Origin of the sequence: Gordonia sp. N1V, from assembly GCF_029269935.1 — a bacterium.
GTDB lineage: Bacteria > Actinomycetota > Actinomycetes > Mycobacteriales > Mycobacteriaceae > Gordonia > Gordonia polyisoprenivorans.
Genome location: NZ_JARJDD010000007.1, coordinates 230050 through 287720, shown reverse-complemented (window position 1 = coordinate 287720; position 57671 = coordinate 230050). Strand labels below are relative to the sequence as shown.

Annotated in this window: 54 protein-coding genes (2 of these 54 only partly in view); 27 read left to right on the top strand and 27 right to left on the bottom strand. The window is 66.6% G+C overall.

All coding sequences use genetic code 11. The features are described 5' to 3' along the window. The 9 genes from P3L18_RS12155 to P3L18_RS12115 all read right to left on the bottom strand — a co-directional run. Nucleotides 1–946, bottom strand: partial view of a sensor histidine kinase gene (locus tag P3L18_RS12155; RefSeq protein WP_276114176.1) — the 5' portion only. It extends 581 nt beyond the left edge of the window; only the first 946 of its 1527 coding nucleotides appear in the window; the start codon lies at nt 944–946; its stop codon lies off the left edge, out of view. A gap of 36 nt (nt 947–982) precedes the next feature. Beyond that, nucleotides 983–1204, bottom strand: coding sequence for a biotin/lipoyl-binding carrier protein (locus tag P3L18_RS12150; RefSeq protein ID WP_020170567.1), 222 nt, complete (start codon nt 1202–1204; stop codon nt 983–985). Nucleotides 1205–1509: 305 nt separating this feature from the next. Then, nucleotides 1510–1821: a mycothiol system anti-sigma-R factor gene (gene rsrA / locus P3L18_RS12145; RefSeq protein WP_020170566.1), complete on the bottom strand. Its 312-nt coding sequence runs from the start codon at nt 1819–1821 to the stop codon at nt 1510–1512. Then, the gene (locus P3L18_RS12140) at nt 1818–2555 is read right to left on the bottom strand and encodes a sigma-70 family RNA polymerase sigma factor (protein ID WP_231386948.1); all 738 of its coding nucleotides are present in this window, start codon (nt 2553–2555) and stop codon (nt 1818–1820) included. Before P3L18_RS12140 ends, rsrA begins: the two co-directional genes overlap by 4 nt. Before the next feature lie 408 nt (nt 2556–2963). Then, entirely contained in the window at nt 2964–4031 is a 1068-nt protein-coding gene (locus P3L18_RS12135; protein ID WP_276114175.1) for an AraC family transcriptional regulator, read from the bottom strand. Nucleotides 4032–4047: 16 nt separating this feature from the next. Continuing rightward, nucleotides 4048–4734 (bottom strand): hypothetical protein, encoded by a 687-nt coding sequence (locus P3L18_RS12130; protein WP_253194037.1) that lies wholly within the window; start codon nt 4732–4734, stop codon nt 4048–4050. After that, nucleotides 4734–6143, bottom strand: a complete 1410-nt coding sequence (locus tag P3L18_RS12125; protein WP_079930555.1) for a glutamate decarboxylase — start codon at nt 6141–6143, stop codon at nt 4734–4736. The genes P3L18_RS12130 and P3L18_RS12125 overlap by 1 nt, the downstream gene beginning before the upstream one ends. Nucleotides 6144–6223: 80 nt before the next feature. Next, nucleotides 6224–8185, bottom strand: coding sequence for a YhgE/Pip domain-containing protein (locus tag P3L18_RS12120; RefSeq protein WP_276114174.1), 1962 nt, complete (start codon nt 8183–8185; stop codon nt 6224–6226). Nucleotides 8186–8188: 3 nt separating this feature from the next. Then, nucleotides 8189–8875: an ATP-binding cassette domain-containing protein gene (locus P3L18_RS12115; protein WP_276114184.1), complete on the bottom strand. Its 687-nt coding sequence runs from the start codon at nt 8873–8875 to the stop codon at nt 8189–8191. Nucleotides 8876–9747: 872 nt separating this feature from the next. Between P3L18_RS12115 and P3L18_RS12110 the strand changes: the two genes are divergently transcribed. The 3 genes from P3L18_RS12110 to P3L18_RS12100 all read left to right on the top strand — a co-directional run bounded on the left by P3L18_RS12110 (nt 9748) and on the right by P3L18_RS12100 (nt 12201). Then, nucleotides 9748–10782 (top strand): linear amide C-N hydrolase, encoded by a 1035-nt coding sequence (locus tag P3L18_RS12110; protein ID WP_276114173.1) that lies wholly within the window; start codon nt 9748–9750, stop codon nt 10780–10782. Nucleotides 10783–10907: 125 nt separating this feature from the next. After that, nucleotides 10908–11408, top strand: a complete 501-nt coding sequence (locus P3L18_RS12105) for an aminoacyl-tRNA deacylase (RefSeq protein WP_276114183.1) — start codon at nt 10908–10910, stop codon at nt 11406–11408. 46 nt (nt 11409–11454) lie between these two features. Further along, nucleotides 11455–12201: an SOS response-associated peptidase gene (locus P3L18_RS12100; RefSeq protein WP_276114172.1), complete on the top strand. Its 747-nt coding sequence runs from the start codon at nt 11455–11457 to the stop codon at nt 12199–12201. A gap of 18 nt (nt 12202–12219) precedes the next feature. Here the strand turns inward: P3L18_RS12100 and P3L18_RS12095 are convergent, their stop codons facing one another. The 3 genes from P3L18_RS12095 to P3L18_RS12085 all read right to left on the bottom strand — a co-directional run bounded on the left by P3L18_RS12095 (nt 12220) and on the right by P3L18_RS12085 (nt 16035). After that, nucleotides 12220–13254 carry a zinc-binding alcohol dehydrogenase family protein gene (locus P3L18_RS12095; protein ID WP_276114171.1) on the bottom strand — a complete coding sequence of 345 codons (1035 nt, stop codon included), beginning with the start codon at nt 13252–13254 and terminating at the stop codon, nt 12220–12222. Nucleotides 13255–13256: 2 nt separating this feature from the next. After that, on the bottom strand, nt 13257–14753 hold the full coding sequence (locus P3L18_RS12090) for an NAD(P)/FAD-dependent oxidoreductase (protein ID WP_276114170.1): 1497 nt from the start codon (nt 14751–14753) through the stop codon (nt 13257–13259). A 94-nt stretch (nt 14754–14847) separates the two neighbouring features. Continuing rightward, nucleotides 14848–16035: an ATP-grasp domain-containing protein gene (locus P3L18_RS12085; protein ID WP_172398870.1), complete on the bottom strand. Its 1188-nt coding sequence runs from the start codon at nt 16033–16035 to the stop codon at nt 14848–14850. Nucleotides 16036–16143: 108 nt separating this feature from the next. Here P3L18_RS12085 and P3L18_RS12080 point away from each other — a divergent pair, with 108 nt between their 5' ends. After that, nucleotides 16144–17409 (top strand): MFS transporter, encoded by a 1266-nt coding sequence (locus P3L18_RS12080; RefSeq protein WP_276114169.1) that lies wholly within the window; start codon nt 16144–16146, stop codon nt 17407–17409. Between the two features lie 54 nt (nt 17410–17463). Here P3L18_RS12080 and malQ read toward each other — a convergent pair whose 3' ends face one another. Continuing rightward, the gene (malQ, locus tag P3L18_RS12075; protein ID WP_276114168.1) at nt 17464–19632 is read right to left on the bottom strand and encodes a 4-alpha-glucanotransferase; all 2169 of its coding nucleotides are present in this window, start codon (nt 19630–19632) and stop codon (nt 17464–17466) included. Nucleotides 19633–19764: 132 nt separating this feature from the next. Between malQ and P3L18_RS12070 the strand changes: the two genes are divergently transcribed. Next, complete coding sequence (locus P3L18_RS12070) at nt 19765–20379, top strand: cysteine hydrolase (RefSeq protein WP_276114167.1); 615 nt, start codon at nt 19765–19767, stop codon at nt 20377–20379. Between the two features lie 13 nt (nt 20380–20392). Here the strand turns inward: P3L18_RS12070 and P3L18_RS12065 are convergent, their stop codons facing one another. The 3 genes from P3L18_RS12065 to P3L18_RS12055 all read right to left on the bottom strand — a co-directional run bounded on the left by P3L18_RS12065 (nt 20393) and on the right by P3L18_RS12055 (nt 23876). Continuing rightward, complete coding sequence (locus P3L18_RS12065; RefSeq protein WP_276114166.1) at nt 20393–21718, bottom strand: MFS transporter; 1326 nt, start codon at nt 21716–21718, stop codon at nt 20393–20395. Nucleotides 21719–21809: 91 nt separating this feature from the next. Next, nucleotides 21810–23180 carry an FAD-binding oxidoreductase gene (locus P3L18_RS12060; protein ID WP_276114165.1) on the bottom strand — a complete coding sequence of 457 codons (1371 nt, stop codon included), beginning with the start codon at nt 23178–23180 and terminating at the stop codon, nt 21810–21812. 15 nt (nt 23181–23195) lie between these two features. Further along, complete coding sequence (locus P3L18_RS12055; RefSeq protein WP_276114164.1) at nt 23196–23876, bottom strand: NAD(P)H-binding protein; 681 nt, start codon at nt 23874–23876, stop codon at nt 23196–23198. A gap of 225 nt (nt 23877–24101) precedes the next feature. Here P3L18_RS12055 and P3L18_RS12050 point away from each other — a divergent pair, with 225 nt between their 5' ends. Then, entirely contained in the window at nt 24102–24578 is a 477-nt protein-coding gene (locus P3L18_RS12050) for a MarR family transcriptional regulator (RefSeq protein WP_079930567.1), read from the top strand. A 33-nt stretch (nt 24579–24611) separates the two neighbouring features. Here P3L18_RS12050 and P3L18_RS12045 read toward each other — a convergent pair whose 3' ends face one another. Next, nucleotides 24612–25463, bottom strand: coding sequence for a helix-turn-helix domain-containing protein (locus P3L18_RS12045; protein WP_276114163.1), 852 nt, complete (start codon nt 25461–25463; stop codon nt 24612–24614). Between the two features lie 103 nt (nt 25464–25566). Here P3L18_RS12045 and P3L18_RS12040 point away from each other — a divergent pair, with 103 nt between their 5' ends. After that, the gene (locus P3L18_RS12040) at nt 25567–26310 is read left to right on the top strand and encodes an SDR family NAD(P)-dependent oxidoreductase (protein ID WP_079930569.1); all 744 of its coding nucleotides are present in this window, start codon (nt 25567–25569) and stop codon (nt 26308–26310) included. Nucleotides 26311–26339: 29 nt separating this feature from the next. On the opposite strand, the gene P3L18_RS12035 is transcribed toward P3L18_RS12040, so the two are convergent. The 3 genes from P3L18_RS12035 to P3L18_RS12025 form a co-directional block, all read right to left on the bottom strand. Further along, complete coding sequence (locus tag P3L18_RS12035; RefSeq protein WP_079930570.1) at nt 26340–27197, bottom strand: ParA family protein; 858 nt, start codon at nt 27195–27197, stop codon at nt 26340–26342. A 96-nt stretch (nt 27198–27293) separates the two neighbouring features. After that, nucleotides 27294–27527 carry a hypothetical protein gene (locus P3L18_RS12030; RefSeq protein WP_014360855.1) on the bottom strand — a complete coding sequence of 78 codons (234 nt, stop codon included), beginning with the start codon at nt 27525–27527 and terminating at the stop codon, nt 27294–27296. Nucleotides 27528–27589: 62 nt separating this feature from the next. Then, a complete protein-coding gene (locus P3L18_RS12025) occupies nt 27590–28135 on the bottom strand; it encodes a hypothetical protein (RefSeq protein WP_014360856.1) in 546 nt (181 codons plus the stop codon). A 183-nt stretch (nt 28136–28318) separates the two neighbouring features. Between P3L18_RS12025 and P3L18_RS12020 the strand changes: the two genes are divergently transcribed. From P3L18_RS12020 to P3L18_RS12000, 5 genes are all read left to right on the top strand, one after another. Continuing rightward, nucleotides 28319–28792, top strand: a complete 474-nt coding sequence (locus P3L18_RS12020) for an NUDIX domain-containing protein (RefSeq protein WP_079930579.1) — start codon at nt 28319–28321, stop codon at nt 28790–28792. Nucleotides 28793–28888: 96 nt separating this feature from the next. Further along, nucleotides 28889–29890 (top strand): zinc-binding dehydrogenase, encoded by a 1002-nt coding sequence (locus P3L18_RS12015; protein ID WP_276114162.1) that lies wholly within the window; start codon nt 28889–28891, stop codon nt 29888–29890. A 61-nt stretch (nt 29891–29951) separates the two neighbouring features. Continuing rightward, complete coding sequence (locus tag P3L18_RS12010) at nt 29952–30782, top strand: aldo/keto reductase (protein ID WP_276114161.1); 831 nt, start codon at nt 29952–29954, stop codon at nt 30780–30782. Nucleotides 30783–30865: 83 nt separating this feature from the next. Continuing rightward, entirely contained in the window at nt 30866–32053 is a 1188-nt protein-coding gene (locus P3L18_RS12005; protein ID WP_079930573.1) for an aminotransferase class I/II-fold pyridoxal phosphate-dependent enzyme, read from the top strand. Between the two features lie 5 nt (nt 32054–32058). Continuing rightward, on the top strand, nt 32059–33264 hold the full coding sequence (locus P3L18_RS12000; RefSeq protein WP_276114160.1) for a serine hydrolase domain-containing protein: 1206 nt from the start codon (nt 32059–32061) through the stop codon (nt 33262–33264). Nucleotides 33265–33371: 107 nt separating this feature from the next. Here the strand turns inward: P3L18_RS12000 and P3L18_RS11995 are convergent, their stop codons facing one another. Next, nucleotides 33372–34286 (bottom strand): hypothetical protein, encoded by a 915-nt coding sequence (locus P3L18_RS11995; RefSeq protein ID WP_079930575.1) that lies wholly within the window; start codon nt 34284–34286, stop codon nt 33372–33374. Between the two features lie 286 nt (nt 34287–34572). Between P3L18_RS11995 and P3L18_RS11990 the strand changes: the two genes are divergently transcribed. From P3L18_RS11990 to P3L18_RS11945, 10 genes are all read left to right on the top strand, one after another. Beyond that, nucleotides 34573–36210, top strand: a complete 1638-nt coding sequence (locus P3L18_RS11990) for an aromatic/alkene/methane monooxygenase hydroxylase/oxygenase subunit alpha (RefSeq protein WP_006370700.1) — start codon at nt 34573–34575, stop codon at nt 36208–36210. 136 nt (nt 36211–36346) lie between these two features. Beyond that, entirely contained in the window at nt 36347–37390 is a 1044-nt protein-coding gene (locus P3L18_RS11985) for a 2Fe-2S iron-sulfur cluster-binding protein (RefSeq protein ID WP_006370699.1), read from the top strand. A 47-nt stretch (nt 37391–37437) separates the two neighbouring features. Beyond that, entirely contained in the window at nt 37438–38544 is a 1107-nt protein-coding gene (locus P3L18_RS11980; protein WP_006370698.1) for an aromatic/alkene monooxygenase hydroxylase subunit beta, read from the top strand. A 5-nt stretch (nt 38545–38549) separates the two neighbouring features. Beyond that, nucleotides 38550–38885 (top strand): propane 2-monooxygenase effector subunit MimD, encoded by a 336-nt coding sequence (locus P3L18_RS11975; RefSeq protein ID WP_276114182.1) that lies wholly within the window; start codon nt 38550–38552, stop codon nt 38883–38885. 148 nt (nt 38886–39033) lie between these two features. Next, nucleotides 39034–40080, top strand: a complete 1047-nt coding sequence (locus P3L18_RS11970; protein WP_006370696.1) for an amidohydrolase family protein — start codon at nt 39034–39036, stop codon at nt 40078–40080. After that, nucleotides 40077–40865, top strand: coding sequence for an iron-sulfur cluster assembly protein (locus P3L18_RS11965; protein ID WP_006370695.1), 789 nt, complete (start codon nt 40077–40079; stop codon nt 40863–40865). Before P3L18_RS11970 ends, P3L18_RS11965 begins: the two co-directional genes overlap by 4 nt. Then, nucleotides 40862–41887 carry an NAD(P)-dependent alcohol dehydrogenase gene (locus tag P3L18_RS11960; protein ID WP_006370694.1) on the top strand — a complete coding sequence of 342 codons (1026 nt, stop codon included), beginning with the start codon at nt 40862–40864 and terminating at the stop codon, nt 41885–41887. Before P3L18_RS11965 ends, P3L18_RS11960 begins: the two co-directional genes overlap by 4 nt. A gap of 70 nt (nt 41888–41957) precedes the next feature. Continuing rightward, entirely contained in the window at nt 41958–43607 is a 1650-nt protein-coding gene (groL, locus tag P3L18_RS11955) for a chaperonin GroEL (protein WP_265076781.1), read from the top strand. Nucleotides 43608–43850: 243 nt separating this feature from the next. After that, entirely contained in the window at nt 43851–45623 is a 1773-nt protein-coding gene (locus P3L18_RS11950) for a GAF domain-containing protein (protein ID WP_172398873.1), read from the top strand. A gap of 116 nt (nt 45624–45739) precedes the next feature. Then, nucleotides 45740–46396, top strand: a complete 657-nt coding sequence (locus P3L18_RS11945; RefSeq protein WP_006370691.1) for a class II aldolase/adducin family protein — start codon at nt 45740–45742, stop codon at nt 46394–46396. On the opposite strand, the gene P3L18_RS11940 is transcribed toward P3L18_RS11945, so the two are convergent. Beyond that, complete coding sequence (locus tag P3L18_RS11940; protein ID WP_006370690.1) at nt 46366–46995, bottom strand: TetR/AcrR family transcriptional regulator; 630 nt, start codon at nt 46993–46995, stop codon at nt 46366–46368. The two genes, P3L18_RS11945 and P3L18_RS11940, sit on opposite strands and share 31 nt — an antisense overlap. Nucleotides 46996–47118: 123 nt before the next feature. Here P3L18_RS11940 and P3L18_RS11935 point away from each other — a divergent pair, with 123 nt between their 5' ends. The 3 genes from P3L18_RS11935 (at nt 47119) to P3L18_RS11925 (ending at nt 50542) form a co-directional block, all read left to right on the top strand. Continuing rightward, complete coding sequence (locus P3L18_RS11935) at nt 47119–48894, top strand: acyl-CoA dehydrogenase (protein WP_276114159.1); 1776 nt, start codon at nt 47119–47121, stop codon at nt 48892–48894. A 65-nt stretch (nt 48895–48959) separates the two neighbouring features. After that, nucleotides 48960–49721, top strand: coding sequence for an SDR family oxidoreductase (locus P3L18_RS11930; protein WP_276114158.1), 762 nt, complete (start codon nt 48960–48962; stop codon nt 49719–49721). A 62-nt stretch (nt 49722–49783) separates the two neighbouring features. After that, nucleotides 49784–50542: an SGNH/GDSL hydrolase family protein gene (locus tag P3L18_RS11925; protein WP_276114157.1), complete on the top strand. Its 759-nt coding sequence runs from the start codon at nt 49784–49786 to the stop codon at nt 50540–50542. A 12-nt stretch (nt 50543–50554) separates the two neighbouring features. Here the strand turns inward: P3L18_RS11925 and P3L18_RS11920 are convergent, their stop codons facing one another. The 4 genes from P3L18_RS11920 to P3L18_RS11905 are packed head-to-tail and all read right to left on the bottom strand — an operon-like array spanning nt 50555 to nt 54996. Then, nucleotides 50555–52108, bottom strand: a complete 1554-nt coding sequence (locus P3L18_RS11920) for an NAD(P)/FAD-dependent oxidoreductase (RefSeq protein ID WP_276114156.1) — start codon at nt 52106–52108, stop codon at nt 50555–50557. Beyond that, nucleotides 52105–53022, bottom strand: a complete 918-nt coding sequence (locus P3L18_RS11915; RefSeq protein WP_276114155.1) for a ferritin-like domain-containing protein — start codon at nt 53020–53022, stop codon at nt 52105–52107. The genes P3L18_RS11920 and P3L18_RS11915 overlap by 4 nt, the downstream gene beginning before the upstream one ends. A gap of 1 nt (nt 53023) precedes the next feature. Then, nucleotides 53024–53968 (bottom strand): SDR family NAD(P)-dependent oxidoreductase, encoded by a 945-nt coding sequence (locus tag P3L18_RS11910; RefSeq protein ID WP_276114154.1) that lies wholly within the window; start codon nt 53966–53968, stop codon nt 53024–53026. Then, on the bottom strand, nt 53965–54996 hold the full coding sequence (locus P3L18_RS11905; protein ID WP_276114153.1) for an alpha/beta hydrolase: 1032 nt from the start codon (nt 54994–54996) through the stop codon (nt 53965–53967). Before P3L18_RS11905 ends, P3L18_RS11910 begins: the two co-directional genes overlap by 4 nt. Nucleotides 54997–55177: 181 nt before the next feature. Here P3L18_RS11905 and P3L18_RS11900 point away from each other — a divergent pair, with 181 nt between their 5' ends. Both P3L18_RS11900 and P3L18_RS11895 read left to right on the top strand, forming a co-directional pair. Next, the gene (locus P3L18_RS11900) at nt 55178–55459 is read left to right on the top strand and encodes a DUF1490 family protein (protein WP_006370682.1); all 282 of its coding nucleotides are present in this window, start codon (nt 55178–55180) and stop codon (nt 55457–55459) included. 19 nt (nt 55460–55478) lie between these two features. After that, complete coding sequence (locus P3L18_RS11895) at nt 55479–57641, top strand: cation-translocating P-type ATPase (protein WP_276114181.1); 2163 nt, start codon at nt 55479–55481, stop codon at nt 57639–57641. 15 nt (nt 57642–57656) lie between these two features. Here the strand turns inward: P3L18_RS11895 and P3L18_RS11890 are convergent, their stop codons facing one another. Beyond that, nucleotides 57657–57671, bottom strand: the end of a protein-coding gene (locus P3L18_RS11890) for an NUDIX domain-containing protein (protein ID WP_276114152.1). It continues 468 nt past the right edge of the window; only the last 15 of its 483 coding nucleotides appear in the window; the start codon falls outside the window, past its right edge — the gene reads right to left on this strand; its stop codon occupies nt 57657–57659.

Below are 57671 nucleotides of genomic sequence, written 5' to 3'. Positions count from 1 at the left end.
TCTTGACGCGGTGATGGATCTCCCGGATCGTCGCGTCCTTGCTGATCAGGGCGAGGTCGCGCCGTTTGACCTCGGTGACGTCGCGGATCAGGACCACCGCCCCGGAGCTGACCCCACGCGGGCGCAGGGCTACTGCACGAATGAGCACGGTGGCACTGCGGGCGTCGGCCTCCATCCGCATCCCGATGTCGCGGTAGGGGCCCGCGGGCGGATCGCTGATCCCACAGGCGGCGTCGATCATCAACGCGGCATCCTGCGACTCGAACGGATCGGTCAGCAGTGTCGCGGTCACCTCCGAGAGCCGGGCGCCACTGAGGTCGGAGGTCCAACCCATGCGATGAAACGCCGACAACGCGTTGGGACTGGAGTAGACGACCATGCCGCGGGCGTCGATCCGCACGAAACCGTCGCCGGCACGCGGGGTGGACAGTCCCTGCGGATTGCCCTCGTACTGCGGGAATGTGCCGTCGGCGACCATCTGGCACAGGTCATTGGCCGAATCCTGGTACGCCAGTTCGAGCGGCGAGGGCAGCCGCGGATGGGTCAGGTCGACCGCACGGGTCAGCACCCCGACGATCCGCTCGTCCCCGGACGGGTCGACGAAACGCACCGGCACCGTCTCGCGCCGGATGGCCATCGCGCCCAGCCACGTCGGGTCCTCGTCCCGCAGGATGCGGCCCTCGGCGAAGGCCCGTGCCACCTGCGGATGTACCGCCGGATCGACCACGGTGCCGACCTCGTCACTGGGGAAGACCGTCGAGGCGGTGTTCGGCCGGCATTGGGCGACGTTGACGATCTCGCCGGTGTCGGTGCGCACCGACAGGACGAAGTCGGCGAACGACAGATCGGCGAGCAGTTGCCATTCGGCGACGAGCCGCTGCAGATGACCGGCGGCGCTGTCGGAAAGGGTGGTGTGCTCGGCGAGCAGATCGACCAGGGTGGACATCGGCGATCGGGCCTCCGTACACCGGCACCGGGCCGGTCACGCTCGTTCGTAGACGGCGATGACGTCGCCGGCCTGGATGACGTCGCCCACAGCGACCTTGATCTCGGCGAGGGTGCCCGCGTCCTCGGCGAGCACCGGGATCTCCATCTTCATCGACTCCAGGAGCACCAGGGTGTCGCCGACCTCGACGTGCTGACCCGCCTGGACCAGCACCTCCATCACGCTCGCCACGATCTCTGCCACGACGTCCTCAGCCATGCCCATGAATCTAGGGCATGGGCGACCCCCGGGCAGAAAGCGCCCGAGAACCGAAGAGGCCACGACACGAAAAAGCCCGGGCGGGAGCCGATCATGTCGATCGGCGATCACCGCGCCGGGCGTTTCGCGTTCGCGCTCAGGCGTTGGGACGCTTGCCGTGGTTGGCTGCGTTCTTCTTCCGTGCGCGCTTCTTGCGTCCGCGCTTACCCATGACGGGCCTCCTTCATCCAGATGTGCTCAGCGATTGTCCCACGTGCGGCATCCGATTCGACAATCGCCCATCCGGATCGCCCTGCTCGGGAGACCTAGTCCCCGGTCGAGTAGCGCGTCTCGGTGACGATGACGGACTTGCGGATCTCGATCCGCAGCCGGTCCCGCAGACCCGCCGGTGCCCGCTCGCCACCGCATTTGCGGTTGATGAGCGCTTTGAGTTCGCTCTCGATGCCGTAGTGCGCGAGACACGACGGGCAGTTGTCGAGGTGTCCCTTGAGTCGGGCGCGCGCGTCCGGATCGCATTCGTTGTCGAGCAGCAACCAGACGTCGGCGATCACCGCCGAGCAATCCAGGGAGCTGAATTCCGGGTCGTCGTCGGCCGGTACCTGTGGTTGCTCACTCATCGGGCCACCTCGCTCGTCGTCGCCGAGCGGTTGAATCCGCGCTCCCGGGCGACGTCGGCCAGCAACTCACGAAGTTGGCGGCGTCCGCGGTGCAGGCGGGACATGACCGTTCCGATCGGTGTGTCCATGATCTCGGCGATCTCCTTGTACGGAAGTCCCTCGACGTCGGCGTAATACACCGCCATCCGGAAGTCCTCGGGCAACGCCTGCAGCGCCGCCTTGATCTCGTCGTCGGGGAGGGCGTCGAGGGCCTCGATCTCCGCCGACCGCAGGCCCGTCGACGTGTGCTCGGCGTTCGCAGCCAACTGCCAGTCGGTGATCTCGTCGGTCGGGTATTGCGCGGGCTGCCGCTGCTTCTTGCGGTAGCCGTTGATGTAGGTGTTGGTCAGAATCCGGTACAGCCAGGCCTTGAGGTTGGTGCCCTCGCGGAACGACGCGAATGCGGAGAACGCCTTCACATAGGTCTCCTGCACGAGATCCTCGGCGTCGGCGGGGTTGCGCGTCATCCGCAGGGCGGCGCCGTACATTTGATCGAGCAGCGGCAATGCGTCGCGTTCGAAGCGCTCGGTGAGGTCCTGCGCGGACTCGCCCGGGTCCGCTCGCCGCGGGGCCGCCGAACCGGGTCCGTCGGACGCTCCGGTCGTGGGGCTCGATCCTTCTGAGGGGCTCGACGCTTCTGGACCGGCCTCCGGGGAGCTCTCGCGGCCGTCTGAATCGGGTTCGGTCACTGCGATCCCTTCGGTGGTGACGCCGGTGGACACCGTTGCCGGTGGCCCGATGATGTCGATCAAGTCTACCGATCCGGGGTCGGCCACCGGTGTCCGAGGTTCACTCGATCGGCGTCGGTCGAGCAGCATGTCCGCGCTCACCTACCCACCTGCCTTTCTGCGCTGTAGAACTGCCGACACCGTCGTGTCGGGCGCGGGTTATGGCGCGCCCGCATGCCCGAATCATGTGTCCGGCTCGTTCGTCTGTTGGGGCGAGCGCCGTATCGACCATCTCGTTGATGGCGTTGTGTCCGCCCCGGCCACTGCACTCAACAGGACCGACACCACAATTGTTCCGGCGGCATCGCCCACCCCGGTGTGCGGTGATCGCGTCGGCGGGCTATCCAGACGCGTGAGAGGACCGCCGGCGTCGGGTCACGCCGGTCCGCGATCGGCCGATCCGTCACCGGCCACCGGCGGCACCTCCGTCACGTCCACCGGCTCGGTCCAGGCGTTGCGGAACTCGGCGGGTGTCATGCGGTACTGCGCCCGAAACCGGTTGCGAAGTGTTGACACAGAGCCGAATCCGCATGCCGCGGCAACCATGTCCAGGCCCGGGTGCACCCGACGGAGCAGGAGTTCGCGGGCACGCACGAGCCGTCGCTCGGTGATCATCGTCGCGGGGGTCTCCTCGCTGTCGGCGAAGTGCCGATACAGCTGACGACGGCTCATGTGCAGCGACCGGGCTATGGTCTCCGCGCAGAACTCGGGATCCTGGAAGTACTGCTCGACGAGCGCGCGTGTCGCCGCCCTGACGCTTTTCGAGTCGCCGCCGAGCTCCGAGTCGGACCGACCCTGCGTCAGCAAAGCCCGGACGAGGTCGATCGCGGCGAGCTCGGATCCGGGGTCGGTATCGGCGCCACCGGCTGCGATGTCGCACGCGAAGGTACGGAGGAACGCGGCCGCCGCCCGCGCCAGTGGCGTATCGGACTGCACCGGAGACATCGGCCGATGCGCCGGACCCGATTCGTTGCCGAGCAGACGTACCGGAACCGCGACCCCGGCGATGTCGGAGATCCGCTGCGAGGTGCGCGAGTAGGGCTGATCGTTGTCGAAGATCAGCACGCTGTCGCGCGAATCGTCGGTGACGGACCGGTCCCCCTGGAGAAAGCGACCGCCGTCGGGCACGGTCGTGGTGACCACGAGGTAGGGCGAGGGGTGGTCGCCGATGAGCTCCGCCGACCGCGACACGGTGCACGGGGTCCGCAAGATCACGAAGGCGTGCAGGTCGGTCAGCGGGCGCCAGAAGACGATCTCGTCGAAGTCCTCGGCGACATCGGCGGCGACGTGTATGCCCGGGGTCCGGTTGACCAGTCCCTCGCGCCCGGAGCTGCGGACATAGCTGATCGGATTGTTGCCCACCGGGTTGTCGGCCCCGATGCGTCGACGCCACGCCTGAACCAGATCCGTCGGTAGACCCCGCCGGCGGATCTGGTGGCTCACGTGATCACCGAACTCGCTATCGGGGCCCTCGCGCTCGCCACGCCGGCAGCACGATCAGCGAGGCGACGAAGAAGCAGACCGCTCCCACGAAAGTGCCGGTGTTGGCGAGCACGTCGTCGACGGTGGCGCCGTTGGGCGTGATGTAGGCGCCGACCGCCGATACCCCGAAGGCGATGCAGCCCAACAGGTTCACCTGTCCCGCCCACCAATCGACGTCACCTGGATTCCAGATCGGGTTGCTGTGCGAATACGCCACGAGCACGAACACCGCCGACAGGAGGAACGCCACCGAACCGCCCGCATCCGGCGACCAGACCAGATGTTTCTGGGCGGCCAGGGTGTGGGCGGTGACCGCCGAGGTGGTGCTGACGTTGAACAGCACGGTGCCCAGGGATTGCGAGGCGGCGGCGAGCCATTCGGCCCGGACCATCCGACCGGGCGCATAGTCGACCGCCACGCTGACCGGGCCGCTGTTGATCACCTGGATCAGTCCCGCGGCGGTGAAGAACCACGCGCCGATGAAATAGCAGATGTTGGCGTTGGCGGCGCCCATCCAGATGCCCAGCCACGGTGCGGATCCGAGCGCGAACAGCGCCGAGCCGATCATGAAACCCCAACACTGTTTGGTCAGGGTCGGGACCAGTATCGCCTGCATGGCGCTCGGAGTCGCTGCGGCCGAAACACTCTCGGACGTGGAGCTCATCAGTGATGGAAGTGGGAGCCGGTTCCCTCGCGTGGCATCGGCGACTCCAGCTGATCGAGGAACGCGACCTCACTCTCCAGATCGGTCAGCAACGCCGTCGCCAGATCGTGACTCAACCCCGCACGCACCACGATCCGCTGCAGGGTCCAGTCGGCCAACCCGTCGGCCATCGGATACGCCGGCACCAGCCACCCTTTGAGCCGCAACCGATCCGACAGGTCGTACAGCGACCACTTGTCGGTGTAACCGTCCCTCAGTTTCCACGCGAAGACCGGAATCGTGTCGCCCTTGCTGACCAGCTCGAACGGCCCCAACTCGGCGATCGCCGACGACAGGTACGTGGCCACGTCGATCGATCCCTGCTGGATCAACCGATAACCGTCGCGCCCCAGCCGCAGGAAGTTGTAGTACTGCAACAACACCTGCGCGCCCGGACGTGAGAAGTTCAGTGCCAGCGTCGGCATGTCGCCACCGAGGTAGCTGCAGTGGAACACCATGCTCTCCGGCAAGGCCTCGGTGTCACGCCACACGATCCATCCCAGACCCGGATACACCAGCCCGTACTTGTGTCCCGAGGTGTTGATCGACACCACCCGCGAGACCCGGAAATCCCATTCCAGGTCCGGCTGACAGAACGGCGCCACCATCGCACCCGACGCACCGTCGACGTGGATCTTGACGTCGAGCCCGGTGTTCTTCTCGATCTCGTCGAGCTTTGCCGAGATCTGTTGTACCGGTTCGTACAAGCCGTTGTAGGTCACGCCCAGGATCGCGACGACCCCGATGGTGTTCTCGTCGACGTACTTCTCCAATTCGTGCCCGTCGAACACGAAGTGCTCCTGCGAGACCGGCACCCAGCGGGGCTCGACCTCGAAATAGTTGAGGAATTTCTCCCAGCACACCTGCACCGCCGTCGACAACACCAGATTCGGCTTCTCGATCGACTTCCCCTCCGCCTTGCGCCGGGCCTGCCAGTGACGCTTGAGCGCGAGCCCGCCGAGCATCGCCGCCTCCGACGACCCGATTGTCGAGGTCCCGATGGACTTGTCGACATCCGGCACGTGCCAGAGATCGGCGATGATCTTCCAACACCGATCCTCGATCGCCGCGGTCTGCGGGTACTCGTCCTTGTCGATCATGTTCTTGTCGTAGGTTTCCGCATAGAGTCTGCGGGCCTCGTCATCCATCCACGTCGAGACGAACGTCGCCAGATTCAACCGCGCGTTCCCGTCGAGCATCGCCTCGTCGTGAACGATCTGATAGGCCGTCTCGGGCAGACTCATGCCCTCGGGGATGGCGAACTTCGGATACTCGGTGGCCTCACCGGGACGCACGAACACCGGGTTCACCGTCAACGAATCGTTGAGATTGGTGGTGGCGCGGGCATTGGTGTGCTTTCGCGTGGTCATGACTGATGTCCTTCCGACTGACGAGATGGGCGGTGGTGAGTGCACGAATGATGGGGGTCGGGGTCGTCGCCTCGTGAGGACTACACCTCCACCGGCGGATACAGCCGGTCCATGGTGTACTGCCTGTTGCGGCGCGCGGCCAGGGTCGAGACCGCCAGGAAGACCGCGGTCAGCACGAGTATGACCGCTAGGGACCCCCAGAATCTGTAGTCAACGTTCTCGGCGACGGTGAGTTGCCTCAGGCCCGTCACCGTGTAGGTCATGGGATCGACCCAGTGGATGTACTGGAAGGGTTTGGTCGTGGTCGGCACCGGATAGATGCCACCCGCCGAGGTGAGCATGACCATGAGGAAGGCCAGCGTCACCACTCTGCCGACCGCGAGCCCGAACAACGCGTTGAACATCTGGATCATCGCGAGGAACATCGCGACCATCAGCAGCATGAACCCGAAGGTCGCCCACGGGTGCGACGGTCGCAGTCCCACCGCGAACACCACCACCAGGTAGAGGATGGCGGCTTGCAGGAATCCGACGAAGAACGTCGGGGCATACGACGCGAGCACCACCCGAAACGAGTTGAGCCCCTGGGCGATCGGCCGGGCCTGCAGGGGTTTGAACAGCATCCAGGCGATGATGCTGCCGACGAACAACGCCAGGCCGAAAAAGAACGGTGTGAATCCCGTTCCGAAGGTCGACGCCTCGTTGAGGGTGGTCTCCTTCAACGCGACCGGCTGACCGAGCGTCTTCGCGAGTGCATCCTTCTGTGCCTGCGACCACTGGGGTACGGCCTTGATGCCCTCGTCGACGCCGGTCGCCAACTGTTGGGTACCTGCGGTGAGTTGTGTTGTGCCAGAGGCGAGTTGGTTGGCCCCGTCGGACAGTTGCACCAGGCCGCTGCTCAATTGGTCGGCACCCGAGCTCAGCTCACCCGCCGCCGACCTCGCCGCCTGGATGTCGCTGGCGAGTGTTCCACTCTGCAGCAGGCCCATCACGGCGCGCAGCGGGCTGTTGGGGTCGGACAGTTGTGCCGAGAGAAGGTTGGCATCGCCGCGGACCTGGGTGAGCTGATTGCTCGCCGTGGGCCCGAGGCCCTGATTCCCGAGGAAGTCCTGCACCGGCGCCAGCGAGCCCGCCAACGCGCGGACATTGGGGTCGGAGCTGGTGCGGAGTTGACCGATGACCGCGCCGAGCGCGTTGTAGGCCTGCGACTGAGTCTGCGCGGCCGCGTTCAGCTGGGTGGTCACCGCACCGGTGTTGGCTGCGAGCCGGGTCGCGGTGGCACTCAGCTCGGCCGGACTGAGCCCGGAACTTCCGTTGAGCGCGTTGAGGATCGGCGTGGTCGCCGAGTCGACGGTACTGTTCAGCTCACCGAGGCCGGCGGCCAGCTGTCCCGCACCGTCCTTGGCGGTGACGAGATTGGTCGAGAGTTCGTGCGCCCCGGTGTTCGCCTGTTTCATCCCGGTGTTGAGCTGGTTCACCCCCGATTGCACCTGCGCGAGCTTGGGCATGAGTTTGGTGACGTCCTGCAAAACGATGTCGAAGGTCTGGGCGCCGACCTGGGCGCCCACCTGGTTCACCACCTGCTCGGCGGCGTCCTGTCCCATCACCGTCGCCAGATAGTTGGTGGCGTCGTTGTAGGTGAAGACGAGCTGCGCCGAACGCGCATTGCCGCTCGCGGGCGACGAGACGGCCTCGCTGAAGTCCTCGGGCAACGTGATCGAGAAGTAGTACTTGCCGCCGGCCACGCCGTCGGCCGCTTCCTGCGCCGAAACCTCGTGCAGGTCGAGCTGTTTGGAGTCGACGAGCCCCTGCACCACCTGGTCACCGGCCTTGAGTGGTTGACCTTGCACGGTGGCGCCCTGGTCGGAATTGACCAGGGCGACCGGGATCTTGTTGACCGCGTCGAACGGATTCCAGAACGCCCACAGGTACAGGGCCCCGTACATCAGCGGCATCAGGATGATGACGATGAGGGCGAGCCGAGGCATCCGCCCCCGGTAGTAACGCTTGAAATCGCTGCCAGGCGAGAAAGCGGCGAGCATCCTCTAGATCCGATCTTCTTGGTCGAGCTTGACGAATTCGTGGTCGGTGAGGTTGTGCACCTCGATGACATCGCGGAATCCCAGGTCCGAGAAGCCGCCGTTGACGTCGGCGGTGACGACGGTCTGGTGCCGGCCCAGGTCGATCAGCCGCTGCAGCAGCATGTGGGAACTATTGACCCGATTGAGTCGGTCGACACCGCCCACCACCAGCAACTCCGGCCTGGCGACGTTGGCCACGGCGATGCGGAACAGCGCCGCGGTCAACTCGGGCAGTTCCTCGACGTAGGCGTCCATCGTCGGTAGCGCGTACGGGCCGAAGACCGGCCGACAGATCCTCTCGAGATCGTCGGCGTCGGATTGCGGCACCCACTTGTACCAGGGCGCATGCCACCGGATGGTTTCGGTGAGGACGTCGTGGACCCGGATCGTCTGCTCGATGTCGTCGACCTCGTCGATATCGGCGATCGCCGCCCGGGAGAACAGGTGCTGGGCCTTGTTGGTACGTCCGAAGGCCGTGAGATGACCGGAGGACGGCTTCATCCGGCCGGCCAGCGTCAGCATCAGCGCCGTGCGGCCTCGACCGCCCGAACCGACCAGCACGGTGACACCGCCCCGCCGAACGGTCAGGGTGGTGGGTCCGTAGATGTGGCCCCATGATGCCCGGACCCCGATGTCCTCGGCGATCAGCAGCGCTTCACCGGCCTCGGACGGGTCTGTCCGTGTGCCGGTCCCGGCGACGGGGATCTGTTCGGTCGGTGCTCCGTCGGCATCGTTGTCGTCCGGTCCGAAGTCGGCTCTCGCCTCTGTCACGGCTACCTTTCTCCTGTGCCCACACGCACGTTGTTGTCCGTGGCGGTCCCTTTGTTCGCTGACCGAAGAATCCACCATCTCGACACTTCGCACGAATTCTCTGCACGCGGCCGTGAAACCAACGACGTCATCTAATCTCAGCGTTCGTCGATTCGCCAACAAACTTCCACTTCGCATCCGAGCGACAATCGTCTCGCGAGCAGCCCATCGATTCATCCGTTCGGACCAACGCGGCACCCGGTACCGCGCTCGCGACCTCGCGAGATGCGGCTCTGCCGGGCTCGGGGCAAGCACTTTATCATCGGTATCGCCGCATTGAGGAGAAATCTTGGTGAATGCCGCCTCGGCCCGCGCCGATCATCGGTGTCGGCGGTGCACGAATTGTGACACAGATTTGTTGCCCATCTGTCCCGAATCCGATGTCTCGACCTCCGCATGGGTGACGACGACAAGATCGGCTAACAGTCAGCATGATTCGGCGTCACCGGGGTGATCGGAGTCGGCCCACGAGCGCCGCGGGCACTACATTCGAGGTGCGACATGGCCCGATTTGGGACATGATGCCGACGAATCTGCGACAGTTCTCGGCATAACCCAAAGAATCGAGCCGGACACGACGTGGTGACCTATCGGTACCGGGATAATCATAGTCCGGGGTCGCGCACTTTCCACGGTCGCCCGAAAAGAATTCACCCCTGAAGCAGGACCACCACGCGTGCACCGCGCACGCCTTCGAGAAAGCGGACCCAACAATGTGCACTCGCGTGATCTGGCCGGATGCCAACGGCTCGGTTGTCGTCGGTCGTAACATGGATTTCCACAAGGACCTCATGACGAACCTGTGGAAGCAACCCCGGGGAGTGCAGCGCGACGACGGGGTCAAGGGAGAACTCACCTGGACCTCGAAATACGGCAGCGTCATCGCCACCGCATTCGACATCATCTCCGTCGACGGACTCAACGAAGCGGGCCTCGGCGGACACGTCCTGTGGCTGGCCGAGTCGACCTACGGACAACTCGACGAGTCCCGCCCGGCGTTGAGTCAGGCGATCTGGCTGCAGTACTTCCTCGACAATTTCGCCACCGTCGCCGAGGCGGTCGCGTGGATCGACGAGACGTCGGTGCAGGTCATCCAGATGCCCGATCCGACCGGTGGCAATCCGCCCACCATCCACCTCGCGCTGGACGACGCCACCGGCGACTCGGCGATCATCGAGTACATCGACGGCCGCGCGCAGGTCTATCACAGCGCCGATTACCACGTGATGACCAATTCCCCGACCTACGATCAACAGCTGACGCTGCTCACGCGTTGGGAGGGACTCGGAGGCGATCAGCCGCTGCCCGGTGACACCGAGGCCGAGCACCGCTTCGCCCGCGCGGCCTACTACGCGAAGCGACTGCCGCAGCCGAGCACCCAGCTCGAATCGATCGCGAGCATGTTCAGCGTGATACGCAATGCCGCCCAGCCGTTCCGGATCCCCGACCCCGGCAAGCCGGATGCGTCGCAGACGATCTGGCAGGTCGTGCTCGACCTGACCAACAAGCGGTACGTGTACGAGTCCACCACCCGACCCAACGTGGTGTGGGTCGACCTCGCCGATCTCGACTTCTCCGAGGGCAGCGGACAACTCAAGCTCGACCTGCTGAGCAAACTGTCCCTCGAGGGCGGGATCGCGGGCAACGTGGCTTCGGACTTCGCCGACGACGGACCCATGAGGTTCCTGTCCTTCGCACTCCTCGAACAACTCGAGAAAGCCCAGGGCGCGAGCGCCGCCAAGTCCTGAGCGCGAGCGCCACCACGTCCTGAGCGTCCCCCGGCGAGCGACGTCGGCTCGGTGCGATTTGCCGTGACGGTGGCGTACACGACATCGTGGACGCCACCGTACTCATGCAGCGAGAGGACATCGGTGTGGCCGCCACCCCAGCCGTCGCCGCGCTCACCGCGCAGTCGATTCCCCATCGCGTGCACCGCTACCGCCACGACCCGCGAACCACCGCCTACGGCGCCGAGGCCGTCGACATGCTCGGCGCGGCCTTCGGGGTGGTTGCCGAGCAGATCCTCAAGACGTTGGTCATCGAGTTGTCCGGCACGCGCTCGGGTCTCGCGGTGGCCGTCGTGCCCGTGCCGCGCTCGTTGTCGCTGAAGGCAGCGGCCGCCGCCCTCGACGCCGGGCGCGCGGTGATGGCCGACGCCAAGGCGGTCACCCGGAGCACGGGGTATGTCCTCGGCGGGGTCTCCCCCATCGGACAGCGCACCACCCTGCCGACCGTCGTCGACGAGTCGGTTCTGCGGTGGCCACACGTGTGGTGCAGCGCCGGGCGCCGGGGACTCGAGGTGGAGGTGGCCCCCGCGGATCTGATCGCGATCACCTCGGCGGTGACCGCCGACATCTGCGCCGCCGCGAGCTGACGGTCACGCCGCCCGAGCCCTGGCGCACTGCGGTAGACATGACGTCATGTGCGGACGTTATGCGGTGACCACGGACCCGGCGAAACTCGCTGCCGAGATCGACGCGGTGAACGAGGTGCCGGTTCCGCTGGACGCCGCGGCGGGCACACCGGGGTCACCGGGGCCCAACTACAACGTCGCGCCGACCACGACGGTGATGACTGTCGTCAAACGGCACGACCACGATGATCCCGCCGACGACCCGCGACTGCGCGTGCGGGCCATGCGGTGGGGGCTCGTCCCGGCGTGGGCCAAGGAGGTCGGCAAGGGACCGCTGCTGTTCAATGCCCGCGCCGAGACCGCCGGGGAGAAGAGTTCGTTCCGGGCGTCGGTGGAGTCGCGACGCTGCCTGGTCCCGATGGACGGTTGGTACGAGTGGAAGAAGGGCCCGCCCAACTCCAAGGGCAAGCCGACCAAGGTGCCGTTCTTCATGTCACCGGTCGACGGAACCCGGTTGTTCATGGCCGGCCTCTGGTCGGTGTGGCACGACCGTACCGACGACGCGGCGCCGCTGCTGAGCTGTTCGATCCTGACGACCGACGCCGTCGGCGATCTGCGCGAGGTCCACGATCGGATGCCGCTGATCATGCCCTACGACAACTGGGACGCGTGGCTCGATCCCGACCACCGTGCGCCGGATACTCTTTTCGCGCCGCCGAGTGCCGACGTCGCGGCCGCGATCGCGATTCGTGAGGTGTCACCGCTGGTGAACCGGGTGGCCAACAATTCCCCGGAGCTCCTGAACCCGGTGTGAGGCCCCGCGCCCGGTGGGTCAGTTGTCGGGGACCAGCACCGCCGCGCCGTCGAAACGTCCGGCCTTCAGGTCGGCGAGGGCGGCGTCGGCCCGCGACAGCGGGTAGGTGTGGGTGGTGGCGGTGATCCCGTACTCCTCGACCAGCCGCAGGAATTCGCGACCGTCGCCCCGGGTGTTGGCCGTCACCGAGCGGATCTCCTTCTCATAGAACAGCTCTCGCTCGTAGTTGAGAGCCGGGATGTCGCTGAGGTGGATGCCGGCGATGGAGAGCACCCCGCCGCGGTCGAGGGCCCGCATCGCCACCGGCACGAGCTCACCCACCGGGGCGAAGGTGATCGCGGCATCGAGCGGTTCGGGCGGGGCGTCGTAGGCATCGACCGCGGAGACCGCACCCAACGACAGTGCCAGCTCGCGCGCCTGCTCCCCCCGCGTCATCACGTGCACCCGCGCACCCTGCGCGATGGCGATCTGCGCGGCGAGATGCGCGCTGCCACCGAATCCGTAGAGCCCCAACCGACCTCCGGGCGGCAGCGACGCCCGCATCAGCGCGCGATAGCCGATGATGCCGGCACACAGCAGCGGGGCAAGGGTCACATCGTCGACGCCGCCGGGCAGGTGATAGGCGAAATCGGCAGGTACGGTGGTGAATTCGGCGTAGCCGCCGTCGACATCCCAGCCTGTGTAGGTCGAGTTCGGGCAGAGGTTCTCCGCGCCGCGCACACAGTAGCCGCAGGTGTCGTCGGTGTGGTGGAGCCAGGCGACGCCCACGCGGTCGCCGACCGCGTATCCCTGTGCGCCGGCGCCGAGTCCGACGACCTCGCCGACCACCTCGTGGCCCGGGGTCACCCCGACCCGGTGGACCGGCAGATCACCTTCGCAGACGTGCAGGTCGGTGCGACACACCCCGCACGCACGCATCCTGACGAGCAGCTCACCGACACCGGGTTCGGGGATCGGCTTGTCGACCGGCTGCAGCGGTCCGGGGCGATCCGAACTGTCGTGGTCCGACCCCGGGTCGATCGGCGCAGGTGTGGTGACGGCCCATGCACGCATGCTCACACAGTAGGCGCCATCCGGTACTCGTAGGCGTCGAGTGGGAATCTGCCCATCTCCCGCAGGGTGGTCAGCGTCGACGTGGGGCGCAGCAGCGCCGCCTCCCCCTGGTGGTTGAAGTAGTAGCTCCGTGAACTCGCGCAGTCGCCGCGGTAGAAGACCGACGAATCGAGCTTGTCGGTGACCTCGTCGAGGAACTGCGCATTCGCCTGCTCGGTGACCTCGAAGGTTGTCGCCCCGCGTCGTTTCAGCTCGCCGAAGAGCCGCCCGATGTGGATCATCTGGCCTTCGATGGTGGTGAAGTATGACAACCCGCTGTAGGAGTAGGGACTGTTGAGCGACAACAGATTCGGGAATTTCGGCATGGTCAGCCCCTGGTAGGCCTGGAATCGGCGAGTCCGCCACCAGAGCCCGAGCTCCACGCCGTCACGTCCGACGACCGGAAAGGCGGGAAAGTTGCTGTCCCACAGATCGAATCCGGTGGCGAGGACGAGGGTGTCGATCTCGGTGCGCCGACCGTCGCCCGCGACGATGGCGCCGGGTTCCAGATGGCCGATCCCATGCGTCTCGAGGGTGACATTGTCGCGGATGAACGACCGGAAGTAGCTGTTGGAGAACGTCGGTCGTTTGCATCCGAAGTCGTAGTCGGGGGTCAGGGCTCGACGCAACGCCGCGTCGGGGACCTGCGCCCGCAGATGCGCCCGTGCCAGCAGCGCGGCACCCTTGTTGCCCAGTTTGGCCTGGCGGAAGTGCAGCACGCCGACCACCATGAGCAGTTCCAGCGCTGCCGTGTTCGCCAGGCGTGCCGCGCGCTGCACCAGGGGCATCCGGGCGAACAACTGCTGCACCGGCTTCGGGATCGCCATGTCGAGCTTGGGCACCACCCAGATGGGAGTGCGCTGGAAGACCGTCAGGTGGCGCGCCACCCGCGCCGCCTCGGGGATCAATTGCACCGCGGTCGCACCGGTTCCGATCACCGCGATGCGCTTGTCGGTGAGATCGGCGGAGTCGTCCCAGTCGGCGGTGTGCAGGACCGTGCCCTCGAAGGAGTCGATCCCCGGGAAGTCGGGGATGTGGGGTTGGGAGAGGAAGCCGGTGGCGGTCACCAGATACCGGCACGTGCGCGCCATTCCGTCACCGGTGTGCACCACCCAGAACTGCTGCCGCTCATCCCATTCGGCGGACTCGACGCTCACGCCGAACTCCATGTGCCGCTTGAGATCGTAGGTGTCGGCGACGTGCGTCGCGTAGCGTTTGAGTTCGGGGCCCGGCGCGAACAATCGCGACCAGTAGGGGTTCGGCGCGAACGAGTACGAGTAGGTCACCGAGGCGATGTCGACGGCCAGGCCCGGGTAGTGGTTCACATGCCAGGTGCCACCGAGGTCGTCCTCGCGTTCGAGGATCGCGAGGTCGTCGATGCCGAGACGTCGGAATTCGATGGCCGCCCCGAGCCCACCGAATCCGGCGCCCACGATGATCACCTCGTGATGTGGTCGCATGTGCCCTCCTTCGCGAGGTCACGCGCCCGGGAGGTCACCGCGACCATTACCTGTTACCAGGCTTCACAGTAACCCACATCACCCTGGGAGGTCATCAGGGGATCGGCGACCCGTCGTAGAGCACGTCGAAGAACTGGGTGGCCACCAGGGTCTCGCCCTTGACCCGGTTGATGCCGAGCTGTTTGCGATACGCCAGCACATGCTGCAGTGACAACGCCGAATACAGCAGTGGCAGATGATCTTTGCGCTGCTCGTACACGCCCTTCGCGCCGCGCGAGGCGCGCAGGTCCGCACGGGCACGACTCGGGTGCATGAGGGCGTCACGGATGACTGCGGCCCGGATCATCTTCTTGCGGCCCTCGGGCACGACGACGAGCTCACCGGGATCGAACAGCGCGGTGTCGAACTCCTCGGCGGTGGCCAGCGTGCACCCGGCGGTCGGGCGCGGGTTGCACTCGACCATGTGGTGCACCCCGTCGTCGGTCATCAGGTAGTCGAAGCTCAGTTGTCCGTGCCAATTCAGTTCGCGTGCAATGCGTTGCGCGGTTTCCAGCGACTGCGGCGAATCCACCGACCGGAAGACCACGCCCCCGCGGTTGTCGATCGCGAGCGGGTGTTCGTAGCAAGAATGCAGGACGACCTCGCCGTGGTGGACCACACTCCAGCTGCAGCGGTCGACGCCGGCCAGGAATTCCTGGACCAGCCAGGGGTCCTCGGGGGTGGGCGTGATGTCGTCGAGGTCGGTCTCGCCGGCGAGCGGTCCGGTGTTGGTGGCGATGTCGAGACCGCCGCGCCCGAAGGCCGCCCGAGCGAACCAGTGATCCCAACGGCCGGTCGCGGCACGCAGTTCCGCCGGGCTCGTCGCGGTGATCGTCTCGGCGACGGGTAGGCCCAGCCGCGCGCACAGTTCGGTGAAACCAACCTTGTCGTGCACCATGCGCAGGGTGTCGAAGTCGGGGAAGAACAACTCGACGTCGCGGCCGACGGCGAGCTGATCTCGATGCCTGGCGAGATAGAAGACGTCCTCGAACATCGGCAGCAGCCAGTTGATCCGCTCGGAGTCGAGAATCCCCGCGATGGCGTCGACGTAGGCCTGGGTTTCCTGGGTGGGTGCGGGCACCACCATGTGCTTGCTCGCGCCCCGCGAATGGTTGCCCGGGGCCGATCGGAAGGTGTCGGTCGCGACGACGAACCGGCCCGTCTCCCCCAGCTTGTGGATCTCGTCGACGGCGAAGGGCATCCGGGACGTGGTGACGAGGATTCTGGGATCGACAGGCGCCATGCCACGACGGTAGTGCACCGACGGTTCGCCGAGTGGATACTCCGGTCCGACCGCCACCGCGCATCACGTCGGTGAGCGCACGCCATCGGGGATACGCTGTGGAGGGTCATGGCTTCCCACACACCGACTCCCGGTCCCGGCGGAGGAGATCCGCGTCCCCCGACGCGCCGCACACTCGGTGCGGGATCGGCGTTCGCCGCCGCCGTCGCCGCGTTCGCCGTGGTGATGATGGGCACCACGCTGCCGACGCCGCTCTACGCGATCTATGGCGCCGAATTGGGCTTCGGCGTCAGGACCACGACGGTGATCTTCGCCGTCTACGCCGCCGGGGTCATTGCGGCGCTCATCGTGTTCGGCCGCTGGTCAGACGTCATCGGCCGACGGCCGCTGTTGCTGGCGGGCGTCGTCATCTCCGCGATCAGTGCCGTCGTCTTCGTCACCGCGGGCGGGCTGGCCGAGCTCCTGGCCGGGCGCGTCATCTCGGGGCTGTCGGCGGGTATCTACACCGGCACCGCGACGGCGGCGGTGATCGAACTGGCCCCGCGATCCTGGCAGTCGCGCGCTCCGGCGATCGCCACCGCCGCGAACATGGGCGGGCTGGGACTCGGCCCGCTGGTGGCGGGCATTCTCGCCCAGTACGTCCCCGCGCCCCTGCACACCGTCTTCGTGGTCGACCTGATGGCGCTCGCCGTGGTCGGGGTGGCGATCTGGTTCGTCGCCGAACCCGCACGCCTGCGGCCCGGGGCCCGGCTGGGCGTGCAGCGACTGTCGGTGCCACCGCAAGTACGCGAGGTGTTCACCGGGCCGGCGATCGCAGCTTTCGCCGGATTCGCGGTCCTGGGCACCTTCACCGCGGTGGCGCCGTCATTTCTCGCCAAGGTGATCGGCATCGACAATCATGCCGCCGCCGGGGCACTCGTCGCGGTCCTACTCGCGTCGTCGGCGACCATTCAGATCCTCGGGCGCAACGCGCCCACCGGTGCGGCGCTGATCACCGGGTGCGCGACGCTCGTCGTCGGGGTGGCTGTCCTGGCCTGGTCACTGGCCGCGGCGTCGCTGACCCTGATGATCGTCGGTGCGGTGATCGCCGGTGCCGGGCAAGGTATTTCGTTCAGCAAGGGCATGGCGGCGGTGGTCGCGGCGAGCCCACCGGACCGGCGCGCGGAGGTGACGTCCACCTATTTCGTCGTCGCCTACATCGCGCTGTCGGTCCCGATCATCGGGCAGGGCATCGCCGCGGCCCACTGGGGTCTGGTGACCGCCGGGATCGCCTTCGACGTCGGGGTCGGGGTGCTGTGCGCGGTCGCGATGGTTCTCATCGCCGTGGCGTTGCGCCGGGGCCGAACGGCCGGGCGGGACTCGGCCACATCCTAGGTCTCACCGCCGGGGCGCGCCGTCATCCACGGACGTCATCACCCGAGAAAGCCCTCACCACAGGAAGTCATCGTCCTCGCGAGATCCACCCCCGACGCCCGCGTCCTCGAGCGCGGCCACCAGCGAGGCGAACCGCGCGTTCGACGGCAGGTCCTCGACGAGCACCGGACGCAGCTCGTCGTCGGCGAGGGGGATACACCAGTTGGGATATTGATCGCCGTCGGTGCCGGGCTGGTTCTGGATGCGCCGTTCCCCGACCGCGTCCACCAGCGCCACCCCCAACAGCAGTGACGGGCTCGCCGCGATGAGTTGGTAGAGAGCGTTGATCGTCCGTGGATCGGTCAGCGGGATGTCCGGTGACCACAGGCCACGCTCGATCGCCAGCGCGAGGATCGCGTCGCGGTCGCGTTCCTCGCGGGCCCGGTCGTCGTCCTCGCTCTCGGTGAGCAGTCCGAGTTCGGCCCGCAGGGTGATGTGGTCGCCGGCGAGATAGCCGACCGTCGGTGGCAGATCGTGGGTGGTGACCGAGGTCAGACACAACTCCCGGTACTCTTCGGGCGGAATGGGCGCGTACTCACCGTGCTCGAACCACAGGATCGAGCAGCCGAGGATGCCGCGCGCGGCCAGCGTGTCCTGCACCGTCTTCTCGAACACGCCGAGGTCTTCGCCGATGACGACGGCCCCGGCGCGTTGTGCCTCCAGCGCGAGGATCCCGATCAACGCGTCGTGGTCGTAGCGGACGTAGGTGCCCTCGGCCGCGGATCGTCCCTCGGGAATCCACCACAGCCGGAACAGACCGAGGATGTGGTCGACGCGCAGACCACCGGCGTGGCGCAGCACGGTGCGCAGCATGTCGCGATAGGCCGCATATCCCGACTCGGCGAGTCGTCGCGGATGCCACGGTGGCTGATTCCAGTTCTGGCCTTGCTGATTGAAGCCGTCCGGCGGTGCGCCGACCGTCGCACCGGTGGCGAGGACCTCGCCGAGGGACCACACGTCGGCGCTGTCGCGACCCACTCCGACGGCGAGGTCGGCGATGATGCCGATACGCATTCCCGCCGCCAGTGCGGCGTGCTGGGCCCGGGCGAGTTGTTCGTCGCAGATCCATTGCAGCCACGTGTGGAACTCGATGCGTCCGGCCAGCCGTCGGCGCTCGGTCTCGACGAAGACCGGATCACCGAGTTTGTCGGACCACGCCGGACTGTCCCGCCCGTATTCCTCGACCAGCGCGCACCAGGTGGCGAAATCACGCAGGCCGGCGCCCTCACGACGACGGAACTGCCGGTACGCTGCGGCACGCGCCGCTCGCAGCGGAACCGCGTGCAGCAGCTCCAGCGCGGTCAGCTTTGCACGGAAGGCCTTGTTGCGCTTGATCTTCTTCGTCGAGACGTCGTCGGCGACAAAACTCTTGGCGAGTTTGTCGACACGTTTGCGGTCGGCCTTGGGCAGATTGACGTACTCCGCGATGTCGGTGATCGCGATGTAGAGGGGATTGACGAATCGGCGGGTCGCCGGCAGGTACGGCGAGTTCTCGATCGGGGGCACCGGCTGCGCGGCGTGCAGCGGGTTCACTTGGACGAAGTCGGCGCCGTAGGTGCTGGCCGTCTCGGCGGCGATCTCGGCGAGGTCGGCGAAGTCACCGACTCCCCATGACCGTGCGGAGCGCACCGAATACAGCTGCAGCGCCGTCCCCCAGCGCTGCTCACCGCGCAGGGCGTCGGCGGTTCTCAGTCGCCGGGGCGTCACGATCAACGGCGCCGTCGCCGTGCTCCCGCTGATCTCGTCGGTGACCGAGATCGTGTGATATCCCGGCGAGAGTCCTTCCGGGACTGCGAAACTCGCGCGTCCGGTGAGCACGCCGTCGACGGGGCGCGGTTCCCACCACACGTCGAGTTGTACCGGGCGCACCAGGTCTCCGGCTTCGGTGGTGACCTCGACCTCCACGGGATTGCCGTGGGGCACATGGACCCAGAACACCGCGGCGTCGCCCTCGGTGACCACGGTGACCGGCGGGACCAACGCGCGCCAGTCGTCGATCTCGGCGTCGACGAGGGCGGCGTCGATCTCGGCGTCGGTGTCGGCGGCGATACCCATCGCCCCCAGCACCGCGCGCAGGGTCACCGCACTCACCTCGTGTTCGGCGGAGTCCCATCCCACATAGCTGGTCGCCACACCGGTGCGGCGCGCCAGCTCGGCCAGTCGTTGCCCTACCGAATCGGTCACGACTGCATCGTCTCATCGTCGGGGTCGTGGCGCTCGGGTTGCCGAGGACGCCGCCGAGGACTTGAATCAAGTGTGGCGTAGCTCACCCGGTGAGTTCGCCTGCATCTGTACCGCCCCGAGTGAGGAATCCCCATGTCCGACACGCTCACCCTCGATCCCGCCACCACCGCTCTCGTCCTCATCGAGTTCCAGAACGAGTTCACCTCCGACGGCGGTGTGCTGCATGATGCGGTCGCCGAGGTGATGGACAAGACCGACATGCTCACCAACACCACCTCGCTGGTGCAGGCTGCCCGCGAGGCCGGGGTGACGATCATGCATGCCCCGATCACCTTCGCTCCCGGCTACGGCGAACTCACCCGACACCCGTACGGGATCCTCAAGGGCGTCGTCGACGGCAACGCCTTCGTGAAGGGCACGTGGGGTGCGCAGATCGTCGACGAATTGGCACCCGCCGACGGCGACATCCTCATCGAGGGCAAGCGCGGACTCGACACCTTCGCCTCGACCAACATCGATTTCATCTTGCGCAGCAAGGGAATCGAGACGGTGATCCTCGCCGGATTCCTCACCAACTGCTGTGTGGAATCGACGATGCGTTCGGCGTACGAGAACGGATACCGGGCGATCACGCTCACCGACTGCACCGCGGCGACCTCGGTCGCCGAACACGACAACGCGATCTCCTTCGACTACCCCATGTTCTCGCATCCGGTCGAGTCCGCCGACGTGCGTGCGGCGCTGTGAGCCGCCCGACTCCTCAGAGGTGCAGGTCGCGCTGCCGGATCGCCGCCGTCGCGGCCACGCTGATCAGTCCGGTCGCCACCAGGTAACCCGCCGCCCACCACGGCGAGCCGCCACCGGCACCGATGAGTGCGGTCAGGATCAGCGGTGTCAGACCCGAGGCATAGATGCCGGAGAACTGGTAGACGACCGAGAGTCCGGTGTAACGCACCGGCGTCGGGTAGAGCGAGGCGAACAAGGTGCCCTGGGCGCCGTAGAACAGTGCGTGGACCACACCGAAGACGATCACGAGTCCGACGGTGAACCACACCAGGTTCTCGGTGCCGAACAGTGCGAAGACCGGATAGACCGCGACCGCGTAGGCGATCATGCCGATCAGGTAGATGCGTCGCGGCCCGTAGCGGTCGGTCAGCACCCCCGACATCGGCAGGCCCACCGCCATCACCAGAGCCGCGATGGTGACCGATACCAAGACCGGCACGCGAGGTAGGCCCAGACTGCCGGTGGCGTAGGCGATCGCGAACACGCCCCAGGTGTTGAACGCCGATCCCTCACCCCAGCGGGCGAGCAGACCGAGGACGGTGTTGCGGGTGTTGGGTGGGAGGACGACGTCGCGCAGCGGGGCACTCGACTTCTGCTCGAGCTCGGCGACCTCACGGAAGGCCGGGGTCTCCGAGACCTTCAGCCGCACCACGAATCCGATGACCACCAGCACGATGCTCAACAGGAACGCGATCCGCCATCCGTAGACCAGGAAGTCGTGATCGTCGAAGGCCACCTGGAGTATCGCGAAGACACCGGTGCCCAACGCGAGCCCGAGCGCCAGGCCGATCTGCGGGATCGACCCGAACAGACCACGACGCCGCGCCGGGCTGTGTTCGACGGCGAGCAGAACCGCGCCGGCCCATTCGCCGCCGAGGGCGAACCCCTGCAGGATGCGCAGGCACAGCAGCAGTACCGGGGCGAGGAACCCGATCTGCGCGGCGGTCGGCAGGACACCCATGAGTGCCGTCGCCGCGCCCATCAGGACCATCGTCACCGCGAGGGTGCGTTTGCGGCCGATGCGGTCGCCGATGTGTCCGAACACGACACCACCGATCGGACGCACGACGAAGCCGACGGCAAAGGTCGCGAACGACAACAACGTTCCGACGAAGCTGCTCTGATCGGGAAAGAAGACCTTGGAGAACACCAGGCTCGCGGCGGTCGCGTAGAGGAAGAAGTCGTACCACTCGATGGTGGTGCCGAGCAGGCTGGCGGCGACGACCGTGCGTAGCCGGCGCCGCCGTGCGGCGTCGTCCTCGGCGAGAACGTCGGTGATGTCGGTCAGGGTGGAACTCACAAGTGCTCCACCGTAGGGATGCGTTCTGGGCACGACCAGGGTCACGATCACCGTGATCGTAATGTGGCGTGGCCGTGCGGCGCGGCTCGACTCAGCCGAAGAGCACTCCGGGATTGAGCAGACTCTGCGGATCGAGGGCGTCCTTGATGGCGCGCATCGTGGCCAGGTCGGTCGGCGAACGACCGAGTCGGATCCACGCCGTCTTTGCCCGGCCGATCCCGTGTTCGGCGCTGATGCTGCCGCCCAGCCGGGCGACGATCCCGAAGACGGCGTCGGTCACGGCGTCGGTCGCCTCGACCGGCACATCGAGGAGATTCACGTGGATGTTGCCGTCGCCGATGTGCCCGAACAGGATGGGGCGGCAGGCGACGTCGAGATGATTAGGCAGGTCCTGTAATTCGGCAATGGCGTGCGGAAGGGACCGGATCGGGAACGACACGTCGAGTTTGACGACCGGGGTCGTGGTGGCCCGGGCGATGGCCTCGGTGTGGCTCTCCCGGATCTCCCACAGGGCCCGCGCGGGTCCTGGTTCGAGCACGGCGTCGACGATGCCGTCGGCGTCGTCGAGGAGGTCGATGACTGCGGCCTCGGTGTCGCCGGCGCCGGAGACCTCGAGCAGCAGATGGTAGGGAGCGGGGGTGGAGACCGGACGTCGGCTGCCGTGTTCGGTAACGAGGTCGACACCCTCGCGGGTCATGAACTCGGCGGCCTCGATCGCCAGACCTGCCTCGCGGGCCCGCCCGATCAGGGTGAGCGCGTCGGCCACCCGCTCGAGTGCGGCCACGACGACAACGGTCGCGACCGGCGGGCCGACCAACCGGAACAACACTCTGGTGATGATGGCCAGAGTGCCCTCACTCCCGGCGAGCAAGCCCGGGATATCATATCCCACATTGTCTTTCACGAGCGGCGACCAGCGTCGCAGGACGTCGCCATCGGCGCGGACGGCCTCGATGCCGAGTAACGCCGCTCGGGTGTTGCCGTGCCGGATCATGCGGATGCCACCGGCGTTGGTGGCGACGACACCACCCGCGGTGGCGCTGTCCCGGGAGGCGAGGTCGACCGGGAACATCAGCCCGTGGACCGCGGCGTGCGCATCGATGGCGGCGATCGTCGCTCCCGCCTGCGCGCCCACGCATCGTCCGATCGGGTCGACCTCGTCGAGATCGGTCATCCGCGCCGTACTGAGCACGATGCGTCGGCGCCCATCTGCGGTCGCCGGCGGCACCGACCCGCCGACGAGGCCTGTGTTGCCGCCCTGAATACAGACCTGAATCTGCTGAGCTGCAGCCACTTTCATCACAGCAGCCACCTCGTCGACGGTGCGCGGGCGGACCACCGCATCGGCGATGCCGGTATAGCGGCCCATCCAGTCGACGAGGTATCCGGCCATGGCGTCGTCGTCGGTGAGCACGTTGCGCTCACCGACGATCTTCGCGAGAGCCGGCTCGAAACCGCTCATGTCAGTGCGTCTCGCTCAGGCCAGCGCCTTCTCGATCGGCACGTCGCCGTCGTTGAACTCGATGACCCGCTTCGCGGTGGCCGGATCGGCGATCACCGCCGCGGCGACCGCGGCGACGTTGTCGCGACTGACCTCGCTCTTGGATGTCGTGCTCCCCGATGTTCCGGATCCGGCGGAGTTGTCCGATCCCCCGACCTCGATGTGGCCGGAGCCCGGGTCGTCGGTGAGTCGGCTCGGCCCGAGAATCGTCCAGGCCAGATCGGTGCTCGTGAGATGGGCGTCGGCCGCAGCCTTGGCCTCGGCATAGGCGTAGAACGAATCATCTTCGGGGACACCGTGATCGGGTCCGGCACCGAAATACGAGACCATGACGTAGCGCGGCACGCCGGCCGCCGCTGCGGCGTCGATGGAGCGGATCGCGGCATCGCGGTCGACCGCGAAGGTGCGCTCGGGGTTGCCGCCACCGGCACCTGCCGACCACACGACGACGTCGTGCCCGGCGAGCACCTCGGCGATGGCCCCGGTGTCGAGGTGCTCCACATCGGCGACGACGGGCGTGGCGCCGGTCGCGATGATGTCGTCACTCTGCGCCTGGTTGCGGATCACCGAGCTGACCGCGTCGCCTCGTGCGGTGAGCAGCCGCGCCAGTCGCAGCGCGATCTTCCCGTGTCCCCCGATGATGATCACTCGTGCCACAGTGCACCTCGTTTTCGTGTTGGGTTCTGATTCGTCTTGGGCGGTCGGGTGCGGTTCGTCGCCATCCCGCCCTACTCCACCGTAAGCGCACGTCGACGGCGAGAATTCCCCGCTGTGAAACCGAGCACGCCCGAAGTACACATCAGAGCATCCCGGCTTTACTGTTCGCTTACTTAGCACCAGGAAACTATATTCGGCGGCGTACCTCCCGGAAGGAGCGTTCCGATGTCGACGACCGCACCGGACACCACGACCGCTGTCGAGGCCACCGCCACGCCCGACACCTCTGACGTCGCGGTTCTCTATCACCACCTGGTTCGGATCACGCGATCACTGCGCACCGGCGGCCAGGGCGTGCTCAGCGCGGGTGTGGCCTCGGCGCTGTGGACGATCATCAATCACGGTCCGCTGCGTCTGTCCGAACTCGCCGACCGGGAGTCGGTGACGATGCCGACGATGTCGCGCATCGTCGCCTCCCTGGAACAGCAGGGCTTCGTCGAGCGCGCGCCCGACCCCGACGACGGGCGCGCACGACAGCTCGTCGCGACCATCGCGGGCACCGAACACATCAACCAAGCACGCTCGGCGAGGGCCCAGATCCTCGGTGCGGCCATGGAACGCCTTGACCCGCAGATGCGCTCACATCTGACCGAGGGCGTGGTGGCCCTCGCCGCAGCTCTGGCCGACGACGAGCCCACCTGATCTCGATGAGCACGGGGTCGCACCCCGATGACCTCAGACCATGACCGCCGAGAGCATCGACAGTTTCTCGTGGCTTTCGCTTCCGGGTATCGCGGTGTACACCAGCAGGGCGTGCGCGCGGTCCGGGTCGAGGAGCGTCTGACAATTCACCTCGATCAGGCCGAGGTCGGGATGCAGGAGACGCTTGACGTCGTCGGCGAGTCGGGTGCCGACGTCGTGCTCGTCCCACAATTCGGCGAACTGCGGACTCTGCGAACGTAATTCGTCGGCCACCTGCGCCGCACGCGACCGCGGGCCCTGCATCGTCACCGCTGTCCGCAGGCGCGCGGTGTGCGCTCGAGCATGATGGTCGTGATCGGCCTCGGGAAACCGTGCGCGTGTCGCCTCATCGGTGAACCACCGGTAGGTGATGCTGCGGCGATACCCGGTGTGAACACTGTCGTCACCGATGAGCGCCACGCACAACGCGTTCTGCCACAACGTTTCTCCCGCACTGTTGACGACCATCGCCGGGGTGTCGGCGAGCCGGTCGACGATCCGCATCATGCCGGGTCCGACGTGATCGTCGTGCGCCATCCGATCCGGTGGATTCAGACCGGCCAGCCGGAACAGGTGGTCGCGTTCGTCGAGCCGCAGGTGCAGCGCCTGGGCGATCGCGGCGATCATCTGCGCCGACGGATGCGGCCCACGCAGCTGTTCGAGCCGGCTGTAGTAGTCGGTCGACATCCCGGCCAACTGCGCCAACTCCTCGCGACGCAGCCCGCGGGTGCGTCGGCGGACTCCGGCGGGCAGCCCGACGTCGGCCGGTTGCAGCGCATCGCGCCGGGAACGCAGGAACTGTGCGAGTCCGGCTCGGTCGATGGTGGTTCCGAGGCTGGTGATCATCTGTCCACACCTACTCCGGCCGGCCGGCACGATCCAGGGATCACCGATCCGTGGATGGGTAGGCCCTGGCGGGCAGGGGCACACCGATGGTGAAGTGGCATCCATGAAACTCACCGACAACACCGTCTTCATCCCCGGCGCGACCTCGGGCATCGGCCTGGGGTTGGCACTGCGCCTGCACGAGCTCGGCAACACCGTGATCATCGGTGGACGCCGTACGGCGCTGCTGGACGAGATCGCCACGGCCCACCCCGGCATCCACACCGTCCGCATCGACACCGCCGATGCCGACGACATCACCCGGGTGAGCACCGAAGTGCAGCAACGTTTTCCCGAGACCAACGTGCTCATCGCAATGGCCGGGATCATGCGCCCGGAAGACTTGACCACAAGCGGTTTCCTCGACACCGCGGAGGCCGTGGTGACAACCAACATCCTGGGACCGTTGCGACTGGTCGCCGCGTTCACCGAATTCCTCTCCGGCCGTCCCGACGCCACCATTATCACCGTCTCCTCGGGACTCGCCTTCACCCCGATGGTCGCCACCGCGACCTACAGCGCCTCCAAGGCGGCGATTCACTCATTCACCGACTCGTTGCGAGTGCAGTTGGCGCCCAAGGGGATCGACGTCCTGGAGCTGGTCCCTCCGGCCGTACAAACCGACCTCATGCCCGGACAGGCGCAGGCCGAGTGGGCGATGCCGCTCGAGGAATTCCTCGACGAGGTGCTGAGCCTGCTGCCCGACGCGACCGATGAGATCCTCGTCGAACGGGTCAAGCCGCTGCGCCATTCGGAGGCGCAGGGCACGCGTCGTGAGCTCATCGAGCAACTGGCCCAGCTGAGCTGATCGATGTGTCCGCCGGCGAGTGCCCGCGGTCAGGGGAGTTTGACCAACGCTTCGGTCATGACCGCACGCGTGAGTGCCTCGAACTGCTCGTAGTGGCCATGATGGCCGTACTTGGCGCGCAGCGTCGGCCACGGCTCGAACGCGGCGGCCGCGCCGACGACGTTGCCCTCGTGGATGTAGGCGGGCAGCACGTTCTGGATGGTGGTGTCACGACGCAGCCGCTTGACCGTGTCCTGGTGCAACACCGACGACGGCCGGTACTTGCTGATGACGACTCCGAGCTCGCGGATGTCGCGTCCGATCTCTTCGGCAAAGTCGGCGACGTGCCGCTGGACATGCGGAATGGCGTAGGTGGACAACACGTCCGGGATGGTCGGGATGAGGAAGCCGTCGGCGCAGGCGAGTCCGTTGAGGGTGAAGGGTCCCATGGTGGGTGGGCAGTCGATCAGGACGAAGTCGTAGTCGTCGGCGACGGGTGCGATGGCGCGGCGCAGGATCTCCACGGCGGCGGCGTGGTCGTCGGCCAGTACCCGCCGCGCACTCAACTCCTCGGCGAGCTCGATCAGGTCCAGCGATGCCGGTAGCAGGTCCACACCGGTGACCTCCGCCACCGACGACACCCCACGCTGTAGCACGGCCTCACGATCGAAATACGCGGTCCCGTCGAGGGCGTCGGAGAACAGCGTGGCAAGGGTCCGGCCCCGATCGTTGAGTTCGAGCCAACGCTCGGGGCCGATCATGACCGTCGTCAGGCTGGTCTGGGCGTCCAGATCGATCAGGAGCACCCGTTTGCCGAATACGGCGGACAAGAATTCGGCGACCCCGGCGGTCACCGTCGTCTTGCCCACCCCGCCCTTCAGACTGATGGTGGCGATCACCCTCGGCATGAGGGGAGGGTAACCGCAGTGGGGTCATCGTCGCAGGTCGACGCTTTCTCTGCGAGTCTGCGTCGGCTGGTCTGATCCGGCTCCCCCTCTCCGGGATCAGAAGCCGGACGACGTGGGTCCGCCCTTGCTGCGGGAGGCCCGGAACAGCATGATCGCACCGTAGACGGCCAGGCCGATCAGACCGATCCAGAACAGTCCCTTGAGGATTGGTCCGAGCATCGCCAGTGCGATGAGGACGATCGCGATGATGCCCAGGACCTTCCAGAAGTTCGGGCCGTTGCGGCGTGCGCTGCCGTCGTGGGTGGTGGTGGCGTCTGTTGTGGTGTTCATGACTCCACCATGCGCCGTCCGTCGGCCGAATTCACTGGTCAGCACGGTTTCTGGGGGAAAGATCAGGGGTCTCCCCCATCCGAGCCGCGCCCTGCGGCGCGGGCCCGGGGGTCGGGGTCACCGGTGGTGTAGTGGCAACCCAGGACTGCGGGACCACTGATCGCACGGCGGTCCCGAAACCAGGCGACGCACACGTCCGCGACGCAGCCGCGTGAACGGGTGAGCAGATATCCGTGCGTGCAATCACGGAACCGATCCTCGTAGTTCCAGCGGTCGAGCATCGCGCGCGGTACCGCGTATCCGGCAACCGCCGGGATGGTCATCACTGTCGTCGAGAGCCTGACCATGAAGGTTTGGTCACGCAGTACCAGGATCTGAGCACACGGCACGTCGCCGGCATCGTCGGAGTCGTCGTACTCGGCGGGACCGAGGTCGAGGACGCCGCCGGCGGGGATGCCCGCCACCGAGTCGGCGAGCCAGTCACGCATCGCCGTCCAGGCCAGGACCGGATCGGGTTCGCCTGTTTCGGGCGTGACGAGATCGGGTGTGTTGGGGTCGGGTGTGTTGGGGTCGGGAGCATCGAAATCGGGGGTGTGTGGGTCGAACACCGTGGCCTCCTCTGCGTCGGGATGGGCCCAGTGAAGCATCGGCCACCGACAATAACTCGAACGCGAGTGCGAACCGTCGACGGCGGTCGCCTCACCAGCGGGAATGTGAACACGGTCACCGGCGCTGGCGCGGCGCGCCCGCGCGCCCGGCGGTGTGCGGATGCGGAAGGCAAGATCGTCATCATGCCGATCCCCGAATTCATCCGTGATCTTCGTGCGCACGTCGGACATGCCCCGCTGTGGCTGTCGGGGGTCAGCGGGGTCGTGGTCGACGACTCCGGCCGCGTGTTGCTGACCCACCGAGCCGACACCGAGGAGTGGGCAGTGGTCTCGGGGGTCCTCGAGCCCGGCGAAGAACCCGCGCACGCGATCGTTCGGGAGATCGCCGAGGAAACCGGGATCACCGCGGTCGTCGACCGTCTGACGAGTATCGACGTGACACCGATGATCACCTATCCGAACGGGGACCAGACGCAGTATCTCGACGTGTGCTTCCTCGCGCGGCACGTCGACGGCGAACCACGCGTCGGCGACGACGAGAACCTCGCGGTGGCCTGGTTTTCCCCCGACGATCTGCCGGAGCCGCTCGCGGAGACCACCCGCCACCGTGTGGCCCGTGCGCTCGACGGCGACGAACGCGCCTGGTTCCATCGCTGAGGTCGATCTCGCTGAGGTCAATGTCCTGAGGTCAATGTCCCTGAGGTCAACGTCACCGTCGGAATATCGCGCGGCCCGGGTGTCCTTGAACCGAACATGGCCGATTCCCCGAACACCAACACCCCAGACACCAACGACAACACCCTCGACATCGACTCCGCTGCGGTGACTGCCCGTCAGGTCGTCGCCGTGCGGTACGGCGATCCGGTCGACGTCCTCAAGATCGTCGAGGTCGAGTTGCCTGCCCCCGATCAGGGGCAGGTGGTGGTGGCGGTCGAGGCGATCGGGGTGAATCCGATCGACGCGAAGATCGTCCGGGGTGTCATGGGCACCGACGAGTCCGCGTTACCGCGACCGATCGGCAACGAACTCTCGGGCACCGTCCGAGCCGTCGGACCAGGCACCAACGATTTCGCCGTCGGCGATCCGGTTATCGGCTATCCGGTCCCCGGCGCGTACGCCGACCACGTCGTGGTCGGCACCGACCGGCTCCATCGCCGACCCGAAAGCCTCGACGTGCAGCGCGCCGCCGGCCTGTTGCTGGCGGGCGTGACGGCCGCTGATGCCGTCGCCACCGCACAGATCGCCGGCGGCGACGTCGTCGTTGTGCACGGCGGCGCGGGTGCGGTCGGTGTCGTCGCCGTCCAGCTCGCGGTGAAGGCCGGGGCGACGGTCATCGCCACCGCCGCGCAGACCAATCACGCATATCTGCGCGGACTCGGGGCGATCCCGGTCACCTACGGCGATGGGCTGATCGAGCGCATCCGTGAGGGCGCACCCGGCGCGGTCACCGCAGCCGTCGACACGGTCGGCACGGACGAGGCGATCGACGTCTCGCTGGAACTTGTCGTCGATCGTTCACGCATCGTGAGCATCGCCGCCTTCGGACGCGCAGCGGAAGGAATCGTGGTGATTGCCGGGCCGAGCGCCGCCAGCAATCGCCACAGGGCCGAGGCGATCGAACCGCTGATCGCCTCGGCCGCCGACGGGTCCCTCGTGACCGAGGTCGCCGCGACGTACCCTATGGACAGGGCCGGTCACGCGTTGGCCGACCTGTCCGGGCGCCACCCCCGGGGCAAGTTCGTCCTCCTCCCGTGAGGCATTCCCCTCGTACGCACCCGGCGGGTCCACACTCCACCATCACAGTGAAAGGTGTTCCATGACAGTCCCTTCCATCACACTCAACAATGGCGTCGAGATTCCTCAGCTCGGTTTCGGTGTCTTCCAGATCAAGCCCGAGGACACCGTCGAGGCCACCCTCTCGGCCCTCGAGGTGGGCTATCGTCACATCGACACCGCGCAGATGTACGGGAACGAAGCCGAAGTCGGTGAGGCAGTGCGCAAGTCAGGCGTACCGCGCGAGGAGGTATTCATCACCACCAAGCTCAACAACAGCTTTCACGCCTTCGACGACGCCCTCGAGGCCACCGACAAGTCCCTGGAACGGCTCGGTGTCGAGCACGTCGACCTGTATCTGATCCATTGGCCACTGCCCGACGTCGGCGATTTCGTCGAGACCTGGAAGGCCATGGAAAAGATCTACACCGACGGCAAGGCCCGCGCGATCGGTGTCTCCAACTTTCAGAAGCATCACCTCGAGCGCCTGTTCGCCGAGACCGAGGTCGTGCCCGCGGCCAACCAGATCGAGGTGCATCCCTACCTCACCCAGAACCCGTTGCGCGCCTTCAATTCCGAACACAACATCGCCACCGAGGCATGGTCGCCGATTGCGCAGGGCGACGTCCTCGATGATCCGGTGCTGAAGAAGATCGCCGAGGAGAAGGGCCGCACGGTGGCACAGGTGGTGTTGCGCTGGCACATTCAGCGCGGCGACATCGTCTTCCCCAAGTCGGTGACGCGCTCGCGGGTCGAGGAGAACTTCGCACTCTTCGACTTCGATCTGTCCTCCGAGGACATGGCTGCCGTCGACGGCCTCAACAAGGACAAGCGGCGCGGACCCGATCCCGACACGTTCAATTACGTTCCCTGACCGACCCCGTGTCCTGACCCAACTTTGACCTGACCGGCCCACCCACCGACCCCTCCGGCGCGCGCCGTGAGCAGAATGTGTCCATGCACATCTCGCGGCGCGCGCACCGGGTGGCACCCTTCTACGCGATGGAGTTCGCCAAGAAGGCCGCGGCCGTGGAGGCGGCCGGGCACAGGGTCATCCGACTCAACATCGGCGAACCGGATTTCGGCCCGCCCCCGCAGTTCCTCGCCGCAGCCCGCGACGCCGCCGACGGCCGGCCGATGGCCTACACCGAGGCCCTCGGCACCGTCGAGCTGCGCGAGGCGATCGCCGGGTTCTACGCGACGCACTTTCGCGCCGAGGTCGATCCGCGTCGGGTCGCCGTCACCACCGGCGCCTCGGCGGCGCTGCTGCTGACCTGCGCTGCGCTGATCGACGACGGCGACGGGGTGCTCATCGGCGACCCGTCCTATCCGTGCAATCGGCAGTTCGCCGAGAGCTTCGGAGCGCGGGTGTCGTTGATTCCCACGACACCGGAGACGTATTACCAACTGACACCGGACCTCGTCACACGGTCTTGGCACGAGGAGACACGCGGGGTGATCGTGGCCTCGCCGTCGAATCCGACGGGCACCTCGATCCCCCACGACGACCTGCGTCGGCTGTGTCGCGAGGTCGGCGATCGCGGTGGGTGGAGCATCGTCGACGAAATCTACCTGGGCCTCGCCGATCCCGACGCCGACGGCCATCCGCCGCGCAGTGTGCTCACCGACCCGACCGCAACGGCGTCGACCGTCGTCATCAACAGTTTCTCCAAGTACTTCGGCATGACCGGATGGCGGCTGGGGTGGGCGATCCTGCCCGACGGCCTCGTCGACGTCGTCGAGCGGCTCGCGCAGAACTACTACGTCAGCCCGCCGGCCCCGGCGCAGCACGCGGCATTGAGCTGTTTCACCCCGGAGTCGCTCGGTGTCGCCGAGGATCGTCGACGGGAGTTCGTCAATCGCCGTCGCCTCGTCCTCGACGGCCTCGAGCGCATCGGCCTACCCGTCCCGGTCCCGCCGGACGGCGCGTTCTACGTCTACATCGACGTCTCGCCGACGGGCCTGGGGTCGGCGGAGTTCTGCGACCGTGCCCTGCTCGAGGCGCACGTCGCGCTCACCCCGGGCAAGGATTTCGGCGTCGCCACCGCCGACGACCACATCCGGCTGTCGTATGCGGCCTCGACCGCCGATCTCACCGACGCACTCGAGCGGTTGGAGCGCTTCGTCGGCGACCTGGCAGGGTAGTCGCCATGGCGACACCCACACCACACTCCGCACCACACGCCGCACCGGACGCCGCGACCGACCGCATCGCCCGCGCTGCCGACGACTGGTTGCGTTCCACCGACACCTCGGCCCTGCCCGGCGTCGTCACCGGGGTGAGCACCGCCGAGCAGACCGTCCACCTCGGTTCCGTCGGCCCAATCGCCACCGACTCGGTACTCGCCCTCTACTCGGTCACCAAGTCGCTCACCGCAACCGTCGCGCTGCAACTCGTCGACGACGGCGTCCTCGACCTCGACGCCCCCGCTGCCGAGTACGAGCCCCGTCTGGCCGGACTCACCGTGCTCGACGGATTCGACGACGACGGCACGCCACGCCTGCGGGAACCGGCAAGCATCCCGACCACCCGGCAACTCCTCACCCACACAGCGGGTTTCGCCTACGCCTTCTTCGACGCGGACTTCACCCGGGTGGCCCGGGCCCAGGATCTGCCCGACGTGGCCACCGGCACCGTCGAATCCTTGGGGACGACGCTGATGTTCGATCCCGGCACCCGCTGGGAGTACGGAACCAACCTCGACTGGGTCGGATTGGTGATCGAGGGCATCACCGGCCACCGCCTCGGCGACACGATGACGCAGCGGTTGTTGACGCCACTGGGCATGTCCGACACCGCCTTTGCGCGCGACGGTGCCGCACTGGCCCGCGCCGCCGCACTGCACGCCCGTCTGCCCGACGGCTCCCTCAAGGCGCTGCGCGCCCCGACGGCGCCGGATGCACCACCGGTCGACATGGGCGGGCAGGGCCTCTACTCCACGATCCCCGACGTCCTTCGGTTCCTGCGGCTGTGGCTGCGCGGCGGGCGCACCGAGCACGGCGAGCAACTCCTGCGACCGGAGACGGTCGCCGCGGCCACCGCCGATCAGCTCGGTGACCTGCAGGTCACCGCACTGCCCGGCGTCGATCCGCGATGCACCCGCGACGCGGAATTCTTCCCCGGCATCGCCAAGGGCTGGAATCTTCTCGCGATGACCAACGAGACCGACGCCCCCACCGGGCGCCGCGGCGGCTCCTACGGGTGGGCCGGACTGGCGAACGTGTACTTCTGGATCGATCCGTCGAGCGGGATCGCCGGCGCCTGGGGGACCCAGCTCTTCCCGTTCGCGGACCCGACGGCGATGAGTGCGGCTTTGGATTTCGAGGCCGCGGTGTACCGAGCGCTCGACGACTGAAACGCCGACGACGCAGACCCCGACGACCGGCGCAGACCTGTGTCGACTTCGGGGTTGTGTGTCCTGCAGGACACACAACCCCGAAGTCGACACACATTCACCGCCGGTCAGGCCGCCATCAGCGCGAGGTGAACCAGCCAGTGACGCACCTTGGCGACCACGGTGCCGCGCCGGAGATCGTCCCAGACCCAGCGGATCACCATGATGCCCATCGCGCGGAGCGCGTCTTCGCGTGCCTTCTCGCGCAGCACGACCTCGGTGACGTCCTCTCCGGGCCTCAGTAGCTTCTGGTACTTGACCTTGCCGTCGAACTCCCCGACGAGCAGACCGTCCCAGTCGAAATCGGTCCGGGCGACGAAGATGCCGTGCTTGTCGTAGAACTCATGCTGCAGCCGAGCCGGACGCAGCCCGGCTTCGATCAGTTGGGCGCGACTCCACGACTCCCCCGGGCTCTCGGCATTTCCGTCGGCGAAGCGCAGTGCATGCCGGGCCCGCCCGACCCCGCGACGAGAACCGGCCAGCATCATGGCCATCACCTCACGATCGGCACCCCGGCGGAGCGCGGCGTCGAAGACGGCCAGTGCCCTCGCGAAACCGTCGGCGCCGCAAGCGACATCGACGGCGGTCCGTTCGAGCGAGGTCACCGACACGCCGTCGATCACGACGGTGTGCGCCTCGGACACTTCGCCGACGTGACAGTGCAGCGTCGTGGTCCGAAAGCCCGTCGGCGCGGTGCGGTGTACGCGACGGAAGTTGGGTTCGAGCATGGCGAGGCCGTGGACCGCGGCCGCGCTCTGGTGACTCAACGGCGCGTCGGAGGTCCCAGTGAGCACCGTTGCGATCGCGGTCAGTCGGTGCAGTTCCTCGGGCTCCCGGCGCACCGCCTCGGCGTAGACCCCGCGGACGATCCGCACGATCTGCTTGGTGCGCACCGCTCGGGCGAGATCCTCGTCGGTCAGTCCGACCGCGATCACCGACGCTCGATGGATGAGGCCGTGGGTATCGGCGGGAAAGGTCATCATGCCGAGTTGGACGCGGCACGCCTTGCCGCAGTTCCGCCCGACGTCAGATCTGCCGCGGATGTGTGTCGACTTCGGGTTTGTGCGCCCTGCAGGACACGCAAAGGCGAAGTCGACACACATCCGCGCTGGTCAGCCTGTTCCAGGTCCACCACAACCGCCGATCCACACCAGCGGATATGTGGCCAGTCTCACAGTGAGACGGGTGTGAGACGCGTCACGCGGTTGTATCGGTAGCGCTTCAGCCCGCAGGCCGACACCGCGTCGGCTCTTCTACAGGAGGCGCACATTGAGCAGGCAGAGCTTGACCAAGGCCCATGCGAAGATCACCGAGCTGTCGTGGGAGCCCACCTTCGCCACCCCGGCAACCCGGTTCGGAACCGACTACACGTTCGAGAAGGCACCAAAAAAGGATCCGCTCAAGCAGATCATGCGGTCGTACTTCCCGATGGAAGAGGAGAAGGACAACCGCGTCTACGGCGCCATGGACGGCGCGATCCGCGGCAACATGTTCCGTCAGGTCCAGGAACGCTGGCTCGAATGGCAGAAGCTGTTCTTGTCGATCATCCCGTTCCCCGAGATCTCGGCGGCCCGCGCGATGCCGATGGCCATCGACGCCGTCCCCAACCCGGAGATCCACAACGGTCTCGCGGTACAGATGATCGACGAGGTTCGTCATTCGACGATCCAGATGAACCTCAAGAAGCTGTACATGAACAACTACATCGACCCGGCCGGCTTCGACATCACCGAAAAGGCCTTCGCCAACAACTACGCGGGCACGATCGGCCGGCAGTTCGGCGAGGGATTCATCACCGGTGACGCCATCACCGCCGCGAACATCTACCTGACGGTGGTCGCCGAGACGGCATTCACCAACACCTTGTTCGTGGCGATGCCCGACGAGGCCGCGGCCAACGGCGACTACCTGCTGCCGACGGTCTTCCACTCGGTGCAGTCCGATGAGTCCCGGCACATCTCCAACGGCTACTCCATCCTGCTGATGGCCCTGGCCGACGAGCGCAATCGTCCGCTGCTCGAACGGGATCTGCGCTACGCATGGTGGAACAACCACTGCGTCGTCGACGCCGCGATCGGTACCTTCATCGAGTACGGCACCAAGGACCGCCGCAAGGACCGGGAGTCCTACGCCGAGATGTGGCGTCGGTGGATCTACGACGACTACTACCGCAGTTACCTTCTGCCCCTGGAGAAGTACGGGTTGACCATCCCGCACGATCTCGTCGAGGAGGCCTGGAACCGCATCGTCGACAAGCACTACGTGCACGAGGTCGCCCGCTTCTTCGCCACCGGCTGGCCGGTCAACTACTGGCGGATCGACGCCATGACCGACACCGACTTCGAGTGGTTCGAGGAGAAGTACCCCGGCTGGTACAACAAGTTCGGCAAGTGGTGGGAGAACTACAACCGTCTGGCCTACCCCGGCAAGAACAAGCCGATCGCCTTCGAGGACGTCGACTACGAGTACCCGCACCGCTGCTGGACCTGTATGGTGCCGTGCCTCATCCGCGAGGACATGGTCACCGACAAGGTCGACGGCCAGTGGCGCACCTACTGCTCGGAGACCTGCGCCTGGACCGACAAGGTGGCGTTCCGCCCGGAGTACGAGGGTCGACCGACCCCGAACATGGGGCGCCTCACCGGTTTCCGCGAATGGGAGACGCTGCATCACGGCAAGGATCTCGCCGACATCATCACCGATCTCGGCTACGTCCGCGATGACGGCAAGACCCTGATCCCGCAACCGCATCTGGATCTCGACCCCAAGAAGATGTGGACGCTCGACGATGTGCGCGGCATCCCGTTCGGCAGCCCCAACGTGGCGCTCAACGAAATGAGCGATGACGAGCGTGAAGCTCACATCGCCGCCTACATGGCCAATAAGAACGGGGCCGTCACGGTCTGATCCGTGACGCCCTGATCCGGAAACGCCGGGAGCCCCTGGCGAGGGCGTATCGAGGCCCACCACCGCACGCGTGACCTCGATGCGCCCTGGCCGTTCCGGCCACACCCGCACACCGCCTTGCGCCCCAGGAGACTTCATGGCCGACACCCACAAGATCAGCTTCGAACCCGTCGACATCGAGATGGAGGTCGGCGAGGACGAAACCATCCTCGACGCCGCATTCCGACAGGGAATCCACCTCATGCACGGCTGCCGCGAGGGCCGTTGTTCGGCCTGCAAGTCGTACATGCTCGAGGGCGACGTCCAGATGGACGACTACTCCACCTTCGCCTGCAATGACGCCGAAGAGGCCGAGGGTTACGTACTCCTCTGTCGCACATACGCTTACAGCGACTGCGAGATCGAGCTCCTCAACTTCGACGAGGACGAACTCCTCGGCGGTGCACCCATTCAGGATGTCACCACGAAAGTCGCTGCCATCGAACCGATGACCCCCGACATCGTGTCCCTGAAACTCGATGTCGTCGAACCGGAGTCCGTGGAGTTCAAGTCGGGACAGTATTTCGACCTGTTCATCCCGGGCACCGAGGACAAGCGGTCGTTCTCGATCGCCACCACCCCGGCCACCCCGGATCGGCTCGAGTTCCTGATCAAGAAGTATCCCGGTGGACTGTTCGCCGGCATGCTCACCGACGGCCTGTCGGTGGGTCAGGAGATCAAGCTGAACGGTCCGTACGGGTCGTGCACCCTGCGCAACGGGCACGTCCTGCCAATCGTGGCAATCGGCGGCGGCGCGGGGATGGCGCCGCTACTGTCTCTCCTGAGACACATCAGCGAGACCGGCCTGAACCGTCCGGTTCGGTTCTATTACGGAGCCCGCACCGCCGCCGATCTCTTTCTACTCGACGAAATCGCCACTCTCGGTGAGAAGATCGACGACTTCTCGTTCACCGCATGTCTGTCGGAGAGCACCGACAACGCACCCGAGGGCGTCACCGTCATCGGCGGGAACGTCACCGACATCGTCAACGACAACGAAGCGGACCTGGCCCGAACGGAGGTGTATTTCTGCGGTCCCCCACCCATGGTCGATGCAGCTCTCGCACTGGCGGAACAGCATTCGGTTCCCCACGACCAGATCTTCTACGACAAGTTCACCAGCCCGGCATTCGACTCCTGATCACGACCACCGCGGTCGAGTCAGCCTGAACGACAGGAACGAAAGGTATGTCCGCACCAGCGCAACCCCGGGAACGCAGTTTCCCGTCCATCGAATTCACCGACGCCGAGGCCGGCGCACGGGAATTCCCGAGCAGCCGCAGCCGCAAGTACAACTACTATCAGCCCTCCAAGAAGCGCGCCACGATCTACGAGGACGTCACCGTCGACGTCCAGCCGGATCCCGAACGGCACCTCACCCAGGGCTGGATCTACGGCTTCGGCGACGGCCCCGGCGGATACCCGAAGGAATGGACCTCGGCGCAGTCGAGCAACTGGCATCAGTTCCTCGACCCCAACGAGGAGTGGGAACAGTCGATCTACCGCAACAACTCCGCGGTCGTGCATCAGGTGGATCTGTGCCTGCAGAACGCCAAGCGCGCACGGGCCTACGACGGCTGGAACTCCGCGTGGCTCAAGTTCATCGAGCGCAACCTCGGAGCCTGGATGCACGCCGAGAGCGGCATGGGCCTGCACGTGTTCACCTCGATTCAGCGGTCCGCGCCGACCAACATGATCAACAACGCGGTGTGCGTCAACGCCGCCCACAAACTGCGTTTCGCGCAGGATCTGGCGCTGTTCAATCTCGACCTCTCCGAGGCCGAGGAGGCGTTCGACGGGTCGGCGCACAAGGAGGTCTGGCAGTCGGCTCCCGAGTGGCAGCCCACCCGCGAGGCCGTCGAACGCCTGACTGCGATCGGCGACTGGGCCGAATTGTTGTTCTGCTCCAACATCGTCTTCGAGCAGCTGGTGGGCTCGCTGTTCCGGTCCGAACTGGTCATGCAGGTCGCCGCCCGCAACGGCGACTACATCACCCCGACGATCGTCGGCACCGGAGAGTACGACTACGACCGGGACCTGAACTACTCGCGCGCCCTGTTCCAGATGCTCGCCCGCGACGAGAAGCACGGCATCGACAATCGGAAGCTGTTCTCGCGGTGGATGTCCGAATGGGTTCCCCGGTGCCTCGACGCCGCGCGCGGACTCCAGCCGATCTGGTCGCAGCCGGCGGACAAGTCCGTCACGTTCTCATCCAGCCTCGAACACGCGAAGACCAAGTTCGCCGATGTCCTGGCAGCCATCGATGTCGATATCCCAGAGGAGTTGAACAAGTGAGCACCATGCAATTCGGAGCCGACACCGAGTTCTCCAACATGTGCGGTGTGACGCTCATGAACACACCGATCGGACGCGTCGTCGCCGACGTGATGGGCGCCAAGGACGGCGTCGAACTCACCGAATACCCGTCGATGATCCGCGTCGACGGGATCAACCGCCTCGACTTCGACTACGACGAACTGACCGACGCCCTCGGCCAGGACTTCGACGGATCGATCTTCGAGGAGATCAGTTCGACCCACTACGGACGGATGGTCCATCTCGACGACAAGACCATCCTGTTCGCCAGCCCCGAGGACGCCGCCGAGTTCATCGGCTTCGACCTGACCGCCTCCTAGGAGCGGTCGCCAGAGAACTTCGCCGCCGGGGTCATTCCGCCCCCGCAAGCAGGCCCCGGCGGCGAATTCCACCATCCGACAAGACACCACAGCACCAGTTTTCAGCCCACACAGCCCCGTCAACGCCGCGAGAGAGCGAGTGATACCGATGTACGAGAAGAATGGCGACAAGTATTTCATCGTCGATGCCCACGTCCACCTGTGGGACGGCCGCGAATCCAACCAGCGCAACATCCACGGCAAACAGTTCATCGACTGCTTCTACGACTATCACCGCAATCTCAGTCCCGCCGAGGAGCTGTGGGATTACGACACCTACTGCTACTACGGCCCCGATCGCCTCATGCGGGATCTCTTCGAGGAGGGGCCGGCCGATCACGCCATCTTCCAGGCCACCATCCTGCGGGATTTCTACGTCAACGGTTTCGCGCAGGTCGACGACTCGCTGAAGCTCTGTCAGGACAATCCCGGCAAACTCACCTACAACCACGCCTATGATCCGCGCGACGGCGAGGACGGCCTCGAGCAGCTCCGCCGCGACGCCGAGACGATGGATCTCAAGGGCGTGAAGCTCTACACGGCCGAATGGCATGGCGACTCACGGGGATACAAGCTCGACGACCACTGGTCGCGCCGGTATCTCGAGGAGTGCATCAAGCTGGGCATCAAGAACGTGCACGTGCACAAGGGCCCCACCATCCGGCCGCTCGACCGCGATGCCTTCGACGTCGCCGACGTGGACAAGGTCGCCACCGACTATCTCGACCTGAACTTCATCATCGAGCACGTCGGGCTCCCCCGCCTCGAGGACTTCTGCTGGATCGCCACTCAGGAGTCGAATGTCTACGGCGGTCTGGCCGTGGCGATTCCGTTCATCCACACGCGACCGCGCTACTTCGCACAGATCATCGGTGAGCTCCTGTACTGGATCGGCGAGGACAAGATCCTCTTCGCCAGCGACTACGCGCTGTGGACACCGCAGTGGCTGGTTGAGCGTTTCGTCGACTTCCAGATCCCGGAGGACATGACCGAGTACGCCCCGATCACCACCGATCAGAAACGAAAGATCCTCGGCCTCAACGCCGCCGCGCTGTACCCGCACATCGAGGTGCCCGCCGAACTGCGCATCCCCACCGATGCCGCCGACCCGGGAGCCGAGGTGGCCGCGGGCGCGAAGGATGCGGTGGCATCATGACGGCGCTGTCGGAGCCGACCGATACCGATGTGATGGTCGTCGACGCGGTGCTCGGGGCACTCGGTACGGTGCTCGATCCCGAACTCGACCAACCGATCACCGAGTTGAACTTCGTCCGATCGATCTTCATCGACGACGACGGGGTCGCCGTTCACCTGCGGTTGCCCACGTCGTTCTGCTCGCCCAACTTCGCGTATCTGATGGCCTCCGATGCCCTCGACGCACTCGAGGACATCGACGGCATCGGGGATGTGCGGGTCATGCTCGACGACCACCACGACTCGGACAAGATCAACGCCGGGCTCGCCGCGCACGCCGGCTACAAGGGCACCTTCGGTGTGGAGGCCGAACAGGATCTCGAGGAGCTGCGGCTGACGTTCCTGCGCAAGGCGCACACCGCGGCGATGGAACGCGCTGTGGCCAAGCTCATCTCGTCCGGTCAGGCCACCGTCGAGGACTGTGAGCATCTGTTGCTGCGCGATCTGCCCGACGGCCCCGCCAAGTGGGCACTGCTGCGCCGCCGCGTGCAGCTGGGCCTGGGTGTGTGTCCCAACTGCCGGGTCGTCGTCGGTGAGGACGGCACCACGCTGCCGCCCGAGCAGATCCCGATGCGATTGCGCTTCGCGCGATCGGTGCGGATCTCCATGGAGGGCAACAGCCATTTCTGCCGCGGCCTGCTGGCCACCCGTTACGCCGACGACGGCGAGTGTGACGGCACCAGCGGCCCGGTCATCACCAATCTGCGCACCAGCGGGGGCGCAATCGACGAGAAGAGGTCGGCATGAGAGCAGTACAGGTGGTCGGATACCACGACAAGTTGCAGCTCAACGAGATTCCGGATCCGGAGATCACCGGGCCACTCGATGTGATCGTGCGCATCGGCGGTGCCGGCGTGTGCCGGACCGACCTGCACATCCTCGAGGGCCAGTGGGAGGCCAAGAGCGGTGTGGCCCTTCCGTACACGATCGGCCACGAGAACGCCGGCTGGGTCGAGGCGATCGGCGATGCCGTCACCAACGTCGCGGTGGGCGACAAGGTGATCCTGCACCCGCTGATCACCTGCGGGCTGTGCCGGGCGTGCCGCGACGGTGACGACGTGCATTGCGAGAACAGCAAGTTCCCCGGCATCGACACCGACGGCGGCTACGCCGACTATCTGAAGACGACCGCCCGCAGCGTGGTGCGCATCGACGACTCACTCGAGCCCGCCGCGGTGGCCGCACTCGCCGACGCCGGGTTGACCGCCTATCACGCGGCCGCCAAGGTCGCGCGGATGACCCGCCCCGGTGACACGTGCGTCGTGATCGGCGCAGGCGGATTGGGCCACATCGGGATTCAGGTGCTCTCGGCGATCTCCGGAGTCACCATCGTGGTGCTCGACCGCAACCCCGACGCGGTGGCACTCGCCGTCGAGGTCGGTGCGCACGAGGGAATCGTCGCCGACGGCAACCACATCGAGAAGGTTCTGGCACTGACCGATGGCAAGGGCGCCGAGGCGGTGCTCGACTTCGTCGGCGAGGGCGGCGCGACCGCCGAGGGCGTCGCGATGCTGCGGCAGGCCGGCAACTATTTCGTCGTCGGGTACGGCGAGAACATCAATGTCCCCACCATCGACATCATCTCGACCGAGATCAACTTCATCGGCAATCTCGTCGGTTCCTACAACGACCTCACCGAACTGATGACGCTGGCCGCCCAGGGCAAGGTCACGCTGCACACCGCGACCTATCCGCTCACCGATTTCCAGCAGGCCCTCGACGACCTCGATGCAGGCAAGGTCAGGGGGCGCGCCATCCTGATCCCCTGACCGCACCCGAGAACACCGTAAACACCCGAAAAGATCTACCCCGCAAGATATTCGAGAAAGGTTGGACAACATGGCCAAGGAGTTGCGCTACAACGCCGAAGCGCGGCTGCGGCTGGAACGGGGCGTCAATGCCCTCGCCGACGCGGTCAAGGTGACGTTGGGACCCAAGGGTCGCAACGCCGTCCTGGAGAAGCTCACCGGACCACCGACGATCACCAACGACGGTGTGACCATCGCCCGCGAGATCCAGCTCCGAGACCCGTTCGCCAACATGGGCGCCCAACTGGTCAAGGAAGTCGCCATGAAGACCAACGGGGTCGTCGGTGACGGCACCACCACCGCGACGGTCCTGGCCCAGGCCATGGTCCGGGAGGGCCTGCGGGCCGTCGAGCAGGGCGCCAATCCGATGCGGGTGCGGCGGGGTATCGAACGCGCCGTCGCCGCCGTCCTGGGCTCGCTGACCGAGCAGGCCGTGCAGATCGGCGGCCGCAGTGACCTCGAACGCATCGCGTCGCTGGCCGCCAGCGACGACGAGGTGATCGGTGAGGTCATCGCCGCCGCCGTCGAACACGTCGGCAAGAACGGCGTCATCACCACCGAGGAGAGCGACACGCTCGGGCTGTCGGTCGAGGTCGTCGACGGCATCGAATTCGATCACGGGTACATCTCCGGGTACATGGTGACCAATCCCGAACGCATGGAGGCGGTGCTCGACAACCCGGTCGTGCTGCTCACCAACAAGAAGATCACCTCGGTGCAGGAGATCATGCCTGCCATCGAGGTCGCCAAGCGTGCCGATCGGCCACTGCTGGTGCTGGCCGAGGACGTCGACGGACCGGCCCTGCAACTGCTCGTCGGCGGCAACATGCACAACACGATGCGGTCGGTGGTGGTCCGCGCCCCGGGATTCGGGCATCGCCGGATCGCCGAACTCGAGGATCTCTCGGTCGCCCTCGGCGGCCACGTGATCGCCAAGGACACCGGGATCGAACTCTCCGAGGTCAGCATGGAGCACCTCGGCACCTGTGATCGCGTGACCGTCACCGAGAACGAGACGACCATCGTCGGCGCGCACGGCGAGCAGGAGCTCGTCGACGCCCGGGTGCGCCATCTGGAGGCCCAGCTCGAGCGGGCACGAATCGACGCCGACCGCGACGCCCTGGAACTGCGGATCGCGCGGATGACCGGCCGGGTCGCGGTGATCCGGGTCGGCGGTGTCACCAGTGTCGAGCTCAAGGAACGCATGCTGCGGGTCGAGGACGCCCTGGCCGCGACCCGGGCAGCGGTGGAGGCCGGGATCGTCTCGGGTGGCGGCACGGCACTCGCCCAGTCCCACCGGGCCCTGGAATCGCTGGACACCTCCGGCGATGAGGGCGCCGGTGTGCAGGTGGTGCGCAACTCGCTGGCCGAGCCGCTGTTCTGGATCGCGACCAACGCCGGCTACGACGGCGAAGAGGTGGTCAAGGTGGTGACCGGGCTGCCCCTCGGGCACGGGTTCAACGCCCTGAGCGGCTCCTACGGCGACATGTTCGACGAGGGCGTCATCGATCCGTGCAAGGTGACCCGCGCGGCATTGGAGAGCGCCGCGTCGATCGCGGCATTGCTGATCACCACCGAGACAGCGGTGGTCGAGGAGGTGCTCGGCAACCCCGGCGCCATCCCCGCGCCGGGCTTCGGCGATCTGGCCGAGGGCATGGTCCGCCCGTCCAACATCTACTGAGTCGTGTGTGTGCCGGGTCGACGGGCCCGGCACACACCGCCCGGGAATGATCGACGCCGAATCATTCCCACCCAGGACTGGGCCGGCCGCGATCCGGACGATGAGATTCGTTCGCGGCGTTGATCGCGGCCGGTCCTCCCCAGGGGGTACACTCGCAGCAGGTGAGACCCAGATCACAGCGGAGCCCCCGATCGCAGAGGAGCCTTTTGCTCGGTGATTCCACAGCCCACACCACCAGCAGCCATGTCCACCGCAGCGATCGCCAGAGCCCGGGAGAAATTCCTGAGCGACGACGCGCTCGATGATGCCGTCCGCGACTCGATTTCGACGTCGTGGAAGCGTTCGCGTGCGTTCAACGTCCACGCTGATCGTCTCGAGCTGCCGTTCGTCCGCGAACCGAACCTCGAGGGCCCGTTGGTCAGTGCGGCCCGCCCGATCCTGAGCCAACTCGCCGACGATCTGTCCACCGAGCCGGTCTCGATCATCCTGACCTCCGCCGACGGGGTGGTGCTCTCACGCACCACCGCCAGCCGCCGCCTGCAGCAGATGCTCGACGAGGTCAGCCTCGCCCCGGGGTACAGCTACAGCGAGGAGCACGCCGGCACCAACGGAATCGGCACCGCACTCGAGACCCGCCAGCCCACCCTGGTCCGCGGATCCGAGCATTACGCCGGATGTCTCGGGCCGCTGTCCTGCGCGGGTGTGCCGATCGTGCACCCCATCTCCGGGGCGGTCGTCGGCGCCCTCGACCTCACCTGTCCGTCCGACGACGAACACCCCTCGACGCTGCTGCTGTCCTTGGCCAAATCCGCCACCTCGCAGATTGTGCACCGCATGGTCTCGCAGGCCAGCGAACGGGAATCCCGGCTGCTCAACGCCTACCTCGCCACCTGCCGGCGAGCCCCGCAGGCGATGGTGCTCGCCATCTCCGGCGACGTGGTGCTGATGAACCGTCGACTGCGCCACAGCATCGATCCCGGCGACCAACTCGCGATCCTCGAACACGCCGTCGACCAGTCCCCGGACCGGGTGTCGGCGAATCGCGTCAGCACATTGCCCAGCGGTCGGGTCGCGCGATTGTCACCGGTCGACGAGCACTACGACTCCGATACCGCGATCGCGGTGTTCCGGGTCCATCTCCTCGATTCCGCGCCCACGCCTGCTGCCTCCACCCCGCTGCGTCCCGTCGCCTCGTTGCCCGGGGTGGTCGGACGCAGCTCGTCCTGGCGGCAGTGCTGTGCACGGATCTCCGGTCACGTCCAGGCCGGGCAGTGGATCGCCGTGGCCGGCGAAAGTGGTTCCGGCCGTACAGCTTTGCTGCGCGCTGCCGCCGAACGCTACCAGCCGTCGACGACGCGGATCTTCACCGCCGACGATTTCGATGCCGACCCCGATTCCACGTCGGACAGTGACGAGGCCCTCGACGCCCTCGCCATCGAACTCGACCGCGACGGGTTCTGCATCATCCTGCGTGACCTCGACCGGGTGCCCGCCCACACCCAGGCCGCGATCGCCGACCTGCTGCCCGGCCGGGAGTACGCCGGCTGGCTCGGCGTCACCACCGCCCTGCATTCGGCCGATGCCGCGTCGATGCTGTTGCCCTTCTTCGGCCACACCGTCGAGTTGCCGCCGTTGCGGCACCGCATCGAGGATCTCCACGATCTCGTACCTGCCCTGCTGCGCCAGCTCACCCGTGGACGGGAGCTCACCGTGGCCTCCGACGCCATGGCTCAGCTCAGCAAGTACGGGTGGCCCGGCAACGTGGCCGAATTGCGCCAGACGCTACGAGAGGTGGTCACCCATCAGCGTTCCGGGGTGATCGGCGTCGGCCAACTCCCGCCACGGTGCCGGACCACGAGTCGGCACACGCTCACCCGCATCGAGGCGCTCGAACGTGATGCGATCGTGCGCAGTCTGGAGGAGAACGGCAACAGCAAAGCTGCTGCCGCACATGCGCTCGGGATCTCCCGCGCCACGATCTACCGCAAGATCAAGGAGTTCGGGATCGTCACCTGACGCCCGGCGGACATCCGAGGACCGACAGCGCGCGACGGGCCGACGGCGTCGGCGTTCACCCGCCATGAACTGCCACATCCCCGCCATGAACTGCACAAAGGCGCTACCGTCAAGGAGTGGACATCGACGATCAGCGCGCATACCTCTGTGCGGCGGCCCACCAACTCGCCTCGGCGGGCCACACGATCGGCACCGGTGGCAACCTCTCGGCCCGCGTCGGCGAACACGTGCTGGTCACCCCGTCGGGCTGCCGGCTCGATTCGGTGTCGCCCGAGCAGCTGGTGGTGGTCGATCTCGACGGGACCGTCGCCGTTCCCACGCCGTACCGCCCGACCTCCGAACTGCGCATCCACCTCGACATCTACCGCACCTCGTCGACCGCCGCGGTCGCCCACGCACACCCGATCGCATCGGTCGCCGTCGGCAACATCGTCGACGAACTCCCGGCGATCCATTACACCGCGGCCATGCTCGGGGGCTCGGTGCGCGTCGCGCCGTACGCGGTCTTCGGCAGCCCCGAACTGAGCACGGGCATCAACGAGGCACTCTTCGAACGCACCGCCGCACTGATGCGCAATCACGGTGCCATCGCCGTCGGCAGCAACATCGAAACCGCATGCGAGCACATCGAACTACTCGAGTGGCTCTGCGAGGTCTACCTGCGATCGGTCAGCGCGGGCACCCCCGCGGTCCTCGACGAGACCCAGCTCATCGAGGTCGTGGCGACTGCCGCACGCCGCCACTACACCCCGTTCCCCGGCCGCGAGCGGTGATCGGACCGCTCCTGCGCCCGCACCATGCGTGAGGCCATCCGCGCGTAGGCCGCGCCGAGTTGCAGCGGATCACGGTGGGCACGGCTGGGAAACCAGCGACACACGTCGACACACAGCGACGAGATCGCGAGGATCACGTCGTCGGCGTCGTCGGCGAGGAACTCGCCCGCCTGAACCCCTCCGGTGATGATCGTCGTGAGAATCGCCGTCGTCTCGTGCCGTAGGTCGGCGATCGCCCGAAAGTGCTCGGGCCGCAACGCCCGCATCTCGTACTGAACCACCTTGGCCAACTGATGATGACGCGCCTGCCATTCGGCGAAGGCGGCCACCACGGCGCGCAACCGGTCCGAGTACGGTGCGGACGGTTCGTCGGCCGCCCGGATCGCGTCGTTGACCGCCTGATGGCCCTCGAGCGCGATCGAGTACAGCAACTCCTCCTTGGACCGGAAGTGCGGGTACATCGCCGCCGCGCTCATCCCGAGTCGCGCGGTGATCTGCCGGGTCGAGGTCCCCGAGTACCCGAATTCGGCGAATGCCGCAATCGCGGCAGCACGGATGCGTTGCGCCGCAGCCGATTCGGTGGCATGCACGGACGCCATCACCTCACCTCCCGGTTCCCAGGGCCCGCCGATGTTGACGACGAACCGCCACACCAGGCAGTATAAGCAAGTGCTCATAAAATGAGCGAGTGCTTGGCTGCACCCCGGACGAAATGGAGCGTCATGGCCGAACCGCTGTCCCGTCGCGACCTGGAGTTCCTGCTCTACGAATGGCTCGACGTCGAAAAGCTCACCGAGCGTCCACGTTTCGCCGAGCACTCCCGGGAGACCTTCGACGCTGTCCTCGAACTCTCCGCCGACATCGCAACCCGGCGCTACGCGCCCTACAACGCCCTCGGCGACACCCACGAGCCCTACGTCGGCGACGACGGCACCGTGGTCCTGCCCGACGAGATCACCTCGGGCATCAACGAGTTCCTCAAGGCCGGGCTCGTCGCAGGCTCCTTCGACGAAGAACTCGGCGGGATGGCACTGCCGACGGTGGTGAACCGGGCGAGCGCCGCATGGTTCCAGGCAGCCAACGCCGCGATGTCGTCCTACACCTTCCTCAGCGTCGGCAACGCCAACCTGATCGCCGAATACGGCACACCCGAACAGATCGACACCTGGGTCCGACCCATCGTCGAGGGCCGTTACTTCGGCACCATGTGCCTGTCCGAACCGCAGGCCGGCTCGTCGCTCGCCGACATCACCACCAAGGCGATCCCCGCGACCGACGGCACGTACCGCGTCACCGGCACCAAGATGTGGATCTCGGCCGGCGACCACGAACTCGGCGAGAACATCGTCCACCTCGTGCTGGCCAAGACCCCCGGTGGCGGGCCCGGCGTCAATGGCATCTCCCTGTTCATCGTGCCCAAGTATCTCCCCGACGGCACCCGCAACGACGTCGCACTCGTCGGGCTGAACCACAAGATGGGCAACCGGGCCACCACCAACTGCCTGCTCAACTTCGGCGACGGGACCCACTCCCCCGACCCCACTCCGGGAGCAGTTGCGTTCCTGGTGGGCGAGGAGCACAAGGGCCTGTCCTACATGTTCCACATGATGAACGAGGCACGCATCGGCGTCGGATTCCTCGCCACCTCACTGGGATACGCCGGTTACCTCGCATCCCTGGAATACGCCAAGGTACGCACGCAGGGCCGTCCGGTCGACCAGAAGGACCCCACCAGCAAGCCCATCCCCATCGTCGAACACGCCGACGTGAAGCGGATGTTGTTGGCGCAGAAGTCCTATGTCGAGGGATCGCTCGCGCTGGGACTGTACTGCTCCAAGCTCGTCGATCTCCAACAGACCGGCGACGACGCCGAGCAGGCCCGCGCCGGACTGCTCCTCGACGTGCTGACCCCGATCGCCAAGTCCTGGCCGTCGCAATGGTGTCTCGAGGCCAACTCCCTGGCCATCCAGGTCCTCGGCGGTTACGGGTACACACGCGAATTCCCGGTCGAGCAGTACTACCGCGACAATCGGCTGAACCCGATCCACGAAGGCGCCCACGGCATCCACGGCCTGGACCTGTTGGGACGAAAGGTCGTCATGCGTGACGGTGCGGGACTGACCCTGCTGGCCGAGACCATCGGCGACACCATCGCCGGAGCCGCGGCCGATCCGGCGCTCGCCGAATACGCCGCCGCACTGCGCACCCGACTCGACACACTCGTCGCGACCACCGTCGCCGTGTGGTCGGCAGGCGACGTGGCCGTCTCCCTGGCCAACGCGACCGCCTACCTCGAGGCCACCGGGCACATCGTCATCGCCTGGATGTGGCTCGAGCAGCTACTCGCGGTCGGCGCGTCGACCGGCGACTTCTACGACGGCAAACGCGCTGCGGCACAATACTTCTACCGATACGAACTGCCGAAGACCGGGCCGCAGTTCGAGCTGCTGGCCGCACTCGACCGCACCACCCTCGACACCGATCCGGCCTGGCTGTAGCCCACCGGCCACACACCGTCGATCCACCACGCAGTCGACCCACCATCACGAAGGAGCTCCCGAAAGTGTCCGTCCTCGATATGTTCTCCCTGACCGACAAGGTCGTCGTCGTCACCGGCGCCTCGTCAGGTCTCGGCGTCTCGTTCGCCATCGCCTTCGCCGAAGCCGGCGCCGACGTCGTCCTGGCCGCGCGCCGCACCGACCGGCTGGCCGACACCGCGGCCAAGGTCGAGGCCACCGGCCGCAAGGCACTGTCGGTGACCGCCGATGTCGCCGACCCGGAGTCGTGCCAGAAGGTGATCGACACCGCGATCGAGACCTTCGGTCGCGTCGACGTGCTGATCAACAACGCGGGCATCGGCACCGCGGTGCCGGCGACACGGGAAACACCCGAGCAGTTCCGCAACGTCATCGACGTCAATCTCAACGGCTCGTACTGGATGGCGCAGGCGGCCGGCCGGGTCATGCAGCCGGGTAGCTCGATCATCAACATCTCGTCGATCCTGGGCATCACCACCGCCTCGCTCCCGCAGGCCGCCTACGCCGCGAGCAAGGCCGGGATCATCGGCCTCACCCGCGATCTCGCCCAGCAGTGGGGCTCCCGCAAGGGTATTCGCGTCAACGCACTGGCCCCCGGATTCTTCAAGTCCGAGATGACCGACGGCTACAAGGACGGCTACCTCGACTCACAGATACCGCGCGTCGTGCTGGGCCGCACCGGTGATCCGGTGGAGCTGGCCGCGACGGCGGTCTGGCTGGCCTCCCCGGCCGGCGGCTACGTCACCGGCCAGACCCTCGCGGTCGACGGCGGCATCACCGTCACGTAGGTCCGCGTACCCATCACGTCCGGTGCGCGATTACCCGAACGAGCGAAAGGTCAAGGCAGGCAGTGCGGTACGTGGCGGTCGGTGACAGTTTCACCGAAGGCGTCGGCGACGAACCCGATGGCCCCGACATCCCGCGCGGGTGGGCCGACCTCGTCGCCGAGGGGCTCGCCGCCGCGCACGGCGGGATCGACTACGCAAACCTTGCCGTGCGCGGCCGGCTCCTCGAACCCATCGTCACCGATCAGGTCGACGCCGCCCTGCACCTCGAACCGTTGCCGACGATGATCACCCTCAACGGCGGCGGCAACGACATGTTGCGCACCGGCGACCTCACCGGACTGGTCGAGCTCACCCGCTCCGCGGTACGCCGATGCCGTGACGCCGGAATCCGCGTCGTCCTCCTGGCCGGCGCCGACCCCTCGGATGGTCTGCCCTTCGGGTCGACCATCCGGCGCCGCGGCGAGTATCTCACCAACGAGGTCGCGACCATCGCCATCACCGAGGACGTGGAATTCATCGATGTTTTCCACGACACCGAGATCCGCCGCCCCGAATACTGGTCGCCGGATCGGTTGCATCTCAACGTGATCGGCCACCGCCGCGCCGCCGCACTGATCCTGCGTGGCCTCGGGGTGCCGACGCCGACCCCTGCTCGCCCCGAACCGCAACCGCGTCCCCCGCGCCTCGTCGCGGAGGCCGGGTTCGTTCGCGAGCACCTGCTCCCGTGGGTGATGCGACGCCTTCGCAAGCAGTCCTCCGGTGACGACCGAACCGCCAAGTATCCGGACTGGGTGTCGGTCGACCCCGCCGGCATCGGCTGAGGCGAGCACCGATCACACCATCGACGAATCCCGGCTCGCGTCCGGCGACCGCGCGTCGTCGAGTGCCGCCGCGCGGAAATCCCGGGAGAAATCGATCCCCCGCATCTGCGCGAGGTATTGACTGGCGAACCCCGGATACATGGTGGCGTTGAATCCGTCGTCGGTGAGATACCAACTGCGGCAACCGGAATTCCAGGTGGTGCTCTCCAGGCGTTTCTGGATCGACCGGTTGTAGGCATCTTGGGCGGGCCGGTGCACGTCGAGCAACCGCAATCCGCGGTCGACGATCAGCGAGATGGCGGTGACGATCGCATCGATCTGTGCCTCCATGTACACCAGCGCCGAATTGTGCCCCGGGCCGGAGTTCGGGCCGAAGGTGAAATAGAGATTCGGATACCCCGACACCGCGATCGACTTGTACGCGTATGCGCCACCGGACCATTCGTCGGCGAGCACTCGACCGTCACGGCCGCGGATCGGGATCGGCGATCCCTGCTTGGACACCTCGAACCCGGTCGCGAACACCAGTGCGTCGAACCGTCGCTCGATCCCCTCCACGGTCCGCACGCCGTGTTCGCAGATCCGCGCGATCGGCCACGTCACCAGGGTGCAGTTGTCGGCTTGCAGTGCGGGATAGTAGTCACTGGTCATCAGCAGCCGCTTACAGCCGGCCCGGAAATCCGGGGTGAGCTGTCGCCGCATCCACGGATCACGCACCTGGGCAACGAGATTGATTTTCGCCACCCCTTCGATGACCCGGGTGAACGGCGTGTTCCACACGGCGCCGAGCGCCACCGACTCGTGCCCGAGGTACCAGAGTTGACGTGCCAGCCCCTGCGAATACGGCACCGTCCGATATACCCGTCTGGTCAACGAGGAGATCCGACGATCGGCTCGCGGCAGCACCCACCCGGGAGTGCGCTGGAACACCGTGACGTCGGCACCGGCGCGCACCAACTCCGGGATCAGTTGCACCGCACTGGCACCGGTGCCGATCACCCCGACCTTCTTACCGGCGAACTCGTAGTCGTGGTCCCACGCCGCAGAGTGCATCCGGTGACCGGTGTACTCGTCGATACCCGGGATCGAGGGATATCCGGGTGTGGAGAGCGGGCCGGAGGCGACGACCACCGCGCGTGTGCGGAGCGACTCCCGATCGGCCAGATCGACGCGCCACGTGCCGCTCTCCTCGTCGAACTCCAGCCCGGTCACCAGATGCGAATACCGGATGAACCGTTCGAGATTGTGGTCGGCGATCATCCGCGCGATGTACGCCAGGATCTCCTCACTTCCCGAATAGGTGTGTGACCATTCGGGATTGGGTGCGAAGGAATACGAGTAGAGCCGCGACGGGATGTCACAGGCCGCCCCGGGGTAGACGTTGTCGCGCCACGTTCCGCCCGGTCGGACGTCGCGTTCGCAGATGATGAAGTCATCGCGCCCCTGCTGCAGGAGCCGGATTGCGGTGCCGATACCGGCGAACCCGGCCCCGATGATGACGGTGGTGGCATCGAGACCAACGGCATCGGGAGCAGGCGTGTGCGAATCCTCGTGCACGGCGCTCATGCGATCGGCTCGTAGGTCAGTTCCTTCGACCAACTCGGCTGTGACCGAAGGAGAAAGCGCGGGTAGCGGTCGGTCAGCGTGACCATCGCATCGGCGAAGTAGTGATAAGGACTGTCGCGGTTGATGACCCAGCCGGCGTGGTACTTGAGCACCTGGTAGGTGAGCAGCCGGGTGCCGCGCCCCCGGTCGCCGTTCTTGCGGAACCGTTTGATCGCGTCGTAGAGCCGATCCTCCGAGAGTCCCATGTCGACGATGTTGTCGCGCATCTTGTTCAGCAGGGGCACGTACATCAGGGCACCGATGATGAGTCCCGGCGAGGCCACGGTGCCGACGGTTTGGACCAGCAGGGTGCGCAGGCGGGCGTTGCCGATCATGTCGAGTGCGTGGAAGTCGACGGCGAGATGTCGCGACTCGTCGGCGTTGATCTTGCGGAATGCGGCATGGCAGATCGGATCCTCGACCTCCTCGAGGAGGAACTTCAGCAGGGCTCCGTCGAGGGCGACCTCCAACATCGGGATGACCGTGCCCAACACCGACAGTGACATGCGGTCGGCGAAGGTGTCGAGCCATTCGATGGCCAGGCGGATGTTGACATTCGGCTCGGGGACCTCGTCGTCCTCGAGCATCCCCCACCGCCGCATCAGCGCGAGCTCGGCGTTGGCGTGCTTCTGCTCCTCGGCGTGAAAGTAGCGATAGATCTCCGCGAGCGTCTCGTCGGGCGCCTTCTTCGCCAACGCCGCGAACCCGCGGGCGCCCACATTCTCGATCCACACGAGATCGGCCATGAACGCCTTGAGCTTCGGCTTCTGCTCCTCGGTGATCAACTCGGCACCGGGAGCATCCCAGTCGATGTCGGCCAGGGCCCACTGGCGATCCTTGATGGTCGCCAGCATGTCCTCGAGAACTATCGGCATGTCACACTCCTTCTTCGATTCGTGTTGGTGCAGCTTCGATTTCCGCATCGGACGCCAGGCTGTTGTGCTCGGATACCCTCGGCTCGAGTACCCCCGGCTCGAGGACCTCCGGGTCCACGGCGGCGATCGCCGGGGCCAGACGATGCAGCAGACCCGCTCCGAGGGTGTAGGTCCGCGGAAACAGTCGCTTCATCAGCCAGAGGGCCCTGGCGTCGAGTTGGGGCACCACGTACAGCCGTCCCCGGTCGTTGGCATCGAGGGTCGACCGCGCGACCTGCTCTGCCGACCGTCCGGAGTACCTCATCAGGGTTTGCGCGAGTTTCATCGCGTCGCCGGTGATCCGACCGTCGACGGCGACATTGGTTTTCACGAATGTCGGGCACAGCACGGTCACCGCGAGATCCGTGCCCGACAACTCCGCGGCAATGGTCTCCGAGAGTGCCAGTACCCCCGCCTTGCCGACGTTGTAGGCACCCATCCCGGGCGCCGCGGAGAACGCTGCGGCCGAGGCGACGTTGATGAGACCACCCCGTCCGGCCGAGCGCAGTTGGGGCAGAAAGAGTTCCGACCCGAGGACCATTCCGCGCAGGTTGATGTCGAGGGCCCAGGTCCAGTCGTCGAGGCCGATGCTGCCGACGCAACGCCCGCCGATGCCAACGCCGGCGTTGTTGATCATCAACGTGGTCGGGCCACCGAGCAGATCCGGTGCGCGGCCGGCGAGGGTGCGCATGTCGTCGATCTCGGCGACGTCGCAAAAAAGCGCGATGCCCTCCCCGCGGCCGTCCGCGTCGATCATGGCGACCGTCTCCTCGGCCCGGTCGATGTCGATGTCGGCGCAGACGATGCGGCCTCCACGGCGCGCGAGTTCGAGAGCGAAAGCGCGCCCGATGCCGCTACCCGCGCCGGTGACGACGGCGCGTGCACCCTGTGATCGTCGAGATGTCATGTCGTGGCATACCTTTCCGTATCAGCGTGTTCCGTATCAGCGTGTGCCGTCGCAGCGTTCGCCGCCGCAGCTGTGCCACCCGGTTCCGGACACTCGGTGATGAACCGTGCGGCCGCCGCCAGGGCGGGGCCGGCTTCCGGGATCATCGTCGGCAGTGCCTGGAAGACGTGCATCTGTCCGGGCCAGATCTGCAGTTCACTGTCCCCACCGGCGTCGGAGATCATCCGGTGCGCAGCACGTGCATCGCCGAGGAGCATCTCTGCCCCACCGACCTGGATCAGTGTGCGAGGCAGGTCGGTGGCACGATCGAGTACCGGCGCGAGGCGAGGCAGGTCGGCCGGATGGCCCCTGGTGTAGTGATCGACCAGGCGCTGCGCGGCGGCGGCCGAGATCAACGGGTCGGGCCCGGTGTCGCGTTCCTGCCGGCGGGCCAGTTCGAGAGTGAGATCGACCAGCGGCGACATCAGTACCATCGCGCTCGGCTGTGCACGCCGGTGTCGCACATTCTCGGCGAGCAGATCCAGGAGGAGATGGCCGCCCGCCGAATCACCTGCGACGGTGATGTTCTCGGGCCGATAGCCGATGTTCTGCAGCCAGGCGTAGGCGGCCTCGACGTCGTCGGCGGCAGCAGGAAAGACGTGTTCGGGGGCGAGTCGGTAGTCGACACTGAACACCGGCATCCCGGTGAGATGCGCGAGTCGGGCAACGAGTCCGCGATGCGTGCGCGCCGAGCAGATCGCATACGCACTGCCGTGGACGTAGAGGATGACGCGCCGGGACTTCTCCGATCCCGGGGCATACACCCACTCTCCGCGGAAGCTGCCGGTGGACAGGGCATCGACGCGGACCCAATAGGGCGGCGGTGACCCGAGCAGCATGGCCGTGGCGACGATGGCACGGGAGACATGTACCGCGAGGACACCGCCGGGCAGGACGTCGGCGAACGGCCGCAACGTGCGGCGGGTCAGCCACGCCGCACACCGGGACTGTCGTGAGGTGTGAATCACACAACCGATGGCATCACCCATTATGCCATTTGTCAATGGCACAATGGTCAATGTTGCAAATTCTCCCGCACTGCTGCCCAACCGGTCCCCGTGTCGGCGTGTGTCCACTCGCCGGGTGGCCGCGCACAACGTAGACTCGGACGTCCTGGCAATCGTTTCCATTAATCGAGCAACTCATCGAGTTGAGCGCGAAAGGACCGAGATGGCATTACACGGCTTCTTGACCAAGGCCGGATCGACGGTCGCGACCGGCCTCGTCGGCGCCGTCGCATACGACGTCGCCCGCAAGGCCATCGCCAAGGCACCCCTACGGCAGGGCGCCGTGGTGGTCACCTCCTGGGGCCTGGTGGGTACCCGGAAAGCCGAGGCCATCGCCGAGGATGCACGCCTTCGGACCGCCGACATCGTCGCCGAGGCGAAGGACCGTATCGGCGAGGAAGCGAGTCCCCCGGGAACGGCCGAGCCGCACGACCACGATCACTGACCCCGCCGTGCAAGAATCTGTGCGGTCCGACGCCGCGGGGCGTCTACGCCTGGTCGTCGATGCGCTGCGCGGAACGTCGGCCGCACGTGCGGTCGCCGTCGAGGACGCTGTGATCGCGGTGACCGGGGTTCGCGCCGTGCACATGTATCCACGCACCGGCTCCGTCGTCGTCTGGTATCGCCGGAACACCGACCGTGGCGCCATCGATCAGGCGATCGCCGCCGGGCGGGACGCCGATCTCACGACGGTCACCCGCGCCGCGCCACATTCGGCCGACGTCACCAATTCCGACATACTGCGGATGGGTATCGGCGCGGGCGCTTTGATCCTTCTGGGGTTGCGGCGTTACGGATTCCGACGACCACCGATGCTCGGTCCCGCGTCGCGCACGGTCGCCACCGGGATCACCATCTTCTCCGGCTATCCATTCCTCAAGGGCGCCTTGCGTTCTCTGCGCGGAGGACGGGCGGGCACGGATGCGCTGGTGTCGGCGGCGACCGTGGCGAGTCTGTTGTTGCGGGAGAACGTCGTCGCGCTGACCGTCCTGTGGTTGCTCAACATCGGTGAGTTCCTTCAGGATCTGACGTTGCGCCGTACCCGACGGGCGATCTCGGATCTGTTGCGCGGCAACGCCGACACCGCATGGCTGCGGCTCGAGGACGGCACCGAGGTGTCGGTGCCCGTCGATTCGTTGGCGGTCGGCGACGTCATCGTCGTCCACGATCATGTCGCCGTCCCGGTCGACGGGACGGTGCTCGAGGGCGAGGCGGTGATCGACCAGTCCGCGCTGACCGGCGAGAACCTGCCCGTCACCGCACAGGTCGGCGCCCACGTGCACGCGGGCTCGGTGGTGGTCAGCGGGCGGTTGGTGATCACCACCTCGGCGGTCGGCGCCGACACCGCGATCGGTCGGATCATCGCCCGGGTCGAGGAAGCCCAGCACGATCGGGCGCCCATCCAGACTGTCGGCGAACAGTTCTCGGGGCGCTTCGTCCCGGCCTCGTTCCTGCTGTCGGCGGCCACCCTGCTCGTCACGCGCGATCTGCGCCGCGCCATGACCATGCTGCTCGTCGCGTGCCCCTGCGCCGTCGGGCTGTCGACACCCACCGCGATCAGCGGCGCCATCGGCAACGGTGCCCGCCGCGGAATCCTGATCAAGGGCGGCTCGCATCTCGAGGCGGCCGGCCGCATCACCGCCATGGTCTTCGACAAGACCGGCACACTGACGACCGGCCGTCCGGTGGTGACCAACGTGATCTCCTTCCACCCCGACTGGTCACCCGAAGACGTCCTGGCCCATGCGGCGAGTTCGGAAATCCACTCGCGACATCCGTTGGCGCAAGCGGTGATCCGGTCGACGACCGAGCGCCGGATCGAGATCCCCACCCACGCCGAGTGTGAGGTCATCGTCGGTCTCGGCATGCGCACCTTCGCCGCCGACGGCCGCGTCCTGTTGTTGGGTAGCCCCGCCCTGTTCACTCGCCACGAGGTCGCACTGACCACCGACGCGATCGAGTGGGTGGACAAGCTCCGCAACGAGTGCGAGACACCACTGTTGCTCGCCGTCGACGGCACCCTCGTCGGGCTGGTGAGTCTGCGCGACGAGGTCCGCCCCGAGGCGCGCGAGGTGCTCGATGGGTTGCGAGCCAAGGGAATCGAGCGGATCGCCATGCTCACCGGCGATCACCCGGCCACCGCTGCGGCGATCGCCGGCGAACTCGGCATCGACGACTGGCGTGCCGAGGTGCTTCCGGAGGACAAACTCGCCGCGGTCCGCGAGTTGCAATCCGAAGGTCATCTGGTGGCGATGATCGGTGACGGGGTCAACGACGCACCCGCACTGGCCGCCGCCGACATCGGCATCGCGATGGGCTTGGCCGGCACCGACGTGGCCGTCGAGACCGCCGACATCGCCTTGGCCGCAGACGATCTGCGCATGCTGTTGGCGGTGGGCGATCTGGGCGAGCACACCCTGCAGGTGATCAAGCAGAACTACGGGATGTCGATCGCCGTCAACGCGATCGGGCTGATCGTCGGTGCCGGTGGTGCACTGTCCCCGGTGGTGGCGGCCATCCTGCACAACGCGTCGTCGGTGGCCGTGGTGGCCAACAGTTCTCGTCTCATCCGCTATCAGGTGGACCAGCCGGGCGCGGAGAAATCCGACACCGCACTGGTGCGCTGATGGCGGGCGCGCAGATCACGGGTTCGACGG

What these genes read in the sequence shown, in the direction of transcription:
- P3L18_RS12150 (WP_020170567.1), bottom strand. Translation starts at nt 1,204, where the DNA reads ATGGCTGAGGACGTCGTGGCAGAGATCGTGGCGAGCGTGATGGAGGTG.
- rsrA (WP_020170566.1), bottom strand. Translation starts at nt 1,821, where the DNA reads ATGAGTGAGCAACCACAGGTACCGGCCGACGACGACCCGGAATTCAGC.
- P3L18_RS12130 (WP_253194037.1), bottom strand. Translation starts at nt 4,734, where the DNA reads ATGAGCTCCACGTCCGAGAGTGTTTCGGCCGCAGCGACTCCGAGCGCC.
- P3L18_RS12125 (WP_079930555.1), bottom strand. Translation starts at nt 6,143, where the DNA reads ATGACCACGCGAAAGCACACCAATGCCCGCGCCACCACCAATCTCAAC.
- P3L18_RS12120 (WP_276114174.1), bottom strand. Translation starts at nt 8,185, where the DNA reads ATGCTCGCCGCTTTCTCGCCTGGCAGCGATTTCAAGCGTTACTACCGG.
- P3L18_RS12110 (WP_276114173.1), top strand. Translation starts at nt 9,748, where the DNA reads ATGTGCACTCGCGTGATCTGGCCGGATGCCAACGGCTCGGTTGTCGTC.
- P3L18_RS12100 (WP_276114172.1), top strand. Translation starts at nt 11,455, where the DNA reads ATGTGCGGACGTTATGCGGTGACCACGGACCCGGCGAAACTCGCTGCC.
- P3L18_RS12095 (WP_276114171.1), bottom strand. Translation starts at nt 13,254, where the DNA reads ATGCGTGCATGGGCCGTCACCACACCTGCGCCGATCGACCCGGGGTCG.
- P3L18_RS12090 (WP_276114170.1), bottom strand. Translation starts at nt 14,753, where the DNA reads ATGCGACCACATCACGAGGTGATCATCGTGGGCGCCGGATTCGGTGGG.
- P3L18_RS12085 (WP_172398870.1), bottom strand. Translation starts at nt 16,035, where the DNA reads ATGGCGCCTGTCGATCCCAGAATCCTCGTCACCACGTCCCGGATGCCC.
- P3L18_RS12080 (WP_276114169.1), top strand. Translation starts at nt 16,144, where the DNA reads ATGGCTTCCCACACACCGACTCCCGGTCCCGGCGGAGGAGATCCGCGT.
- P3L18_RS12070 (WP_276114167.1), top strand. Translation starts at nt 19,765, where the DNA reads ATGTCCGACACGCTCACCCTCGATCCCGCCACCACCGCTCTCGTCCTC.
- P3L18_RS12060 (WP_276114165.1), bottom strand. Translation starts at nt 23,180, where the DNA reads ATGAGCGGTTTCGAGCCGGCTCTCGCGAAGATCGTCGGTGAGCGCAAC.
- P3L18_RS12050 (WP_079930567.1), top strand. Translation starts at nt 24,102, where the DNA reads ATGTCGACGACCGCACCGGACACCACGACCGCTGTCGAGGCCACCGCC.
- P3L18_RS12045 (WP_276114163.1), bottom strand. Translation starts at nt 25,463, where the DNA reads ATGATCACCAGCCTCGGAACCACCATCGACCGAGCCGGACTCGCACAG.
- P3L18_RS12040 (WP_079930569.1), top strand. Translation starts at nt 25,567, where the DNA reads ATGAAACTCACCGACAACACCGTCTTCATCCCCGGCGCGACCTCGGGC.
- P3L18_RS12035 (WP_079930570.1), bottom strand. Translation starts at nt 27,197, where the DNA reads ATGCCGAGGGTGATCGCCACCATCAGTCTGAAGGGCGGGGTGGGCAAG.
- P3L18_RS12030 (WP_014360855.1), bottom strand. Translation starts at nt 27,527, where the DNA reads ATGAACACCACAACAGACGCCACCACCACCCACGACGGCAGCGCACGC.
- P3L18_RS12020 (WP_079930579.1), top strand. Translation starts at nt 28,319, where the DNA reads ATGCCGATCCCCGAATTCATCCGTGATCTTCGTGCGCACGTCGGACAT.
- P3L18_RS12015 (WP_276114162.1), top strand. Translation starts at nt 28,889, where the DNA reads ATGGCCGATTCCCCGAACACCAACACCCCAGACACCAACGACAACACC.
- P3L18_RS12010 (WP_276114161.1), top strand. Translation starts at nt 29,952, where the DNA reads ATGACAGTCCCTTCCATCACACTCAACAATGGCGTCGAGATTCCTCAG.
- P3L18_RS12005 (WP_079930573.1), top strand. Translation starts at nt 30,866, where the DNA reads ATGCACATCTCGCGGCGCGCGCACCGGGTGGCACCCTTCTACGCGATG.
- P3L18_RS12000 (WP_276114160.1), top strand. Translation starts at nt 32,059, where the DNA reads ATGGCGACACCCACACCACACTCCGCACCACACGCCGCACCGGACGCC.
- P3L18_RS11995 (WP_079930575.1), bottom strand. Translation starts at nt 34,286, where the DNA reads ATGATGACCTTTCCCGCCGATACCCACGGCCTCATCCATCGAGCGTCG.
- P3L18_RS11985 (WP_006370699.1), top strand. Translation starts at nt 36,347, where the DNA reads ATGGCCGACACCCACAAGATCAGCTTCGAACCCGTCGACATCGAGATG.
- P3L18_RS11980 (WP_006370698.1), top strand. Translation starts at nt 37,438, where the DNA reads ATGTCCGCACCAGCGCAACCCCGGGAACGCAGTTTCCCGTCCATCGAA.
- P3L18_RS11975 (WP_276114182.1), top strand. Translation starts at nt 38,550, where the DNA reads ATGCAATTCGGAGCCGACACCGAGTTCTCCAACATGTGCGGTGTGACG.
- P3L18_RS11970 (WP_006370696.1), top strand. Translation starts at nt 39,034, where the DNA reads ATGTACGAGAAGAATGGCGACAAGTATTTCATCGTCGATGCCCACGTC.
- P3L18_RS11965 (WP_006370695.1), top strand. Translation starts at nt 40,077, where the DNA reads ATGACGGCGCTGTCGGAGCCGACCGATACCGATGTGATGGTCGTCGAC.
- P3L18_RS11960 (WP_006370694.1), top strand. Translation starts at nt 40,862, where the DNA reads ATGAGAGCAGTACAGGTGGTCGGATACCACGACAAGTTGCAGCTCAAC.
- groL (WP_265076781.1), top strand. Translation starts at nt 41,958, where the DNA reads ATGGCCAAGGAGTTGCGCTACAACGCCGAAGCGCGGCTGCGGCTGGAA.
- P3L18_RS11950 (WP_172398873.1), top strand. Translation starts at nt 43,851, where the DNA reads ATGTCCACCGCAGCGATCGCCAGAGCCCGGGAGAAATTCCTGAGCGAC.
- P3L18_RS11940 (WP_006370690.1), bottom strand. Translation starts at nt 46,995, where the DNA reads ATGGCGTCCGTGCATGCCACCGAATCGGCTGCGGCGCAACGCATCCGT.
- P3L18_RS11935 (WP_276114159.1), top strand. Translation starts at nt 47,119, where the DNA reads ATGGCCGAACCGCTGTCCCGTCGCGACCTGGAGTTCCTGCTCTACGAA.
- P3L18_RS11920 (WP_276114156.1), bottom strand. Translation starts at nt 52,108, where the DNA reads ATGAGCGCCGTGCACGAGGATTCGCACACGCCTGCTCCCGATGCCGTT.
- P3L18_RS11915 (WP_276114155.1), bottom strand. Translation starts at nt 53,022, where the DNA reads ATGCCGATAGTTCTCGAGGACATGCTGGCGACCATCAAGGATCGCCAG.
- P3L18_RS11910 (WP_276114154.1), bottom strand. Translation starts at nt 53,968, where the DNA reads ATGACATCTCGACGATCACAGGGTGCACGCGCCGTCGTCACCGGCGCG.
- P3L18_RS11905 (WP_276114153.1), bottom strand. Translation starts at nt 54,996, where the DNA reads ATGGGTGATGCCATCGGTTGTGTGATTCACACCTCACGACAGTCCCGG.
- P3L18_RS11900 (WP_006370682.1), top strand. Translation starts at nt 55,178, where the DNA reads ATGGCATTACACGGCTTCTTGACCAAGGCCGGATCGACGGTCGCGACC.